This is a genomic window from Dissulfurimicrobium sp. (assembly GCF_049968175.1).
Taxonomy (GTDB): domain Bacteria; phylum Desulfobacterota; class Dissulfuribacteria; order Dissulfuribacterales; family Sh68; genus Dissulfurimicrobium; species Dissulfurimicrobium hydrothermale.
The window spans coordinates 1-43,251 of record NZ_JBMFRG010000009.1 but is presented as its reverse complement, the minus strand read 5'-3'; the positions used below and the strand labels follow the sequence as shown (position 1 = coordinate 43,251).

At 51.1% G+C, this 43,251-nt stretch carries 39 protein-coding genes, 2 tRNA genes, 1 other RNA gene and 1 pseudogene; 9 read left to right on the top strand and 34 right to left on the bottom strand.

The genetic code is table 11. The features are described from left to right. Nucleotides 1–235 precede the first annotated feature (235 nt). The 5 genes from ispH to ACP5SG_RS02065 all read right to left on the bottom strand — a co-directional run bounded on the left by ispH (nt 236) and on the right by ACP5SG_RS02065 (nt 6,512). Entirely contained in the window at nt 236–1,972 is a 1,737-nt protein-coding gene (gene ispH, locus ACP5SG_RS02085) for a 4-hydroxy-3-methylbut-2-enyl diphosphate reductase (RefSeq protein WP_428121536.1), read from the bottom strand. Nucleotides 1,973–1,979: 7 nt separating this feature from the next. Then, entirely contained in the window at nt 1,980–4,061 is a 2,082-nt protein-coding gene (gene glyS / locus ACP5SG_RS02080) for a glycine--tRNA ligase subunit beta (RefSeq protein WP_428121531.1), read from the bottom strand. Continuing rightward, entirely contained in the window at nt 4,058–4,924 is an 867-nt protein-coding gene (locus tag ACP5SG_RS02075) for a glycine--tRNA ligase subunit alpha (protein ID WP_424661243.1), read from the bottom strand. The genes glyS and ACP5SG_RS02075 overlap by 4 nt, the downstream gene beginning before the upstream one ends. A gap of 187 nt (nt 4,925–5,111) precedes the next feature. Then, complete coding sequence (locus ACP5SG_RS02070; protein WP_428121542.1) at nt 5,112–6,362, bottom strand: glucose-1-phosphate adenylyltransferase family protein; 1,251 nt, start codon at nt 6,360–6,362, stop codon at nt 5,112–5,114. Nucleotides 6,363–6,414: 52 nt separating this feature from the next. Next, a tRNA-Sec gene (locus tag ACP5SG_RS02065) sits at nt 6,415–6,512 on the bottom strand. Nucleotides 6,513–6,660: 148 nt separating this feature from the next. Here ACP5SG_RS02065 and ACP5SG_RS02060 point away from each other — a divergent pair. From ACP5SG_RS02060 to ACP5SG_RS02050, 3 genes are read left to right on the top strand one after another with little or no spacing between them, the layout of a single operon-like run. Beyond that, nucleotides 6,661–7,290 carry a HAMP domain-containing protein gene (locus tag ACP5SG_RS02060; RefSeq protein WP_424661244.1) on the top strand — a complete coding sequence of 210 codons (630 nt, stop codon included), beginning with the start codon at nt 6,661–6,663 and terminating at the stop codon, nt 7,288–7,290. Nucleotides 7,291–7,293: 3 nt separating this feature from the next. Further along, entirely contained in the window at nt 7,294–8,058 is a 765-nt protein-coding gene (locus ACP5SG_RS02055; RefSeq protein ID WP_424661245.1) for a sulfite exporter TauE/SafE family protein, read from the top strand. Nucleotides 8,059–8,072: 14 nt separating this feature from the next. Next, nucleotides 8,073–10,580 (top strand): hypothetical protein, encoded by a 2,508-nt coding sequence (locus ACP5SG_RS02050; RefSeq protein WP_424661246.1) that lies wholly within the window; start codon nt 8,073–8,075, stop codon nt 10,578–10,580. A gap of 43 nt (nt 10,581–10,623) precedes the next feature. Here ACP5SG_RS02050 and atpE read toward each other — a convergent pair whose 3' ends face one another. The 5 genes from atpE to hemL form a co-directional block, all read right to left on the bottom strand. Next, complete coding sequence (gene atpE, locus ACP5SG_RS02045) at nt 10,624–10,959, bottom strand: ATP synthase F0 subunit C (protein WP_407932056.1); 336 nt, start codon at nt 10,957–10,959, stop codon at nt 10,624–10,626. A 118-nt stretch (nt 10,960–11,077) separates the two neighbouring features. Beyond that, nucleotides 11,078–11,794 carry a F0F1 ATP synthase subunit A gene (atpB, locus tag ACP5SG_RS02040; RefSeq protein ID WP_424661247.1) on the bottom strand — a complete coding sequence of 239 codons (717 nt, stop codon included), beginning with the start codon at nt 11,792–11,794 and terminating at the stop codon, nt 11,078–11,080. 2 nt (nt 11,795–11,796) lie between these two features. Next, entirely contained in the window at nt 11,797–12,204 is a 408-nt protein-coding gene (locus tag ACP5SG_RS02035) for an ATP synthase subunit I (RefSeq protein WP_424661248.1), read from the bottom strand. Beyond that, nucleotides 12,204–12,548, bottom strand: coding sequence for an AtpZ/AtpI family protein (locus ACP5SG_RS02030; RefSeq protein WP_237888759.1), 345 nt, complete (start codon nt 12,546–12,548; stop codon nt 12,204–12,206). The genes ACP5SG_RS02035 and ACP5SG_RS02030 overlap by 1 nt, the downstream gene beginning before the upstream one ends. A 120-nt stretch (nt 12,549–12,668) precedes the next feature. Continuing rightward, nucleotides 12,669–13,961, bottom strand: a complete 1,293-nt coding sequence (gene hemL, locus ACP5SG_RS02025) for a glutamate-1-semialdehyde 2,1-aminomutase (RefSeq protein WP_237888760.1) — start codon at nt 13,959–13,961, stop codon at nt 12,669–12,671. A gap of 95 nt (nt 13,962–14,056) precedes the next feature. Between hemL and ACP5SG_RS02020 the strand changes: the two genes are divergently transcribed. Then, entirely contained in the window at nt 14,057–15,472 is a 1,416-nt protein-coding gene (locus ACP5SG_RS02020) for an MBL fold metallo-hydrolase RNA specificity domain-containing protein (RefSeq protein WP_237888761.1), read from the top strand. A 39-nt stretch (nt 15,473–15,511) separates the two neighbouring features. On the opposite strand, the gene ACP5SG_RS02015 is transcribed toward ACP5SG_RS02020, so the two are convergent. From ACP5SG_RS02015 to ACP5SG_RS01915, 21 genes and pseudogenes are all read right to left on the bottom strand, one after another. Next, nucleotides 15,512–16,414 (bottom strand): cation diffusion facilitator family transporter, encoded by a 903-nt coding sequence (locus tag ACP5SG_RS02015; RefSeq protein ID WP_237888762.1) that lies wholly within the window; start codon nt 16,412–16,414, stop codon nt 15,512–15,514. A gap of 38 nt (nt 16,415–16,452) precedes the next feature. Then, complete coding sequence (locus tag ACP5SG_RS02010; RefSeq protein ID WP_428121510.1) at nt 16,453–16,833, bottom strand: carboxymuconolactone decarboxylase family protein; 381 nt, start codon at nt 16,831–16,833, stop codon at nt 16,453–16,455. Between the two features lie 154 nt (nt 16,834–16,987). Beyond that, the gene (gene tyrS / locus ACP5SG_RS02005; protein WP_237888764.1) at nt 16,988–18,205 is read right to left on the bottom strand and encodes a tyrosine--tRNA ligase; all 1,218 of its coding nucleotides are present in this window, start codon (nt 18,203–18,205) and stop codon (nt 16,988–16,990) included. An 86-nt stretch (nt 18,206–18,291) separates the two neighbouring features. Next, a complete protein-coding gene (rny, locus tag ACP5SG_RS02000; RefSeq protein ID WP_237888765.1) occupies nt 18,292–19,854 on the bottom strand; it encodes a ribonuclease Y in 1,563 nt (520 codons plus the stop codon). A gap of 304 nt (nt 19,855–20,158) precedes the next feature. Continuing rightward, nucleotides 20,159–20,338, bottom strand: a non-coding RNA gene (gene ssrS / locus ACP5SG_RS01995) — 6S RNA. Nucleotides 20,339–20,345: 7 nt separating this feature from the next. Then, nucleotides 20,346–20,648, bottom strand: coding sequence for a cell division protein ZapA (locus ACP5SG_RS01990; RefSeq protein WP_428121504.1), 303 nt, complete (start codon nt 20,646–20,648; stop codon nt 20,346–20,348). A 21-nt stretch (nt 20,649–20,669) separates the two neighbouring features. After that, nucleotides 20,670–20,927, bottom strand: a complete 258-nt coding sequence (gene zapB, locus ACP5SG_RS01985; RefSeq protein WP_237888767.1) for a cell division protein ZapB — start codon at nt 20,925–20,927, stop codon at nt 20,670–20,672. Between the two features lie 73 nt (nt 20,928–21,000). After that, nucleotides 21,001–21,759, bottom strand: coding sequence for a sugar phosphate nucleotidyltransferase (locus ACP5SG_RS01980; protein WP_237888768.1), 759 nt, complete (start codon nt 21,757–21,759; stop codon nt 21,001–21,003). Between the two features lie 254 nt (nt 21,760–22,013). Continuing rightward, entirely contained in the window at nt 22,014–22,427 is a 414-nt protein-coding gene (locus tag ACP5SG_RS01975; RefSeq protein WP_237888769.1) for a F0F1 ATP synthase subunit epsilon, read from the bottom strand. A gap of 37 nt (nt 22,428–22,464) precedes the next feature. After that, nucleotides 22,465–23,886, bottom strand: a complete 1,422-nt coding sequence (gene atpD, locus ACP5SG_RS01970) for a F0F1 ATP synthase subunit beta (RefSeq protein ID WP_237888770.1) — start codon at nt 23,884–23,886, stop codon at nt 22,465–22,467. A 51-nt stretch (nt 23,887–23,937) separates the two neighbouring features. Continuing rightward, nucleotides 23,938–24,819, bottom strand: coding sequence for an ATP synthase F1 subunit gamma (gene atpG, locus ACP5SG_RS01965; RefSeq protein WP_424661249.1), 882 nt, complete (start codon nt 24,817–24,819; stop codon nt 23,938–23,940). Nucleotides 24,820–24,835: 16 nt separating this feature from the next. Continuing rightward, nucleotides 24,836–26,359, bottom strand: a complete 1,524-nt coding sequence (atpA, locus tag ACP5SG_RS01960; RefSeq protein ID WP_237888772.1) for a F0F1 ATP synthase subunit alpha — start codon at nt 26,357–26,359, stop codon at nt 24,836–24,838. Continuing rightward, the gene (atpH, locus tag ACP5SG_RS01955) at nt 26,359–26,898 is read right to left on the bottom strand and encodes an ATP synthase F1 subunit delta (protein ID WP_428121491.1); all 540 of its coding nucleotides are present in this window, start codon (nt 26,896–26,898) and stop codon (nt 26,359–26,361) included. The genes atpA and atpH overlap by 1 nt, the downstream gene beginning before the upstream one ends. 8 nt (nt 26,899–26,906) lie before the next feature. Then, a complete protein-coding gene (gene atpF, locus ACP5SG_RS01950) occupies nt 26,907–27,584 on the bottom strand; it encodes a F0F1 ATP synthase subunit B (protein WP_428121488.1) in 678 nt (225 codons plus the stop codon). Between the two features lie 68 nt (nt 27,585–27,652). After that, nucleotides 27,653–28,078: a hypothetical protein gene (locus ACP5SG_RS01945; RefSeq protein WP_237888775.1), complete on the bottom strand. Its 426-nt coding sequence runs from the start codon at nt 28,076–28,078 to the stop codon at nt 27,653–27,655. Between the two features lie 113 nt (nt 28,079–28,191). After that, on the bottom strand, nt 28,192–28,830 hold the full coding sequence (locus ACP5SG_RS01940; protein ID WP_237888776.1) for a radical SAM protein: 639 nt from the start codon (nt 28,828–28,830) through the stop codon (nt 28,192–28,194). 9 nt (nt 28,831–28,839) lie between these two features. Continuing rightward, complete coding sequence (gene queD / locus ACP5SG_RS01935; RefSeq protein ID WP_237888777.1) at nt 28,840–29,214, bottom strand: 6-carboxytetrahydropterin synthase QueD; 375 nt, start codon at nt 29,212–29,214, stop codon at nt 28,840–28,842. 22 nt (nt 29,215–29,236) lie between these two features. After that, the gene (locus ACP5SG_RS01930; protein WP_424661253.1) at nt 29,237–29,953 is read right to left on the bottom strand and encodes a YggS family pyridoxal phosphate-dependent enzyme; all 717 of its coding nucleotides are present in this window, start codon (nt 29,951–29,953) and stop codon (nt 29,237–29,239) included. Nucleotides 29,954–29,994: 41 nt separating this feature from the next. Further along, on the bottom strand, nt 29,995–30,753 hold the full coding sequence (aroD, locus tag ACP5SG_RS01925) for a type I 3-dehydroquinate dehydratase (RefSeq protein WP_237888779.1): 759 nt from the start codon (nt 30,751–30,753) through the stop codon (nt 29,995–29,997). Between the two features lie 36 nt (nt 30,754–30,789). Then, nucleotides 30,790–31,392, bottom strand: a pseudogene (locus tag ACP5SG_RS01920) (IMP cyclohydrolase); the annotation flags it as partial. Between the two features lie 56 nt (nt 31,393–31,448). Then, nucleotides 31,449–31,525 (bottom strand) — tRNA-Pro (locus ACP5SG_RS01915). Nucleotides 31,526–31,910: 385 nt separating this feature from the next. On the opposite strand from ACP5SG_RS01915, the gene ACP5SG_RS01910 reads away from it, so the two are divergent. From ACP5SG_RS01910 to murA, 5 genes are all read left to right on the top strand, one after another. Continuing rightward, entirely contained in the window at nt 31,911–33,824 is a 1,914-nt protein-coding gene (locus ACP5SG_RS01910) for a flagellar hook-length control protein FliK (RefSeq protein WP_424661254.1), read from the top strand. A gap of 12 nt (nt 33,825–33,836) precedes the next feature. Further along, entirely contained in the window at nt 33,837–34,526 is a 690-nt protein-coding gene (locus ACP5SG_RS01905; RefSeq protein WP_237888781.1) for a flagellar hook assembly protein FlgD, read from the top strand. 21 nt (nt 34,527–34,547) lie between these two features. After that, nucleotides 34,548–36,038, top strand: a complete 1,491-nt coding sequence (locus ACP5SG_RS01900) for a flagellar hook protein FlgE (RefSeq protein ID WP_428121475.1) — start codon at nt 34,548–34,550, stop codon at nt 36,036–36,038. A gap of 261 nt (nt 36,039–36,299) precedes the next feature. Beyond that, nucleotides 36,300–38,879 carry a protein translocase subunit SecD gene (secD, locus tag ACP5SG_RS01895; protein WP_424661256.1) on the top strand — a complete coding sequence of 860 codons (2,580 nt, stop codon included), beginning with the start codon at nt 36,300–36,302 and terminating at the stop codon, nt 38,877–38,879. Continuing rightward, nucleotides 38,880–40,313 (top strand): UDP-N-acetylglucosamine 1-carboxyvinyltransferase, encoded by a 1,434-nt coding sequence (gene murA, locus ACP5SG_RS01890; protein ID WP_237888784.1) that lies wholly within the window; start codon nt 38,880–38,882, stop codon nt 40,311–40,313. A 34-nt stretch (nt 40,314–40,347) separates the two neighbouring features. On the opposite strand, the gene gmd is transcribed toward murA, so the two are convergent. The 3 genes from gmd to ACP5SG_RS01875 form a co-directional block, all read right to left on the bottom strand. Beyond that, nucleotides 40,348–41,358 carry a GDP-mannose 4,6-dehydratase gene (gene gmd, locus ACP5SG_RS01885; protein WP_237888785.1) on the bottom strand — a complete coding sequence of 337 codons (1,011 nt, stop codon included), beginning with the start codon at nt 41,356–41,358 and terminating at the stop codon, nt 40,348–40,350. Nucleotides 41,359–41,789: 431 nt separating this feature from the next. Then, a complete protein-coding gene (locus ACP5SG_RS01880) occupies nt 41,790–42,644 on the bottom strand; it encodes a hypothetical protein (RefSeq protein ID WP_428121469.1) in 855 nt (284 codons plus the stop codon). 433 nt (nt 42,645–43,077) lie between these two features. Continuing rightward, complete coding sequence (locus tag ACP5SG_RS01875; RefSeq protein WP_237888749.1) at nt 43,078–43,224, bottom strand: hypothetical protein; 147 nt, start codon at nt 43,222–43,224, stop codon at nt 43,078–43,080. Nucleotides 43,225–43,251 lie beyond the last annotated feature (27 nt).

Below are 43,251 nucleotides of genomic sequence, written 5' to 3'. Positions count from 1 at the left end.
ATTTTCTTGTACGTCGCGGTGACGAAGGATGCAGCGCAACACGGCAGTCGGCGACTTCTTGCGACGCCATCAAATTTTTTTAAATTCTTCTCTAATTATCCATATAGATAGCAAAAAAGAGGTAACTGTGGTTAAGGATATAAAAAGGGGATTAAAGATGTTTACAATCACGCTACAAAAGAACTAGGGCAAACAGGTCTATTGCCGAGAAATGGATTCGGATGTTCAGGCGGTTTCAGAAGAGATAATGTGATATTCGGGCGATAAAGACAGAGACAAAAAGGATGAAAAACACTGACTCCACCATAAACTCAAGCCTCATATTCTCCCTGACCCTCTCCCCGTAAAAGAGACTTGAAAGATAAAAAAACCACACACCTGCCGGCAGAAAGACAAACAGCGGGCACGGAAAGAGAGCGGGCACGGAAAGAGAGATGCTGGCCAAGGCAAGGGTGACCGCGCCTGTGCGGATAAGCCGCAAGGCGCATCCCTCGCCGATGGCTATCACCAGGCTTTCCTTCCCAACTATCCTGTCCCCCTGGACATCCAAAAGCTCCATAAGGACTGTCCTCAAATAAACAAGGGTGCCGGACAAGACGAACCAGACCAAACGGCATGGATCAAGAGGCTGCTCCAAACCAGGGACGAGCACGGCGACCGCAGCCCATGCGATAGAGACAAAGATGGCCTTGGAACCGGGCAGATTTTTTAACGATATCCTTTTCCTACCAGCAGGTATGACAGGCGCGGCATAAAAAGCGCCTAAGGCAGTAAGTACAAGAAGGAGCATGAAAGGTCCTGATCCGAGACCAAACGCCATAAAGAGGCTCAGAAGTAAGGCAAGGACAGAGGCGCCGAAGAAAAAAACCTTATGTTTTATCAGAAACCTGACACGAAGTGGATCATTGTACGCCCCTGCCTCACGATCTATAAGTCTGTTCAAGGTATGCATGGCAAAGATATAAAGGCATGAGATAGGGGCGGCAGGGATCAAAGGGAAACCCTGGACCATGGCCGAGGCCGCAGCAAGCGCCCCTCCGGCCATGGCTGTAAGGAGTGTACTTTCGTGCAAAAACCTCATTAAACCGTAAGCGGCACGCCGGGACGCCGGCTCGAATGCGCCTGGCATGGCCTCTACTTCCCTCGCCACCCTATTTATAATCCAATTCGGCGTCGAGGCACCGGCGGTTATGCCGACGGCCCTGAAATTGCTGATCACGGCCTTGTCCAGGTCTTCCTCTGTCTCGACCGCCATAGCGACCTTGCCACACTCCTTTACAATGCCGGCAAGGCGCTTGGTATTTGCACTCTCCTTGCCACCAGCCACGATCACCGCATCCACCAGCCCTGCAAGCCGCCTTGCCTCATCCTGGCGCCTGCGTGTGGCGTCACATATGGTGTTTAAGACCCTGCCGCCTGGATACCTTTCGAGGATAAGCCTCGACCACTCGTGAAAACGTTCCTCATCTTGGGTAGTCTGGGCGAGGATGACATATCGCCCGATCTCAGCAGGCAGGGCGTTAATATCGTCTTCACTGCTTATAAGCATGCCGCCCTCACCGGCATAACCCATTATGCCAGCCACCTCTGGATGACCTTTATCACCGATGAGTAAGCACTTAAATCCCTTTTTTGCATAGTAGCGTGCAAGCATCTGTACCTTCACGACCCTTGGACAGGTAGCATCTACCACATTGAACCCGGCCCTTACCAGCGCCTCCTTCTGATCTGGAGGGGCGCCGTGCGCCCTTATGATCACCACGCCCTCGCCACTGGCCGGCACGTCTCTCAAGACCTTGACACCTCTTGCCTCAAGAAGCGCCAGGACAGATGGGTTATGAATAAGCGGACCGAAGGTATAAACCTGGCCCTTGGACTCTCTTGAGGTAAAAAGGGCCATATCCACCGCCCTTTTTACTCCCAGACAAAAACCTGCGATGCGCGCAAGATAGACCTTCATTGTTTTTGACACCGGGCCTCTACATGGCTACTGCCGACAGGTCCCCGACCCTCAGAAACAGGTTTGATATCTGCCACAGGATGGAAAGACGGTTGGTTCTTATCCGGGGTTCTTCAACCATGACCATCACATGGTCAAAAAAATTGTCTATCAGTGGCTTGAGGGATAAAAGTCTTATGAGGGCATCTTCATAGGAACCATCGCGCAGAAGGGCCAAAACATCGTCCTTTAACGACATATAGGCGTCAAAAAGGGCCTTCTCTTCCGGCGCCTCAAACAACGTCTGATCGACATCACCGCCTTCAAAGCCCTTAAGTATATTCATCACGCGCTTGAAGGCGATACTCAACGGCTCAAACTCAGGTCTTACACGCACTGCAGCCAGGGCCTTTATACGCCGAACGCAATCAACAACATCGTCAAAACCAACCCTAATCGCCGCCTCTACGATGCCGAGATCATAGCCCCTGGATGTCATATTGTTCACCATGCGGCCTCTGAAAAACTCCAATATCCCGCCGGCCGCCTCCTGCATTGACCGCGCCTTGCCCTTGATGTCGCGCAAGACCCCCTTGATGCCTTGATCAATTAGTCCTGCGAGAGAAAATCTTATGTCGGACGCCTCCAATATATGAAGCACGCCCAAGGCCTGTCTTCTGAGGCCGAAGGGATCCTGCGTACCAGACGGCTGAAGTCCTATGAGGAACATACCGCAGATGGTGTCTATCTTGTCGGCGATGCTCAGGATCGAACCTGTCATACTACTTGGGAGCGTCCCACCAGCCCTTATCGGCATATAATGTTCATGAATGGCCGTGGCAACCTCGTCGCATTCACCCGATCTTAAGGCATACTCCCTGCCCATCACGCCCTGAAGGTCTGGAAATTCACCTACCATGCCGGTAAGAAGATCTGCCTTTGAGAGATAGGCCGCCCGTTCGACCAGCGCCACCTTCTCAGGCGCGATCCCCCTGGCGAAATATAGGGCAAGGGACTTCACGCGCTCCGTCTTATCTAGCATGGTACCGAGGTACTGATTGAACACGATCCCGGAAAGTGCGTCCACGCGTTCATGAAGCGGGATCTTCATGTCCTCCTCGAAAAAAAAGGCCGCATCGGCAAGACGTGCACGTAAGACACGTTCATGGCCCTTCCTTATAATTGAATCGTCTGCCGGCCTGATATTGTTTATGGCCACAAAATTCGGCCTGAGCGCGCCGTCTCCATCAACTACGGCAAAGTATTTCTGATGCTCCTTCATGACGGTGATCAATACCTCACGCGGCAACCCCAGAAAACGCCCATCAAAGGAACCGCATACGGCACTTGGATATTCCGTAAGATTCGTATTTAGTTCGATAAGATCGTCATCCTGCAATATCGAACCGCCAGAACCAGCGACAGCCTGCATCACCCCCTTAAGAAGCATATCCCTCCTTTCGCCCATATCAACGATTACGAACCGCCTGCGAAGGGCCTCTATATAACTAGCCAGATCCGCCCTGACCTCAAAAGGCCCAGGGGCCATAAAGCGATGTCCCATGCTCATCTTCCCGCTCTCTATCCCCGCGATCTCAAACGGGATGACTTCGTCTCCAAAGAGCGCTACGACCCAACGGATAGGCCTTGCAAAACGGAAAGACGATGCACCCCACTTCATGGTCCTTGGGAAGCGTATCTTTGCCGCAAGCAATGGCAAAAAGGAGGCCAAGACATCCCTTGTCTCTCTACCTTTAATGACCTTGTGTAACACCAAGCACGGCCCTTTGCCCGTGTCTTTTATCCGTACAGCCTCTGGGCCGGCCCCCTGCGCCCTTAGAAATCCCTCGCCGGCCTTTGTAAGCGCACCATCTGGGGCAAGGGCGATATTGGCAGGAGGTCCTGTAATATCCTCTTCCCTGTCAGGCTGGCAGCTGATCAATTCACTTACAAACAGGGCCAGGCGCCTAGGGGTTCCCATGGCCTTAAGCCCCTTATAAGAAAGTCCTGCTCCCTTAAGACCTTCCTCTGCAAACTTCTCTATATCCGCCAAGGCCACAGGGATGAACGCAGCCGGCATCTCCTCGACACCTATTTCAAAAAGCAGATTCTCGGTCTTCACATCTCACCGTCCTTCAACCGTCTGTCCAGGCTCAAGATATATCCCTCGGCAACCTTCTTCGCTATTCTCCTCACACGACCGATATATGCCGTTCTCTCGGCCACGCTTATTGCCCCGCGCGCGTCAAGGATATTGAAATTGTGAGAACATTTGAGGCACTGATCATAGGCAGGCAATACAAGACCGCGCTCAAGGAGATTGATAGCCTCCTTCTCATGCAGATCAAAGAGCTGCTTCAATACCTCTATAGATGCGGATTCGAAGTTATACCGGGAAAACTCCACCTCATCCCTGTAATGTACAAATCCATAAGTAACGTCGTCATTCCACTTTAAGTCATAGACATTATCGACGCCTTGGAGATACATGGCAATTCGCTCAAGGCCGTATGTGATCTCGACCGGCACGATACCCACGTCGATGCCGCCGACCTGCTGGAAATACGTAAATTGGGTGATTTCCATACCGTCCAGCCAGACCTCCCAGCCCAGCCCCCAGGCCCCAAGCGTCGGTGACTCCCAATCGTCTTCTACAAATCTGACATCGTGCCTGGCAAGATCGAGACCAAAGGCCCTGAGGCTGTCGAGATACATATCCTGGACATCGTCAGGTGAAGGCTTGAGTATCACCTGATATTGATAATAGTGCTGGAGCCGGTTTGGATTTTCACCATAACGGCCGTCAGTAGGCCTCCTTGAAGGCTGGACATATGCCGCCCGCCATCTATCGAGGCCAAGAGATCTTATAAAGGTAGCAGGATGAAATGTCCCGGCCCCGACCTCGACGTCATAAGGCTGGAGCACAAGACAGCCCCTGGAGCTCCAGTAGTTGTTGAGTTTAAAAATAAGTTCTTGAAAATTCATGATAAATCAGCTTTCTCACACATAGACTAAAAAATCGCAGCGGGGACCTTCAGCTACATGCGAAAGACCACGTAAGACCCCTGACTGACAGACACGCGACAGATCCTCGACTGCGGCTATTGCCAAGCTGATATAGCATAAGCGACATAAAAATTCCAGGGTTTATGGTCTGTTGCAGCAAGAAGAATCAGACGGTCTCGCCGTCGGAAACAACCTTGGACGGCCACTGCTCGGCCTTTATCCCTGGCGAAATCACGCAATCTGTCCCGATTACAGAACCGGCTGGGACCTCAGCCCATTTGCCGATAAGCGTAATGCCGCCATTCATGGGCCCGGCGCATATACGATTCGAGGCAATTGTGCTTCCTGCACCTATCCTGGCCTCTTCTCCTATAATGGCCTTTTTATCGCACACGACATGCCTGACGACTGCCCCCTTCAATATGACTGTATCGTGCATGACAACCGACTGAGCGACATAGGCACCCTTCTCCACCACAACCCCAGGGGACAGGATGGAGTCTTCTACCTTACCTTTAATCACGCATCCTGGGGCGACGGAAGAATTTTTCACGTCTGCACCGGTAAGTATGCGTATAGGCGGGCGGTCATAGCCCAGACCCTCCGCCTCGAGATTCGTGACGACCCCCCACGACTCCGGATCAAGACCACTTTGATGATCCAATAGGTCCATGTTTGCATCCCAAAGGGCCTGGACGGTCCCTACGTCGCGCCAATAACCTTCGAATGGATAACAAAACAGGACCCCGTCCCTCAAGGCATTTGGAATGATGTGGTGGCCAAAGTCCTCTTCTTTTGTGGCCCTCAGGGCGGTCAAGAGATATTCAACATCAAATACATAGATGCCCATAGATGCCAGGTTCGAACGGGCCTTCTTCGGCTTTTCCTCCCACTCTGTTATGCGGCCGTCACTCCCTACGATACCTATGCCGAACTGATGGGTCAACTCCCACGGGACCGTCATCATGGCTACGGTCACCTTTGCACCGAGCCTCCTATGATGTCCGACCATCGCCCTATAGTCCATATAATAGACGTGATCACCAGAGAGGATGAGGACGTCCCGTGATGGACTTGACTCTATAAAGTCCATATTCTGCCGCACTGCATCAGCCGTACCCTTGTACCAGTCGGAGTCTTTTCCCCCCGTCCTCGGCGGAAGGATCTCTATCCTACGGGTCCTGCCGGTAAAATCCCAGGCGGCACCGGTCCCTATATGACGCATGAGGGAAAGCGGCTTGTACTGTGTAAGCACCGCCACCCTTGCAAGGCCAGAGTTCATGCAGTTTGAAAGGGCAAAATCAATTATCCTATAGATGCCGCCGAACGGCACGGCTGGCTTGGCCCTGTGACTCACAAGGACATTCAGGCGACTGCCCACTCCGCCAGCCAGGACCATTGCAAGGGTATCCCTCATATCTATCAATTACCCAATCCCTGAAGGGATTTCAGGCCCGAAGTCATAAAAATGGCGGAAGCGCATGGGAATCGAACCCACCCACGGGGCTCCTCACCCCGTGCACCGGATTTGAAGTCCGGGAGGGCCACCAGCACCCTTTCCGCTTCCAAGCTCTCTGTACGGTCTTTAAAGGGCATTGTCAAGACCACGCGGCTACATGTTTTCATTACACCTACCAATCTCAAAATTTTTAGGTAAAATATAGATACACCAAAGATTGAGATCTCTACAACCCATGAGATAAAGACGAGACACAATGAAGATAGCATACAAAGGCAGCCTCCAGAGGACGATGATTATCTATTTTCTGCTGATAGGCTTTGCTTCCTCCATTATCGGGGCGGAGTTTATCTACGATGTGCACAGAAAAGAACTCCGTTATGAGCTGATGCAGAACTTCTCGAAATTGTCCGATCATCAAATAAAACCCGACGAGGCCTTCAAACCGATTCAAAAAATCGCACAAAAGGCCGTTCTCATGGTCGTCCTCCTGCTTGTCGTGGTCCTTATCCTGCTTATGATGTTCATCAAGAACATAACCGAACCGTTGCAGCATATGATAGAGGTATCAAAACTGATCGGGGGCGGCGATCTCAGTCAGACGATCACCGTGACCGCTAAAAATGAGCTCGCCGAGATGGGAGAGGTTATAAATAAATTAACAAGCGACCTCCAGGAGATCATATTGCTCTCCAAGGGTGTCGGGACCACAGCCGATCAATTTCTGAAAAGGGTCTCGGCGGCGCTCGAGGCCGGGGAGATCAGCCATGACCGGATGGTGCAGCTGCGACATGAGATGAAGCTCCTAGGCTCCAAAACAAAACTCCTGGACGACATCGTCATGAATTTCAAATTCTATGGAATCGGCGACCGGAGAGCTGGCTAACAAATGATTCCTTATTGGTCGGCGCTCCCGACAGGCATATGTATTGCGACGATCGTCATGCTTGTGGGCTTCGGCGGCGGGGTGCTGTGGATGCCGTTTCTGCTGGTCGTGATGCATGCGGCGCCGGACACCGCAATAATCACCTCCCTCCTGATACAGACAGCAGGAACCGGCTCAGGGAGCATCGCATTCATCAGACAAAAGAAGACAGACAACCGCCTGGCCTTGGTCATGTTTTGCATCGCGGTGCCCGGCATACTTTTCGGGGCCCTTCTTGCCCATTATATCATATTGTCCCATATAGAAATGATCATTGGGCTCATATCGCTGGCGACCGCACTGCTTTTTGTAACATCGAATTGCAAATATACAGATGAAGGCGTTGAAAGGGTGGAGTTGAAAAAGGCATTTAAACACCTCTGGATCCCGGTGGTCATGTCCATAGCCACAGGGATGCTCACCCTCAACGTCGCCGAATGGCTCGTACCATCAATGCGGGAAAAGATGGGCCTGAAGGTATCGAATGCCATCGCAACGTGCGTCCTCCTGACATGCGGGGAATGCATCGTAGGGATGCTCATACATGGAAAATTGGGGGCGAGACCGGACCACGGCATAGCATCATGGGCGATACCGGGTGTCATAATAGGAGGGCAGATCGGGCCGCTGCTGGCAAAACAGATAGACGAAAGGATGCTGAAGGAGATATTTATCTTCTTTCTCACGCTCATAGGTATCCATCTCGTATACAGCTCCTATCCGATTTAAGCAGGCCTTTTGAAATGCCCAGGCGTTATATCGAGGTCGTAAATGCATCGGAACACAACCTAAAAGGGATTAACGTCTCCATACCCATAGACGAGATCACTGTAATAACCGGACCTTCAGGCTCGGGCAAATCCACGCTTGCCCTGGATGTACTCTTTGCAGAGGGGCAACGCCGCTACATCGAATCCCTTGGGATCGAGGCTAAACTTGACGTCAATCTGTGGGAAAGGCCGCATGTGGAGGAAATACGAAACCTTCCGCCACCCCTCGCCTTTGAACAAAAACCTATAAGGGCCCATCCGGCCTCCACAGTAGCGACAGCCTCAGGTATATCACACCTCTTGAAGCTTTTGTTTGTAAATTCAGGCTCGGTTTACTGCCCGGTCTGTGGCGACGAGATACGGGCCTGCTCTCCTCAGGAAATGGCAAAAGCCGTCATCGGCCTCGGTAATGGTGCAAAGGTGAACATACTAGCCTCGATAGACATGGGTCAAAATGCGGAGCTAAATGAGGTAGTGAACCAATTAAGGCGTGAAGGACTTGCAAGGTTCAAGGTGGACGGTGCATACATAACCGCGGATGACACCTTGCCTGGCCATACTCAACCCAAAGAACTCTGCGCAGTAATAGACAGGATAATTATAAAAGACGGGATCTTCTCGCGCCTTACCGACTCCTTGACCATAGGGCTCAAATATGGCAAAGGCCGTGTGATAATTGAGGCCCTACAAGATGACTCCCCTGTACGTACATTCAAATTCAGCGAAGAGGCGACCTGCGCGAGGTGTAACATAAGCCTCCCCATGATCACCAGAAAGGTATTTTCGACACGGCATCCGGACGGCATGTGCAATAGGTGCAGAGGGCATGGCGTATCGGATAAAGGAGAGACATGCCGAGAGTGCGAAGGTACCGGGCTCGGCCGCCTTGCTTTAAATATTCGGATAAAGAACTGGCGCTATCCGGATACGATTAAATGGCTTATCGAAGAGGCACTGACACACCTAAAAGCCATCAAAGATGATACATCCGGCCTCAGGAATCCAGAGGCTGCGAAACGGCTCTGCGATGCAATCATATCGCGCATCAAACCCATGATAGACATGGGCATTCAGTACCTCCCACTAAACCGCTCCATTGGCACGCTTTCTGGTGGAGAGGTACAGAGACTCAAGATCTCCACTCAGCTCGGGCTAGATCTGACAGGCATCCTCTACATACTTGACGAACCCATGGCCGGACTCCATCCAAGGGAACAAGATGGATTGTGGAGAAACCTCGAGCGTCTCAAGGCCAAGGGAAACACCATAGTCATGGTGGAACACGACATAGATACCATAAGACGGGCGGGCTGGCTTGTCGAACTTGGACCAGGAGCGGGCGAGCTTGGCGGAAGGCTCATATATCAGGGCCAACCCGACAAGATTAAAGGATGTGCGGCCTCAAATACGGCGAGGTATCTTGACGCCGGCGTCTGTTACCGCAGGGCAAAAAGACACATACCGCACGGGGTTATCACCATCAGAGATGCAAAGGAAAACAATTTGAAAGACATAACATGCACCATACCGCTAGGCGTTTTGGCCTGCATAACTGGTGTCTCAGGCTCGGGCAAGAGTACGCTTATGGAGATACTGTACCGTGGCATCAGGACATACCGAACCAGCCGGGAAGATACACAATGGGCCATCGAGATCGCCCTGCCGGGCCTCAAATCCAAAGGTCCGAATGCAGTCATCGTTGAGCAGTCCTGTCTCGCAAAGACAAGGTTCTCAATGCCTGCGACATATATGGGCATATTCCCGCACATCAGGATGCTCTTCGCAAATACCCCGGAGGCCAGGGCCAGGGGATATTCAAGCGGATATTTCAGCCTCATGCACAAGGGCGGCAGATGCGAACAATGCCAAGGCAAGGGCGTCGTATCTATAGATCTCGGATATCTCGCACCATTTAACCCGGTTTGCGACGTATGCGAAGGCACTCGGTACAATCAAGATGCCCTCAGCATAAGATATAGGGGTCTTAACATATCGGAGGTGCTCGGGCTCAGCATAACCGAGGCGGCCCAATTTTTTTCCAGGATACCCGATATAAGGCGAACACTCCAGGTCCTTGAAAGGATCGGCCTCGGTTATCTCAGGCTCGGCCAACCCCTTTCCAACATCTCAGGCGGAGAGGCCCAGCGCCTGAAACTTGCAAGGGAGCTGTCCTCGGCATCAAGAAACCGTGTGCCGACAATCTATCTTATGGACGAACCGTCGAGAGGGCTCCACCCCAGCGATCTCGAAAACCTGATCGGCATAATAGACGAACTGATAGACCAAGGAAACTCGTTCATAGCCATCGAGCACAAGATAGAAATACTTGCGGTTTCAGACTGGATAGTAGAACTTGGGCCTGAAGGCGGGCCTGAAGGCGGGCGCATAACAGCTGAAGGGACGCCAGCGGACATCATAAGGACCGATGGCTCTTCAACAGCTCCTTATTTTATAAAATACAACAAAAAAGGCCTGGGATAAGCCCAGGCCTTTAAGATCCATCTTTCTTCGGTTCTTTTAACCCTTATGAAAGCCCGAATATCTTCATAAGCTGCGGGAGAAGCGGGTTTGCATAGAGTGCGATGAGTGCAATAACGAGTGCATAGATTGTCAGAGATTCAATAAGGGCAAGGCCGATGAACATCGTAACCGTGAGCTTGCCAGCCAGCTCTGGATTGCGGGCCGTGCCCTCGAGGCAACCCCTTGCGCAGTGTCCCATGCCTACACCACAACCAGATGCGGCTATACCCACTGCAAGACCGGCGGCCAAAAGCGAGGCTGCCATAAGCATCCCGATGTGACCGCCCTTCTCCACGTCACCATCCGCTGCCAGTGCAAGACCAGCGCATACAAGTACCATCACTACAGACAACACCGAAACCAAAGAGATCTTTTTCACGTCTTTCCCTCCTTTTTAGGAATATATTTATTGGCCTTCTTTAAAATTTCTTAAATATCGACGAGATAAAACATGAAAATTAATGCCCCTCCGCCATGGCCTCCACTGAATAGACTATGGAGAGCATCATGAATATAAAGGCCTGGATAAGGCAAACCAGGACGCCCAGGAACATGATTGGGAGCGGCGCAAGATAAGGACCCGCCAGCATGAAGAGTAGCCCAAGGAGTATCTCCTTTGAGACCATATTGCCGAAAAGTCGGATGGAGAGCGAAAGTATGCGCCCTATGTGGCTAAATATCTCTATTGGAAACATAACAGGCGCCATTGCCGGCACAGGCCCCATAAAGTGCTTGAGGTACCTGATGCCGTGGAACCTGAATCCAAGGGCATGGTAAGTGAAAATGGAAATAATCGTACAGCCCAGCGTAACATTGAGATTTGCCGTCGGAGACATAAACCCGGGGATGAGACCCATATAATTGGATATCAGGATATAGAGGGCGAATGTGGCTATCATTGGGAAGATGATCAGGGTCTTTTTCTTGTCATGTGTCTGCTCAGTTATAAAATCCTCAAGGTTGCCCACAAAGGCCTCCATGATGTTCTGCATACCGCTTGGGATCATCTCCATCTTGGTTGTAGCCATCTTTGCCAAGACAATACAGATAATAATGGCAAGGAAACTGTATTGCATATGGGGCGCAAGTATCTTTGCAAGGGTGGTATTCCCTCCATGTGCCGGCAGACCCAATGCATCCAACAGCAGGCTTAAAAACAGTAACGGATGCTCCATAACTAAACCGCCTCCTTTAAACGGACTCTGTTAATCACCATTACAACGACCAGGATATAAAAATTAATAACCGCCACTGAAAGACCAACAAACAGGCCTACTGGCGATATATAACCTGGAAATATCAGAAAGGCCGCCGTAACCGCCAGCGCAATAAGCCCCAACCTCACCGCAAGGCCGGCATAATAGACAAATATATTCCGCCAACGCACAATCCTTTTACAGTCCCTGTCAAGGCCTATGCAGTTTAGATTCGCTATAATCGCGCCGACGGCAACACCGATGGCAGCCTTTACATCGAAACAAGCCAAAAAAAAGACAAAGAGCAACCCGCTCAAGACCCAGTTTAAAAAGATAAACCTCTTTACAAATTGTCCATCAAGCCTTACTGCAAACATATCTCTAATCATCAATCATCATCCCAGACCTTGTTTTGCATAAAGGTGTCTTTATGCTGCTTGGCAGGCTTATCCTCGGATATATCGGATAGCTGCGAGGCCTCTTTTTTATCTGCCTCTTTACTGAAGCGCCTGCTCAGTATAAAAAAATTTTTCACCCCACCGCCCAACCCAAAGAAGAAACATATTATTGTCAGCCAAGGATAAGTTCGCCCGCTGAAAAGCCAGGTATCCATGTAATAACCTACAAGAACACCGGTGAACATTGAAAATACAACGGACATGGATATAGTCATGGCTACGCTCATGCTCTTGAAAAGCGAGACCAATTCTTCTTTTATACCTATGCCCGCCATCAAATACCCACCAGTTCCAAACAGGCGCTAATAATTATTATAAATGAACAGCGCTTCATTATTTGAATTATTTGTTATCATATAGACAGGCTGCTGTCAACCGATCGGAGAAAATAAATCTCAAGACATCCTACTGAAGGCAAGCTCAGCGGCCTCAAGCGTCCATTCTATCTCTTCCCATCCATGGGCAAGGGAAACAAATGCCGCTTCAAACTGAGACGGTGCCAGATATACCCCTTCGTCCCGCATGTTTTTGAAAAATTCGGCATATCGGCCCGTATCGGACCTCAAGGCGGCATCAAAATCCACAACCGGCCTGGACTGCCCGAAGAAGCAGGTCATCATTGAGCCTATGCGCTGGATCGTACACCCGATCTTCCTTTGTTCGGCCAACTCTGAAAGCCCTTCTTCCAGGGCCCTGGCCTTCTCTTCAAGTACCTCATAGACACCAGGCCTTGACAGTACATCAAGGGTTGCAAGCCCAGCAGCAACTGCAAGGGGATTGCCGGACAAGGTGCCCGCCTGATACATAGGGCCGGCAGGCGCGACATATTGCATTATCTCCTCCTTGCCACCATAAGCCCCGACAGGAAGCCCTCCTCCTATGATCTTTCCTAGACAAGTGATATCCGGCATCACGCCGAAATACTCCTGCGCGCCGCCTGGAGCCAGTCTGAAACCTGTTATCACCTCATCAAAAACAAGGAGTATACCAAACTCTTCCGTCCACTGCCGGAGTGTTGGCAGGAAGCCTTCCTGCGGCGGCACCACCCCCATGTTCGCAGGCACCGGCTCCAGGATGACTGCTGCAATGTCGTCACCCTCCTGTTCAAGGACCAATCTCAGGGCATCAAGGTTATTGAAAGGCACGGCGATGGTGTTTGCAACAACCTCCTCCGGGACCCCCGGGCTTCCAGGGATCCCAAGGGTAGCCACTCCTGAACCGGCCTTTACCAAAAATGGGTCGGCATGGCCGTGATAACATCCATCAAACTTCACTATCTTTTTCCTTCCCGTATAGGCCCTGGCAAGGCGGACGGCGCTCATGGTGGCCTCAGTGCCTGAGTTTACAAGCCTCACCTGCTCGATGGACGGAACCATCTCAACGATCTTTCTGGCAAGTGCGACCTCCTGCCACGTGGGGGCGCCGAAACTTGTGCCGTTTCCGAGCGCTGCCTCTACAGCCCCCCTGACCTCTGGGTTAGAGTGCCCGAGTATCATTGGGCCCCAGGAACAGACATAGTCTATATATTGGTTGCCATCTACATCGAATATACTCGCGCCCTCCGCACGCTCGATAAAGACCGGATTACAGCCGACTGATTTACACGCGCGCACAGGGCTGTTAACACCGCCCGGTATGACGGCCATGGCCGTCTCAAAAAAATGTCTTGAAAGACGATTGTTGTGCATATATCCTCCTTATAAAATAAAAAACGAATCTCGCATTAAATATAAAAGAATCTTAAAACAGAAAGATCAAAATAACAATTTAAAAAAGGAATGCCATGGCGAGTATAAAATTTTATGGTGCGGCCGAAACAGTTACAGGCTCATGCCATCTGTTTGAATTCAATGACAAAAAATTCCTGCTGGACTGCGGTCAGTTTCAGGGACCGTGGAAGATAGAAGAACTGAACTATAAACCACTTGGTTTTGATGCCAAAGAGATCGACGGTCTCATATTAGGACACGGACACCTCGACCACTGCGGCCGCATACCAATACTCGTAAGGCATGGTTTTCGCGGCCACATCTACTCCACCCAGCCCACCAGGGACATAGCCCGGCTGATCCTTATGGACTCTGCATACGTGCTCAAGGAAGAATTTATGTGGAAGCGGAGAAAACTCACCAGGGCAGGCATCCAGGTTGCAGGGCCCCTCTATTCAATGGAAGACGTCTATTACTCGCTCGATTTCTTCAACAAGGCAGTCAAATATGGAGAAGCGGTCGATCTCTCCGAAGACAGCCGCCTCTTCTTCCATACCGCTGACGCTGGGCACATCCTTGGTTCTGCACAGGTCTACATCGATTACCCTGGTCCGGACGGTAAAAAAAGGCGTCTTCTCTACACAGGGGATCTAGGTGACGGGCAAAGGCCTATTGTCAATGATCCGCAGGGCCCGGAAAAAGACACCCGTATCCATGCCCTCCTCATAGAGTCAACATACGGGGATAGGGAACACAGGGGTTATGAAGAATCCGTGAAGGAATTCGAAGAGGCGGTAAGCAAGACGACCCGAAACAAGGGTACGGTCCTAATCCCGACCTTCGCCCTGGAGCGGACGCAGGAACTTTTATACCACATCGGCAATATGAAAAAGACAGGACTCCTCGCAAAAGACGTCCCTGTATTCTTAAACAGCCCTCTCGCCATAGATATAACGAAGATCTACGGCAAATACTGCAATTTCTGCAACAAACCGGTCATGGAGGAGATAAAAAGAGGCAGGTCCCCATTTGTCTTTCCGGGTCTCCATCTCTCAGAGACAGTGGAGGAATCAATGGCCATACATAACGTACCCGGGCCCAAGATCATCCTTGCCGGAAGCGGCATGATGACAGGAGGCCGGATAAAACACCACCTGAAACACCTGCTCTGGAAGGAGTCAACGGCCCTCATAATAGTAGGATTTCAGGCCGAAGGGACTCTAGGAAGGAAGATCATAGACGGGGCCAAGACAGTACATATCTTTGGGGAACCTGTGGCCGTAAGGGCCAGCATCCATACGATAAACGGCTTTTCGGCCCATGCAGGAAGAAGCCATCTGGCTGCATTTGTGAAGGCGGCGACGCCCGAAAACATCTTTATTGTGCACGGCGAACCAAGGGCATCAAGCGCCCTGGCGAAACAGATCGGCGAGTATCTGCCAAACGCCAGGATATTCATACCAAAAATTGGGGAAAGATTCGAAATATAGGCGAAATATAGGCAAGGTATCGAGCGATCCGGAACTGGGTCAGTGATGATGCCGCTGGACTTCGTTGCCGCCATTTATGCGGCAGTAAAGTCCATCTTCATCGCAGCCCTCACACTCCATCTGGATACAGGAATGGCTGACACCAAAACTAGAGAGCCTGTGTTCTATCTCCTTTCTTATTATGTCGGCATTGCTTAACTTCTGATCAGCCACCTGGACATGGGCCGAAAATGCGGGGATGGCATGGGCGATCGACCATATATGGACATCGTGCACACATCGCACGCCAGGTATGCTGGAAATCGATTCCGATATCTTCCCCGCATGAAGCCCAATGGGGCTCAACTCAAGGAAAACCCACATCGCCTCCTTGACCACGCGCCATCCCCCGATGATTATGATGACCCCGACAGCGATGCTCGCAACCGCATCAGCCGGCTGCCACCCTGTAAATCTGATAACAACTGCGGCTATAATGACGCCTGCCGACGAGACCGTATCTCCAAGCACGTGGAGCCAGGCGCTCTTTAGATTTAAGTCCCCATGCCTGTGGCCAAGGATCCATGCCATGAGGAGATTGCCAAAAAGCCCTAGGACTGCGACAAAAAACATCATGGAGGGGTTGATCTGCACAGGTGATCTGAGTCTGCGATATGCCTCGGCAAAAATAAAGACAGCGATCACCACAAGGCTTATGCCGTTTATCAGGGCTGCAAGGAGACCAACCCTCTGGTAACCATAGGTGGCACGGTAATCAGAGGGCCTGGCCCCTATCAGGGCTGCGACAAGGCTCAGGCCGAGGGCAAAGACGTCGGTCAGGACATGTCCTGCATCGCTAATGAGGGCAAGGCTGTTACTTAATATGCCACCTATTACCTCTCCTGCAAGTATCAGGAGTGTGACAGCAAGGCTTAGAGACAGGCGCTTTGTCGCATTGTTCATAGCAGATATCAGCCGGCACCGTCCTACGGAGATCTTTGTTAACCTCCAGCCAGGGCCTCAAGGATCGGCGTTGCAACACCGAGCACCCCGTTTGCCGCAGCGTGTCTGACTATCTTTATGACCGCTATCAACTCTTCTTTTGTCACGCCCATATTCAAGGCCGCCCTTAACTGCGTCCTGACACATTCGTAATCCTTCGTGGCAAGCGCCGCTGAAAGGTAGATCAAGGTCCTCACCTTCGGCTCAAGGGGTGAATCCTTGTCCTCAACGCTGCCCATCGAAGACATGGCAACCTGCATGATGAGCTCAGGCGCGACATCTTTTGCATATTTAATGGCGGCAGGGATATTCTCCTCTCCCCCGAGCTTTTGAGACATCATCCCTAGAATCTGTTCAACGGATGGCATTTGATTTATCATTTTATGTTACCTCCTTATGGATTTATTTATAAAAAAAGTAACATAAAAAAATTTTTATTCAAGAATAAATCAACGCCCCACAACGCGATATATCGAAATCAAATCTCGGCTCGGGTGAACTCTATGACTGTTGACCATCTAACATGTCAGCCCTTTATAAACCCTTTATAAGCCTCAAAAATCTCATCTTCCCCACCCTCAAAACACCCCCTCCGTCTTCTATCTCTATCTCTTCAGTCGAAACCTTTCTCCCCCCGAGGCTTACCGCCCCCTGCCGGATGAGACGCCTAGCATCGGAGGTACTTTTCACCAATCCGGCATCTTTTAAAAGCTTAGGCAGATATACAGGCGCTCTGCCCGATGGGATCTCTACCGCAGGGATGTCTTCGGGTATTTCACCCTGACCGAACTGGGCCTCAAAGCCCATCCTGGCTGATTGCGCCGCCTCCTCACCGTGAAATCTCGCCACCAATTCCGCAGCGAGGTCCAGCTTTAGATCCTTCGGATGCAATCGGCCTTCTTTTATACCGGTCTTGAGATCTTCAATCACATCAAGCGGAAGGTTGCTCAACAATTCATAATATCTGAACATGAGCTCGTCGGATATGGACATGAGCTTTCCGAACATATCCCTTGGAGACTCTGTTATTCCGATATAGTTTCCTAGGGACTTGCTCATCTTGTTTACCCCATCAAGCCCCTCAAGAAGGGGCGTGGTGATCACCACCTGGGGTTCCTGACCGTATTCCTTTTGGAGGTGACGGCCGATCAGCAGATTGAATTTCTGATCCGTCCCACCCAACTCCACATCTGCATGAAGGGCGACCGAGTCATAACCCTGGATCAATGGATAGATGAATTCGTGGATACATATGGGCCTCTGCGCATGGAAACGCTTTTTGAAGTCATCACGCTCAAGCATCCTGGCAACGGTGTGTTTGGCGCAGAGACGTATCATATCTATCGACCTCATCCCCTCCATCCACTTGCTGTTGAAGGCTATCTCGGTCCTTCCCGGGTCCAACACCTTGAATATCTGTTCCCTATAGGTACGTGCATTTTCTTGGACCTGTTCACGGGTAAGGGCCGGCCTGGTCTCAGACTTGCCCGTGGGATCGCCTATAAGGCCTGTAAAATCACCTATAAGGAATATAACGTGGTGGCCGAGCTCTTGGAAATGTCTCATCTTTTGAATGAGCACCGTGTGGCCGAGATGCAGATCCGGGGCGGTAGGGTCAAAGCCGGCCTTAACACGCAATGGCCTGCCTGTCTCCACTGCCTTTTTGAGCTTTGCCTCAAGCCCTTGCTCGTCTATGACCTCTACCACCCCCCTCTTTATGAGCTCTAAAGCCCTTCTTACGTGCCGTTCCATAGAACTCCCTTTTTTTAAAGACATTCAGCCGATGCCGCCCTTAAAGGCTGACATATATAATGACGCCATCCTCGGCAAAACAGACATTATTTGGCATAATTCACAGTCCTTGTCTCACGGATCACTATTACCTTGATCTGCCCCGGATAACTCAATTCGGTCTCGATCTTCCTCGCTATATCCCTGCAAAGAAGCACGGCCTCCGCATCAGAAATCCTGCCGCTGTCCACCATGATGCGGATCTCGCGCCCTGCCTGTATAGCAAACGACTTCTGCACCCCTTGAAATGATGTAGCGATGGCCTCAAGATCAGTCAGGCGTTTCACATAACTCTCAAGCATCTCTCGCCTTGCGCCGGGACGCGCACCGGAAAGGGCGTCCGCCGCCTGCACGAGGACCGCAAGCACTGATTCTGGCCTTACGTCCTCGTGATGTGCGGCGATCGCATGGATCACCTCCTGTGTCTCGCCATATTTTTTGGCGAGATCGGCACCGATAATGGCGTGAGGGCCTTCAATTTCGTGGTCTACCGCCTTGCCGATATCGTGCAGCAGTCCAGCGCGCTTTGCCTTCTTGACGTTTATGCCGAGCTCACTGGCCATGACACCGCACAGGAACGCCACCTCTATGGAGTGTTGAAGCACATTCTGTGCATAGCTCGTGCGATACTTCAGCCTGCCCAAGATCTTGATAAGTTCAGGGTTTATTCCATAGACCCCTACATCGAACGTGGCCTGTTCGCCGGCCTCACGTATAGATGCATCAACCTCCTTTTCGACCTTCTTAACCACCTCTTCAATCCTTGCAGGGTGTATACGCCCGTCGGCTATAAGTCGCTCAAGGGCAATGCGGGCAACCTCCCTACGGACAGGATTGAAGCATGACAGGAGCACGGCCTCCGGGGTGTCGTCTATGATGAGATCAACACCGGTTACCGTCTCAAGGGCCCTGATATTGCGGCCTTCCCTCCCTATAATGCGGCCCTTCATCTCATCGTTTGGCAAGGGCACCGCGGTTACGGTCCTCTCTGCAACATATTCGCCAGCGTACCTTGCTATGGCAAGGGAGATGATCTCCTTTGCCTTTTTATCGGCAGATTCGCGGGCCTCTGTCTCGATCTTTTTGAGCATTATGCCTACCTCTTGCCTGGCCTCCCCCTCCACCTTCTTTAATAAGTAATCCCTTGCCTCCTGGGTCGACATCCCTGCTATCTTTTCCAGGTTTTCCTTTTGCTGCGCCAGCAGCGCCTCTGCCTCTCTCTCCCTTTCCTGCACCCTCCGCTCAATCTTGTGCAGTTCCTTTTCCTTGTCCCTGATTGCCAATTCCTTTTGATCTATGAGCCCTTCCCTGCGCTCAAGCTGCTGCTCCTTCTGGATGAGCCGTTTTTCCTGGGCATGCAGGTCATTCCTCTCATCTCTCAGCTCCTGTTCGATCTCCTTTTTGAGCCTGAATGCCTCTTCCTGGGCCTTTACCTTGGCCTCTTGGCGTAGTATCAGGGCCTCCTGCTCAACCTCCCGGCGCAAGGCCTCTATTTCATCCCTTGAAAGGCTAGCCGCTCCCTTGAGCTTGCGCTTGGCATATAACATCCCTATAAGCAACCCGATGCCAAGGCCTATTATTATAAAGATGATTTTATAAATGACTTCCATAGTACAGACATCCCCTTATTTATCCATGATTAGATGCAGCTTGCCCTCCAGGGTCTTCTATGGAACGATAAAGGGAAGGCCCGCCGAGAAACCGTTGAAAAGGCGGGGGTTGGATAGCTATCCTAAAGATACTTTAAGGCCTGTGAAAGATAAAATTACAAAAATGACACAAAAAGTCTTGAATATAATAAAGCCGTCGCTGGCCATAAATCCTTCCTCAAGGCTACCTTTTAAAAGGCGATCCTGTTTCGTTCCAAGCCACATTCATCATATATATAAAATCCAAATAGGATTGGGTCCAAACAAATCCCCCGCTTGTGCCGTGTCGACAGGTCGATTGAACCTGATAAAAATCAGGTGGGTAGCTCATTCACACTACTGGGAAAGAGATGTTCTCTCGTTCACGCCATGTGAAGAGGAGTCTCCCTTGTAAGGGGTGTTGGCTCAAAAGACTATCTGTCAATCACGAACACAGCAGGGAAACCTAAAAATTATTTCAATTCTATGACCGAGTCTATTTTGGCGACAAGCATCTCGGCCTTCGTTATATATCTTTCCTCCATTTCTTTTAATTTCTTTTTTGCAAGCAGGTAATCCCTGCCCATATTCAAAACAGCTAAAATCATCTTTTTGTGTGGGGCAAGCCCTCCATTTAAGATATCTTGTTCCTTTACCTTGTCATGCACATAATCGATCAATTCTTGAACATCTATTTCATTATCATACGCCTTGAGATCGTAGGACTGCCCAAAAAAATCCAATCTTATAAATAAATTCTTTGAGTTGTCATGCATTTACTTATGTACAGACATGACCTAATTAACGGATTCCGCCGATCCAGGCAATTCAGCCCCTAACTGGTCGATCTTTAAGATGAGATCCGAAACCCTATTGCGTATATCTTCCCTTTCGCCATTGAGTTTGGCCAGATTTTCCTCGACGTCGTTTAATTTTGCAATCAATTCTTGATTCTTTTTAATCAACTCTTCACGCTCCCCACGCAGTCTCTCGCAATAGCTTATCAACTGTTCAAGCTTTTCTTCCAATGTACGCAATTCTTGGTCATTATTCATATCGTTACCCCATTAATATTTTAATTTAATCTTAAAGAATCAGATACGTCAATATTGTAACATTTTAAATCTTTTACAACCCTTTATCCAAAAAAATCTTTGACATTACACCCTCGGCCCTGGCCAGGTCTTCTTTTGTATTTACACCCAAGGCCTCAAGGCTGTCCGCACAACATATAGCACCCACCTTTTCCCCTGCCGAAACTGCAATCTTGACTATATCGGTTAAATAATATTCGCCCTGGACATTTTCCGGCCTTATTTCTTCTAAGAGCCTGAAAAGCAAAGGGGCCCTTACTGCATATACCCCGGTGTTTATTTCTCTAATGGTTCTCTCGGCCCTTGATGCGTCCTTCTCTTCGACTATGGCGCAAACTCCATTATAGCTGCCTGACCTTATAATCCTGCCGTAACCAGCTGGATCTTCCGCCAAGGCCGACAAGATCGACAGGCTGTTTTGCAGATCAATATGCCTATGGATAAAAGATTTAATGGTGTCAACCCTGAAAAGCGGCGTATCCCCGTACATGATCAGGATATCACCGCCAAAACCGCCTAAAATCGGCCTTGCGCACATAACCGCATGAGCGGTACCAAGCTGCGCATCCTGCAAGACCGTCTGGCAATTTAATTTTGAGAGATACCCCCCCACAACATCCCCTTGATGACCCACGACGGCCACCCTGGTCTCTATGCCAAGCTGATCCAGCAAATTAACGACCCAAAAGATCATAGGCCGGCCGCACAAGGTGTGCATGACCTTGGGAAGTTCGGAGTTCATCCTTGTTCCCTTTCCTGCGGCAAGCAATATCGAGGCCCATTTATCGATCATAAAATATAAATCTGCAGAAAAGATAAAATCCCAATTAAATATAACAAAAAAGGCAAGCATATGCTTGCCTTTTTTGGATCATATAAATCACTTTTAGATGAACTACACCACTTTACAAAAAATGGTATTTTTAATCAGATGTGCTTACATCCTCCACGGGCATTCGTTCAGGTCGTTCTGCCCTTAGCGTTTGCAAGGTAAGATATTGTCACAACCGATTCATCTCCCTCTACAGGATATAGAGAAATAAATGACTATTGTCTCCCAGCCACCTTAAGCCGCGCCATGGCCCTTGCCAATGCCGCCTGTGCCCTTGCCACATCGATCTTTTCCCTCTGTTGTTGCGCCTCTTGGAGCCTGCGTTCGGCCCGCTCTTTTGCCCTTAATGCCCGCTCTACATCAATTTCAGTAGAAATCTCCGCCGCCTCGGCCAAAACAGTCATGCGGTTGTTGGAAATCTCACAGAAACCGCCCGATACAGCCAGACGCACGGTCTTGTTGTCGGCGTTATAGTGCATCTCGCCGACCTTCAAGGTGGACAATAGAGCTGTATGATTGGCCATCACGCCAAAGACCCCGTCAGCTCCCGGGGCTGTAACAAGATCGACTTCTTCGCTCACAACAAGTCTCGTCGGGGTGACAACCTCAAGCAATATCTTATTAGCCATATCCTTATCCGTAGCCTTCGATTATTTTATGCCTTTATTACGCAGTCTTTGCGGCCTTTTCCACCGCCTCCTCTATGGTGCCGACCATATAGAACGCCTGTTCCGGCAGCTCGTCGTGCTTACCATCGAGTATCTCGCCAAAGCCCTTAACGGTATCCTCGACCTTTACATACTTACCCTTCATGCCCGTAAAGGTCTCGGCCACATGGAACGGCTGCGAAAGGAACCTCTGACACTTCCTGGCCCTCTGCACTGTTAGCTTATCCTCGTCTGTCAGTTCGTCCATGCCCAAGATAGCGATTATATCTTGGAGGTCCTTGTATTTCTGAAGTGTCTGCTGGAGCCTACGTGCAACCCTATAATGCTCTTCTCCAAGGATATTGGGATCAAGTATGCGCGATGTGGAATCGAGAGGATCGACCGCCGGATATATGCCGAGCTCTGCGATCTGACGCGAAAGGACGACTGTACCGTCAAGATGGGCGAATGTGGTTGCAGGCGCCGGATCTGTAAGGTCGTCAGCCGGAACGTACACACATTCAACCGCTGTAATGGATCCCTTCGTCGTCGATGTAATGCGCTCTTGAAGGGCACCGAGATCTGTAGCAAGTGTCGGCTGATAACCGACTGCCGACGGGATACGACCCAAGAGAGCTGACACCTCGGAACCAGCCTGGGTAAAGCGGAAGATGTTGTCAATAAAGAACAAGACATCCTGACCTTGTTCATCACGGAAATATTCAGCGGCGGTAAGACCTGTGAGACCTATCCTCGCACGCGCACCGGGCGGTTCGGTCATCTGTCCATATATGAGCGCCGCCTTTGGAAGAACACCTGAATGCTTCATCTCCTGATATAGGTCGTTTCCTTCACGTGTACGCTCTCCGGCACCGCAAAACACCGAGATGCCGCCGTGCTGCATGGCGATATTATGGACCATCTCCATCATTATGACAGTCTTGCCGCATCCAGCGCCGCCAAACAACCCCATCTTGCCGCCTCTCGGGAACGGCACCAAGAGGTCTATGACCTTGATCCCCGTCTCAAGGACCTGGACGGTGGTATCCTGCTCCACAAAGGCTGGCGCCTTACGGTGAATAGGGTAATAAGTCTCCGAATTTATTGGCCCAAGACCATCGACGGGCCTCCCCACGACATTCATGATCCTGCCCAGCGTAGAAGCACCGACTGGTATCTTGATGGGCTCGCCAGTATCTTTAACGGGCATCCCGCGCACAAGACCGTCTGTGGTATCCATCGCTATGCACCTCACCATATTGTCGCCTAGGTGTTGTGCAGCCTCAATAACCAGATTATCAGGTTCATCGCTTATAGCGGGGTTCGTTACCAAAAGACCATTCAAAATCGAGGGCAAATGCCCTGGCTCAAACTCAACGTCAACTACTGGCCCGATCACCTGGGCTATCTTGCCGACATTTCCGGTTGTTTCAGTGGCCATCTAACACTACCTCCCGTCACACATATTTGTGCAAAAATTTTCTCTCAAATTCTAACCCTTGAGGGCCTCTGCGCCGCCGACTATATCCATCAGTTCCTTGGTTATCGATGACTGCCTGGCCTTGTTGTAAATCAATGTAAGACTAGTGATCATGTCTTTGCACGCCCTGGTTGCATTGTCCATTGACGTCATCCTGGCTGCCTGTTCACTTGCAGCGGTTTCAAGCATGGCATGCATTATCTGTACATTTATATACATCGGTAATAATTGGTTTAATATCTGCTCCGGCTCAGGCTCGTAGGTATAAGTAACGGCAGTCTTGTTGCCCTGCGCCTCGATATCTTCAAGGCCTTTCTGACTTATGGGCAGGAGCCTCTTGAAATACGGCCGCTGAACGACCACGTTTACGAATTTGCCGTAAAGGAGCTGGACTTCATCGACCATCTGTTCAAGAAAGAGATTCATGACCTCTTTGCCTGTCTGTCTCGCATTAAGCATCTGAACGTTGCTCATGACGTCAACGCTTTTATAGAGTAGGTCATATTGACTCTTGCTGAAATAGTTAACACCTTTACGCCCTATGCATGCCAAGGCCACATCGCGCCCTTCATTTTTCTGATTCTTTGCAAACTTTTCAGCCGCATTAATCAGGTTTGAATTAAACGGCCCGCAAAGGCCTCTGTCAGATGTGACGACCAACAAGAGGACCTTCTTTACAGGCCTGAACGCCATAAGGGGGAAGGCGTTAGGATTCGCCGATCCGGACAGCTCAGAGATCACGGTCGTGAACTTCTCGGCATAGGGCCTGAAGTCTTCCATCCTCTTCTGGGCCCCTCGAAGCTTGGCAGCAGCAACCATGTTCATGGCCTTGGTTATCTGCTGAGTTTTCTTGACACCATTGATCTTTATCTTTACATCCTTGAGAGATGGCATTTATAGACACCCTTTTTTATAAATTGCGATTTGCCTTAAACTCCTTGACGCACTCCTGAATCGCCGCACGCATCTTTTTGTCGAGTTCGTCGGAGATCACCTGTTTTTCTTTCAATTCATTGAATATATCGATATGTTTCTTCTCAATAAAGGCGTAAAGTTCCTGCTCGAACTCCTGAAGCGACGCTACAGGCAATTCATCAAGCAGGCCCCTTGTACCGGCAAAGAGGATAGTCACCTGCTTCTCCATCGGGAGCGGTTGATATTGAGGTTGCTTGAGTATCTCAACCAGGCGTTCGCCCCTGTTAAGTTGCTGCTGTGTGGCCTTGTCAAGATCACTGCCGAACTGCGCAAAGGCCGCGAGTTCACGGTATTGAGCCAGATCGAGACGCAAAGTACCCGCAACCTGTTTCATGGCCTTTACCTGGGCAGCACCGCCGACCCTTGAGACAGAGAGCCCGACGTTGATTGCAGGCCTTATACCGGCGAAGAAAAGCGACGGCTCAAGATAAACCTGGCCGTCCGTAATGGAAATGACGTTCGTCGGAATGAATGCAGAAACGTCACCCTGCTGCGTCTCAATAATAGGCAGAGCGGTCAGGCTGCCAGCCCCGAGCGCATCATTCAATTTTGACGCGCGCTCAAGGAGCCGCGAGTGATTATAAAAAATATCGCCGGGATATGCCTCACGTCCCGGTGGACGCCTTAGGAGCAGGGAAAGCTCACGATACGCGACAGCCTGTTTGGATAGATCGTCATAGACGATAAGGGCATGTTTGCCGTTGTCTCTGAAGTATTCGCCCATGGCACAGCCTGAGAATGCGGACAGATACTGCAGGGATGCTGGCTCGCTGGCGCTAGCCGCTACTATGGTGGTATATTCCATTGCGCCGTTGCGGCGGAGCGCCTCGGCGACCAATGCAACGGTCGCCTGTTTCTGTCCTATGGCTACATAAATACAGTAGACGTCGGTATTTTTCTGAGCAATAATGGCATCCACGCCGATAGCAGTCTTGCCGATCTGACGATCCCCGAGGATCAATTCACGCTGTCCTCTGCCGACAGGTGTCATGGCGTCTATTGCCTTAAGTCCTGTATAACACGGCTCATGGACACTCTTGCGGTCGATAACGCCGGGGGCCTTCATTTCGATACGGCGAAACTCCTTTGCCGCAATAGGACCCTTACCGTCGATCGGATTGCCAAGGGCGTCGACCACGCGGCCAAGCATAGCCTCACCCACAGGAACTTGGGCAATTCTCCCGGTCCTCTTGACCAGATCACCCTCCTTGATCCCCTCGATACTGCCCATAACGGCAACGCCCACGTTGTCCTGCTCGAGGTTAAGCGCAAGCCCCATGACCCCGCCAGGAAACTCCAAAAGCTCCATGGCCATGCAGTTTCTGACCCCGTAAACACGCGCGACGTTGTCACCAACCGACAAGACGGTACCGGTTTCGGCCAGATCAATCGTCTTTTCGTAGCCCTGTATCTGCTTCTTTATGATGTCACTGATTTCTTCTGCTCTTATCTGTGCCATTATCCCAGATCACCCCTCTCTATAGATTCTCTAAAGCCTTGAAGCTGACTTCTTATACTTCCATCCCAAACCATATCACCTATGCTGGCCACTACTCCGCCAATGATGGAGGGATCTTCTTGCAATTCCAGCGCAACCTTTTTGCCGCTGATCTTCGCCAAGATCTCGGCGAATTTCCCTTGAAGATCTTTGGGCATAGGCACTACGGTCTTGACCACCGCCCTGACGACACCCATCTCTTCATCAACAAGCTCACTAAATGACTGACATATCTGGGTGAAATTCTGGATCCTGCGGCGTTCAACTAATAGGCGCAGGAAATTAGCCAGGACATCTTCCACCTTGAAGGCCTTGATGAGCTGATTGACGATATCCTGCTTGAGCCCCAGAGGATATACAGGACTCACCAAGGCCAGCTCTACATCGGGATTCCTTGCCAGGAAAACGCTTATTTCTTTCAGTGTTGCACCGAAATCCGTAAGCTTGCCGCTTTCCTTTGCAACAAAGAAAAGGGCCTTTGCGTATCTTTTTGCTATCACTGCGCTGGTCAATTTTTAGTCACCACCCTTTCTAGATATTCGGTTATAAGACGATGATGATCCTGCTCAGTTATATTCTTTCTTATCAGATCTTCGGCCATCTTTACAGCCAGTTCGGCAACCTCTTTTTTGAGCTGATCCCTGGCCTTTGAAAGCTCCTGCTGTACATAGAGCTCAGCCTGCGCCTTTATACGCTCGGCTGCATCATTGGCCTGCGCTATAATCTTAGCCTTTTCGGCCTCACCCTGCTCTACAAAAGACTTCAGTATCCTTGCCGCCTCTGCATCCATGCCTGAAAGTCTTTTTTCATACTCTGCATATTTGCGCTCCGCCTCCCGCCGTTTGGATTCAAGCTCATCAAACGCAGCCTTTATGGACTCGCGGCGGCCGTTCAGGGCGTCAGTGATGGGTTTGCGCAGATATTTGACCAGTACTATGACCAATATGGTAAAATTCAAACAGTGCCAGATAAAATTCATTATCTGACTGTGTGTGAGTCCGTGATGACCCTCGCCTTCTTCACCACTGGCTGCGGCCTCATGCCCTCCGGAAGAAGGAGCCTGTGCAGCAGCCTCCTTCACAAACTGAACCTGCTGCGCCGGCACTGTTGCAACATCAGGGGCAGACCGCACAGCTGCGGCCTCTTCAGCGGCGCCGGCACGATAAACAGGACCGGAAAAAACCAAACAAAAAACACATACACATAGACCAAACAGCCCGGACAACAACCAATGCAGACCCCTCCGCCCAAGCATCAAATAGCCCTCCCCAGCAGTTTTTGTGCTATCTCGGCAGCAAACATCTCGATCTTGGCGGAAAGATCCTTTCTGGTGCTGTCAATCTGCGCCGACAGCTCAGCCATTAGCCGCTGCTTTGCAGCATCGGCCTCTTTGCCGCTGGACTCCAGGAGTTCCCGCTCCATCTTCCTGGCCTCTCCCTTGAGACGTTCCTTCTCTGACTGACCGGACTTCCTTGCCTCTGCCATCTTCTTGTTGAATGAATCAAGAATCTGCTCCGCATTGCGCGCAAATCTATCGGCATCCGCCTGGATGGCATCCATCTTTGAGCGCCGCTCCTCCAAGATACGGCGGATGGGCTTAAAGAGCATGGAATTCAAGATAGCCATGAGCACCAATACGGAGATCACCTCTACCCACAAGGAAATATCTAAATTTATCATAACCCGATCCTTCCCGTAGAAACCTTTAACTCCTAAAAATGAAGCCTCATTCAGAAAGATTAAAGATGTTTCTACAACATTTAAAATGACATGTCAACGCCTTAGATGCATTTTTATTTCCCTCTTTTATCCCCCCATAAGATTTTATGCAGCTGGAGTTGCAGCCGGATATCCAGTCTGTCAGCCAATATCCACGACGCCAACTCAGCAGGATCCAAAAGCCGCCATGCCGGCGAAAAAAGGACCTGGGTATATAAAAAAAGAGAGGAATTCCTTACCAAAGCAACGGCCCATTCGTAATCATCGCGTCCGGTTATGACGAACTTGATCTGGTCTTTCATGTCGATATAGCGGGTATTTTCTTCATGCCACGCCTCTTTCATGCCACTTCCAGGGGTCTTGCGGTCCACTATCTTGATCACACCCCTTGGAACACGGACCAAGGGTAGACTCCCATTCGTCTCCAACAGTACCGTCGCACCGGAAGACAGGAGGGTCTCCATAAGCGGGACAGTCTCTTTCTGTAAAAGAGGCTCCCCACCTGTAACCTCCACAAGTCCTACGCCACTTGCCTGCCATTCGGCTAGTAAGGACGCCAGTTCCCGCTCCTCACCGCCCGAATAGGCATAGGTCGTATCGCAATAATTACACCTCAGGTTGCATCCCGAGAGGCGGATGAAAAAACAAGGCCGGCCCGCAAAGACACCTTCACCCTGTAGGCTCAAAAAGGTCTCAGCAACCAAAAGTGGCACCGCCGTCTCCTAAGGCTCAACGTATGTAACACCTGTCATGGGCGTCTCACAGACCGTCACCCGCAGGAGTCTTACGCCCTTGAACCCTGAAATGACACCTTTGACCATCTTGTATATATATTCAGCAAGTCTCTCGGAAGACGGATTGTATGCCTTAAATGCAGGATGATCGTTTAGATTAGTATGATCCAATCCGGCCAGCACATCGTGTACGGACTTCTTTAGATCACGAAAGTCTATGCCGACGTCTATCTCATTCAGCCCTTCAGCCCCCACCACCACCTCTACATCCCAATTATGTCCATGGAGGTGTTCACAATTCCCGGGATAATTTCTGAGGTAATGCGCTGCTGAAAAGTGGGTCTTGATGAATATCTCAAACATGCCATTGCCTCCAATACATCGATCAGATCTTCAAACGGTCCCTCGGCCCGAATATGGCCGACCCGACACGCACGATAGTAGCGCCTTCTTCTATGGCCGTTTCAAAGTCGCGCGACATACCCATCGACAGCTCCTTTATAAAGACGCCAGCCTCCTCTGAGACCTTGTCCCTGAGCTCACGAAGCGCCCTAAACCATGGCCTTGCATCCTCAGGGTCGTCAGTCCATGGCGTTATGGTCATAAGACCCGAGACGGCAAGGTGTGGAAATGCAGCAAGCCCCTTCAAGAATTCGTCAAGCCTACCGGGCGGCACGCCGAATTTGGCGACGTCTTCTCCAATATTCACCTGGATGAAAACGGATAGCCTCCTGCCGCTGGCCCTGGCCTTGCTATCGAGGACACTGGCCAATTTGATGCTATCAAGCGTCTCGATGCAATCAAACAGACCTACAGCCGGCCCTGCCTTATTGGTTTGAAGATGACCTATAAGGTGCCAACTCACCATTGGGTGACGGCTGGCAAGCAAGCTTATCTTACCCCTTGCCTCATTAACGTAGTTTTCGCCGAAAAGCGTCTGTCCTGCAAGAATCGCCACCTCGATTGCATCTGGAGACACGGTTTTCGTCACAGCCATAAGCCTGACATCGCCGGGATCACGCCCGGCCCTCAATGCAGCCTCCGCCGCCCTTGCCGAGATCTCCTTAATGCGCCCCGCTATCAATTTATTATCATATGACATAATAACAATGAAACCTTGAGACCTCTCTGGATTGCAGAAACCTAAAAGGTCAACTCAGGCTGGCGGCCCGATAGATAATCAACCATGGCCCTCATCTCTCTTAAGGGTATCTGACCGGGTGCGGTCTCTGCACCGCCCGCCGGTGATGCAAAGGTCAGATATGAACCGAGGAAGACACACGCAAGCCTGCTCGCCCTGCCCAAAGGCCCCATTGCAAAGGCTATCAAGGGGATGCTGCCCGTCCTCCCCGACGGCCGCCTGAAATAAAGCGACAGGACACGTCTCACATCGTCCTCAGACCTCGCCATAACCGCTATCTTTGCGATGTCCGCACCTATATCGCACGATTCCTCAATAGCCCTTAAAAGGAGGCTGTCGTCCGGGGTGCCGGAAAAGTCGTGAAATGAGGCAATAACCTTACAACCGCAACGCCTGGCCTCTTTCAATATTGACGAACGGATGCGAGGCTCGGCCCTTAATTCTATATCAATAAACTCCGCTCCGGATCTTGCAGCTTCGAGCAGTGGTCTCAACCTGTCCGCTTCATCCCCTGAAAACCCTCCCCCCTCCCAGAAAGGCCTATTGGTAAAGATAAGCGGCAACGGGCTGTTTTTTATCAGCACCCCTATATCAAGGCGTTTGGTATCTGAAACGGCATCAAGCCTTATTTCGGCGAGATCGGCATAGGGGGTGGAGTCCTTAAGCGCCTGTAACATGGCCTCCACTGAAGACCCTGAGAGCGAGACACATATCTTCGGGCCTATCTTTCTATCAGGGTCCTTCACGCCCAGTCCATACATAGGATTGGAGCCAACGGGGATGTCATCTTAATATGCATCGGCCACCGTGGCCACGCTGTTCAGATACGCCGAGATGGCCTTGTCATAACGATATGTGACCTCAAAAACCTTCTTTGCAAGCCCAAATCTTGTCGCAAGTGTTGTCGAGCCGCTGTTGGCCCTCATCTCATCAAGCACTTTCCCATAGTCAGCAGGATCGACCACCACGGTCACATATCTGAAATTCTTGGCGGATGAACGGAGCATGGCCGGGCCGCCGATGTCTATGTTTTCTATAGCCTCTTCAAGCGTGACGCCAGGTCTGGCCACAGTCTTTTCAAAGGCATAGAGGTTTACGACCACCATATCTATGGGCGATATCCCGTTTTCCTCCATCTGACGCACGTGGACGGCATTATCCCTTATGGCGAGGATACCGCCATGAACCCTGGGATGAAGCGTCTTCACCCTCCCATCCATCATCTCAGGAAAGCCCGTTAGCTCGGATACATCCCGCACGCTGACACCAGCCTCCCGAATCGCCTTGGCTGTACCCCCGGTAGAAATAACATCTACGCCCATCCTGCCGAGTTCCCCGGCAAACGCCGCAACGCCGGTCTTGTCTGTCACGCTTATTACAGCCCGTCTTATCTTTACCAACATCGCCATCACCGAGACCTCTGTCCGAATAAAATCCTGCAATAAAACAATAAAAATGGTCGGGACGAGAGGATTCGAACCTCCGGCCCCAGCGTCCCGAACGCTGTGCTCTACCAGACTGAGCCACGTCCCGACCGGAAATGACATTTATATAGTCTCCCGAACATATTGTTGTCAACCTGAATGATTGATGGTCTCGTAAAAAGACCTTGTATAGAATGGCTAAGCAAAAATCTCAAATGCAAGGCGTGAAAATCCTGAGGAATGAGGCGTACCTCCTGTACGCCGCAGTGACGAAGGATGCAGCGCAAAACGGCGGTTGGCGACCTTTTGTGACGCCATCAAGGATTGAAAAACATGCCCGCAGCTGGGCAAACATTTCCCTCATGACAACGACAAATTAACAAAATCTGCCACAACACCTTGATTTTTATAAAAATCACGATTGAGGCACAGTTATTGCTATTTAAATTAGCCGAGGGAAAGCCCACCCTTAAAAAAACAAATGGACATACGCCATGCAAATACTGCCACAAGTTCTTGATATCCAGATAGACGCCGTTTCGCCGGGCATAAAATCAGACATCACAGCAATGACATCCAATAGAAGTGACAGCCCATTTCAAGACCTCCTGAGGACGAATCAAAGGGCTGATACAAAAGTGGCGAACCAGCCATGGGATCAAAACAAAAAGGCTGCATCTTCATCATCCCCTATGGCTATGGCCGCTAACCAGCCCTACGGACAAGATGCCGCAAAGTCACCAGACAAAAACGGCCCATCCGAAGCCGGGTCTTCTTCCGGCAAAATCCCCAAAGACACAGAGACGGCCCGGACAAACCAAGGTACAGCGGTACAACGGGCTGGAGAAATTGCGGGCAAGACCGATGAGACCAAAAAAGATGATAAGGCTGATAATGGCTGCATGGATACCACGGACATTATCCTTGCAGCGATCACCATTGGACAGCAGGGTGTAACTGTGAAAAATGTCCAGACAACAGATCATGTTCAGGGCGGCAATGCCGAACCCGGCATGACAAAGACTGTATCAACAAAAAACGATCCCATCCCCACAGATGCAACATATATACAGGACGATATGCCCTCAGGTCTGCTGAATGCATCGCCCCTGGCAACACAAGCGGCATCTCTTATGCAACAGCCTGCGGCACAGACATCGGCAAGAGGCCCGGCCAGTCAGAATGTATCACAGGAAATAATAAAGATGGCGGCAGACAAACCCTCAATGGAACCACACAATATAACGCCAAAATTACTATCAACAGACGTTGAGTTAGGCGCAATGCCGTCTATGACCGGTAAAACCAGCCAGGATACCACCCTGATACCGGATAAAGGCGCGGACCAGACACAGCAATCATCATCTCAGACCTCTGCGACATCTCTCGGCACCGCGCTGCCAGGCAAAGACCCAGCCGCTCAGACAAGCGCAACTAACAGGGTTGACAGGGTTGACAAAAATACAACCTGGTTAATGGACAACCAAGGTGTTACAAAGGCGGACAAGGCTGCCGTGACCCCGTTGTCCGCGGCAGCGGATGCAACCGGCAGCCACAGACAGATATCCGGACAGGCCAATTTGCAGGACACACAGACAGACGGCGCAGCAAATGCGGCAGAAATTGCAGTGCAACCCATTCAAGCCCCAAAAGACCAGAAGATTTCAAGGACGCCTCAAGATACAAAGGACGCCGCTGCAGCAACTCAATCCGTAACCGACGGCGGCAAGGCGTCTGGGCCAAAGATTGTAGACGCCGGCAACAGGCAAGACGGCGCCTGGATCAACACTGAATCGGACAGCGCTGAAAGGACCGCTAAACCCCAGGATGATAAGACTACAAAGGCCCAGGACCAGACACCCGGCCAACAGTTTGCTGTGGCGGCCAACAATGCCGCTGACAACACCTCCAGCGGCGTCACCCACACACACATAGAAATGATAGACAAAAAAGACCTGGCGCAGGTCATTAAAGATCAGGTCTTTTCAAACCTGAGCACCGGCGACAAACATGTGGTGCTTCACCTGGACCCACCTGACCTCGGAAAGATAAGGATTGACCTTACCATTACCGGCAATAATGAATTGAAGGCCACGTTTGCAGCCGATCACCCTGACGTCAGAAACATCATCCAGGGACAGATGGACGGGCTTAAAAGCCATCTTGACCAAAAGGGTTTCAATGTCACGCAGCTCAAGGTCGACGGCGGTACCCAGACTAACTTCACCTCCCTTGATCAGGGAGGACAAGGCGACCCAGGCAACTGGGCACAGGAGGTCATCAGGCGACCCTTTTCAAGAAATGATACAGGAAAGGATGATATAAACGCCACAACAGACGGCCTTGCACAAAACGCCTCTACGGCCCGGTACGGGACTCAAAACGGTGGTATCAATCTAATAATATAAAAGAGGTATATTATGACTACAACCGCAACAACTAATATCTCAAATACACAGACGCCGTCAACCACCCAAACACCCAACTTCGTCGATCCAAATACCCGCACCACGCTCACCAAGGACGACTTCATGAAGCTCTTTGTCACGCAACTGGAGTATCAGGACCCCATGCAGCCGCTTGACACCGGACAGATGGCCACCCAGATAGCCCAGCTGAACATGGTGGATCTTATGTACAAAAACAACGACGCCATCAACAAACTGGTGGCAACCGACAATCAGCGCATGAAGATCGATGCCATAGGCTATCTCGGCCACGATGTCAGGTACACCGGCAACAAACTCGAGGTCGGCGCCAACGGGCCGAATCCCTTCGATCTAAATCTGGACAACGCCTGCACATCATGCGTGGTCACTATAAAAGACTCAAACGGGAAGCTTATAAAGAGCTGGGACATGGGCCCGCTAGGCAAGGGTTCGCATCCGCTCAATTGGGACGGGACAGATGCGACCGGGGCGAAGGTGCCAGCCGGGGACTATACGGTCACAGTCGATGCAAAGGACGACAAGGGCAACGCCGTAAACGTTACCACCCTGACCACGGGCACAGTCTCGGCTATAAGCTATCAGGCGGACGGGACGCCGCAGTTCAATATCAAAAACGGCCCCACGATATCCATAAACGACATCCAGACAATAAATGGTTAAAAATAAAAAAGGAGATGCAAGATGTCACTTACAAGTTCACTTTATTCAGGGGTAAACGGGCTGACGATCTTCGGTAATGCCATGCAGGTCATAGGAGACAACATATCAAACGTAAATACCACGGGCTTCAAGGCCTCCCGCGCCACCTTCCAGGACATCATGGCCCAATCCATAAATACCGCCCGAGGCGGCTCTCAAGTAGGCAGAGGGTCAGCCATGGCTGACGTCGCACCGATATTCCAGCAAGGATCGTTCGAGAGTACGTCCTCGCCAACAGATCTTGCAATCGCGGGAAACGGCTTCTTCGTGGTCAAAAACCCAAACACCGGCAACACCTACTACACAAGGGCCGGCCAGTTCAGGACGGATCAATACGGCAACCTCGTAAACCCGGCGGGCATGAGGGTTCAAGGCTGGAAGATGGACCCGGATAAGGCCCAGATAGTTGGCGCGCCTACCGATATAAAGATATCGAGCACCTCCCCGCCGGTTGCAACCAAAAAGACGACTGTGGCCGTCAACCTGGACAGCACCACGGTCGGCCCGTCGCCAAGCCCCCTCACATGGGACGGAAGCGGCACCCCTGCCGACCCAAACGGAAAGATGGCGCAGGGCACCAATTATCAATACAGCACCAGTCTGAACGTCTATGACAGCCTTGGAAACACCCATACAATAACGATATACTTCGACAAAGCCGACACCAATGCGGACGGCAAATGGAACTTCCTGGTCGCAATGAACCCTAATGAAGACCAGAGCGGCGACACCAATCCAAGCAGGGGTGAACTCATGAAGGGCCAAATCACGTTCAACGCCCAGGGCAACATAGACAGTTCAAATACGAGCATCACCATAACCGGCCTGCGCGATAATAACGGCGAATGGATCACATCACCCGCTATTGACCAATACATGGATACAAATGGATATCTCAAATTCAACGCCTATTTCCTGCCGAAGACCACTGGCGGTCCGACGGATCCAGCGCTCCAGACCATAGATCTGGACCTCGGCACCCAGGCGCAGGTTACGACCGGCGGCACCACTCCGGCCGTAACTGCGATAGACAAATGGAACACCGAGGCGATCACCACGACCCAGTACGCCGCACGGTCTAGCACCATATTTTACGACCAGGACGGCTTCGCCTCCGGATTTCTTGAGACACTGAGCGTGGATAACGATGGAAAGATCTCGGGCAGTTACTCAAACGGGCGTATTGTTCCGCTAGCGCAGCTGGAACTTGCCCGCTTCAACAGCCCGACCGATCTATCCAAGGCTGGCGGAAACCTCTGGCAGCAGACCACCGCATCAGGCGCGCCGATCACAGGCCCGCCGAATACAAATGGCCTCGGGTCAGTCACAGCCAACGCACTTGAACAATCCACCGTGGACATCGGCACTGAGTTCGTCAGGCTCATTACCACACAGAGGGCGTTTCAGGCGAACTCAAAACTGATAACCACCACCGACCAGATGTTGAGCGAGCTCCTGAATATGAAACAATAGTAATCAGCCACGAAAAGCCACACATTCCCTTCCCCCTTGATGCTGAGGCAGGGAACGCTACCTCCAGCGTATTCCTCTCTCTTCTTTGATGAAGAGGACCAGGGCGAGGGTGAAATAAGATCTCATTTTTTTGGCCCCTCTTTCATCGAGGGGCCTTTTTATCCTTGAAATCCACATGTTTTTTGGCTAAAAGTATTCTTTTAATGCCTAAAGGTAAGAATAAAACCTGCCAGACGCAGGGGTCTTTTATGGGAGAATACCATGCCGAAAGGTCTAAAATGGAAATTTTTACTGGTCGCCGCACTTACAATCATATCAGCGCTCATTGTCTATCCGTCCTTCTCGAACAACGTCCCTGACTGGTTTAAAAAATACCTCTATAGCGAAGGGTTGAAGCTGGGGCTTGATCTCCAGGGCGGCATGTATCTCACGCTACAGGTGGATGTGGACCAGGCGGTCAAAAACGCCGCGGAACTCGCGGCAAAAGACCTGAAAGACACCCTTGGGCGGAAACAGATCACGGTCGTGATGAAACAGACTGCAAAGCCGGGTGAAATAACGTATCTGCTTCCAAATGCCGAGTCCCTTGCCAGAGTGGAGGCCATAATCAAGGAGGAATTTCCAAACCTCCGGATAACAGGGGAAAGGCAGGAGGGAAACTTCCCTGAGATCAGCATAGGCCTCTCGGCCCATGAGGAAAAATTCATCAGGGACAACGCGGTCGACCAGTCCCTTGAGATCATACGCAACCGGATCGACCAGTTCGGCGTTGCGGAACCGGTCATCGTAAGACAAGGGTCGCAAAATATAGTAGTGCAGCTCCCCGGCGTAAAGGACCCGAAAAGGGCCATAAATCTCATCGGACAGACTGCGCAGCTAGAGTTCAAGTTGGTGGACGATGAAAACAGCGCAGGGCTCGACAGACTCGTAAGAGAAGCGGTCGAGTCAGGGAGGCTCTCACCTGACTACGATACGAAGGCCTTAAATGATGCACTCAAGAACGAAATCCCGAAGGATGACGAGGTCGTAGTCCTGAAGGAAAGGGAGTTCCAAGAGGAAAGAGAGAGGAAAAGACCTCTACTTGTCAAAGCGAAGGCGGTGATGACAGGGGATGCGGTAAAGACGGCCAGGGTGCGCGTAGGGGGACAATTCAACGAACCCTATGTCGAGCTCGAACTCACTGATCGCGGGGCCATGCTCTTCGAGAAGATAACGGGGAACAACGTAGGCAAACGCCTTGCGATCATCCTGGATGGCGTTGCGCGCTCGGCCCCTGTGATCAGGGAGAGGATAGCTGGAGGGAGCGCACAGATCACCGGTTCCTTCACCTACGAAGAGGCATCCGACCTCGCTATCGTCTTGAGGGCCGGCGCCCTCCCAGCGCCGGTGCACATCATCCAAAATGTCACCGTGGGGCCGTCGCTCGGCAAGGACTCCATACAAAAGGGGATAACGGCAGGACTTATCGGTGCGGCCATGGTCATCATGCTCATGCTGATTTACTACAGGCTCTCCGGCCTCATCGCAGACGTGGCGGCTGTCATGAACATACTCTTTCTGATGGCCGTCCTTTCCCTCCTGCATGCGACACTGACGTTGCCCGGCATTGCTGGTATCATACTCACCATAGGCATGGGTGTTGACTCAAACGTCCTCATATTTGAACGGATGAGGGAGGAGCGGGCGTTGGGCAGACCGCTCAAGGCCTTTATAGACGGCGGCTATGACAAGGCATTCTGGACCATCGTCGACGCACACGTGACCACACTCATAACCGCCTTCGCCCTGTTTCTCTTCGGGACCGGCCCGATCAAAGGCTTTGCTGTCACGCTCTCGGCAGGCATCATCATAAACCTCTTCACAGCCATCTTCGGGACAAGGATCGTCTATGACTTCATCATCGCCAAAAACGCCATAAAGGACATACGGTTCCTGAGGATCATAAAAGACACGAATATTGATTTTATCGGCAGACGCAATATCACATTCGTCATATCAGGGGTGCTTGTCGCCCTCGGACTCCTGGCCTTTGTGCAGATTATGAGGGGGGATGCCAACCTAGGCGTCGACTTCGCCGGTGGGACCATGATCCAGTACAAGGCGGACAGGCCCTTCAGGCTCGATCAGGTGCGCCAAGCCATGGAAAGCGCCGACGTAAAGGACTATACGCTTCAGGATGTCCCGAGTGAAAACGTGCTCATAGTCGAGGTCAAAAAATCCATGACAAGGGTGGAAAGCATCGAGGAAAAGGTCACAAACGCCCTTTCAAGGGGCGTTACCGGTACAAGGTTCACGGTTGAGAGTAAGTCCGAGATAGGCTCGACCGTAAGCCGCGACCTGAGAAACAAGGCCCTTGTCGCCATAGCCATCTCGCTTGCAGGAATCCTGGTCTATCTGGCGTTCAGGTTCGATTTCAGCTTCGGCGTCGCGGCCGCTATAGCCACCTTTCATGATGTCCTGGCCGTCCTCGGCGTCCTATATCTTCTTGGCAACGAGATAACGCTCCTGATAGTCACCGCGCTTCTCACCCTTGCCGGCTACTCTCTTACGGACACGGTCGTTGTCTTTGACAGGATCAGGGAGAGTATTAAACGCTATCCGAAGCTGACCTTTGCTGAGATGATCAACAAGAGCGTAAACGAGATGCTCGGACGGACGATCATGGCCTCAGGGACCACACTCCTCGTCACCATAAGCCTCTTCTTCTTCGGCGGCGTCGTGATCCACAGCTTCGCCCTTGCGCTCATGATGGGTGTAATCGTCGGGACATACTCATCGGTCTTTGTGGCAAGCCCAATTGTATATCTATGGCACAAGGGCCAGGCCCCCCTTAGAAAATAAATGGATCAGCTAAAGATAGAAGGTGGGCACAGCCTTAAGGGCGAGGTCAGGATAAGCGGCGCGAAGAATGCAGCCCTGCCAGTCCTTGCCGCAACCATCCTGACCGGCGGCCCATTCCACATAGACAACTGCCCGAGACTCAGGGATATAAACACGTTCCTGACCCTTCTCAAGGGCCTTGGGGTGCATGTCGCTGAAATGGAAAGGCCCTTGCATGTGTCTGAAGGTGTCTATTATACCGACAAGGAGGTCATGGGCGGCCTCTACTCGTCCTGTACAGTCGATACACAGGACGCCCACTGCCAGGAAAGGGAATGGCGAACGTCCTCGGACCGGTCGGCTAAGGACATCGGGAAAGACGGATATAAATATATCCGTACGCTTCATATCGACTCATCAGATCTTTCAGGCCTGGAGGCGGCCTATGACCTGGTCCGCACCATGCGGGCATCCATACTGGTCCTCGGGCCCCTTGTCGCGAGGGCCGGAAAGGCCCGCATCTCGCTTCCCGGCGGCTGCGCAATCGGGGCAAGGCCGATCGACCTCCATCTCAAGGGCCTTGAAAAGATGGGTGCACGTCTCAAACTCAAAGGCGGCTATGTCGAGGCCTCTGCATCCAGACTTAAAGGGACAGAGATATATCTTGATACCCCTACGGTCACAGGTACGGAAAATCTTATGATGGCCGCCACCCTAGCCAAAGGCAAAACAGTACTTAAAAACGCTGCGCGTGAACCTGAAGTAGTACACCTCGGCGAGATGCTGAATCTTATGGGGGCGCGCATAAGCGGCCTTGGGACGCCGACCATAACAATAGAAGGTGTAAATGATCTCAGACCGGTGGCATGGCGCATTATTCCGGACCGCATAGAAACCGGGACATACATGATGGCGGTCGGTGCAGCAGGCGGAGAACTTACACTTAAAGACGTACGGGCCGAGCATCTCCAGGCAGTCATCTCAAAACTCAGATGTGCAGGCCTTCAAATCAATGCATCCGGAGATCAAATTTTTGTCAAAAAGAAGGGACGGCTTCAGAGTGTTGATATCAAGACACTGCCTTACCCAGGTTTTCCAACTGATCTCCAGGCGCAGATAATGGTCTTGATGTCCATGGCTGAGGGTCTGAGCGTCATAACAGAGACCATATTCGAAAACCGCTTCATGCACGTGGCCGAGCTCCAAAGACTCGGCGCAGATATAAAAGTTGAAGGCAGAAGCGCTATAGTACGCGGGGTGAAGGAGCTTAACGGCGCACCGGTCATGGCTACTGACTTGAGGGCCAGCGCATCTCTAGTGCTTGCAGGCCTTGCCGCAAAAGGGATAACTACAATTTTAAGGGTTTATCACCTTGACAGGGGCTATGAAGATATGGAGGGAAAACTTTCAGCCGTAGGTGCAAGAATAAAAAGAGAAAGGATAGACATAACATAAATTAGATAACACGTATAAAAATAGTTTGCCTCCCTTACTCTCTTCTCAGATCCGCCTCCACCATAATCTCCAATAGACGGCTGAAGGTGGTCTGGGGCCGCCAATTCAGTTGTCTCTGAGCCTTGGAGGCATCACCAATGAGCAGTTCCACCTCTGCAGGCCTGAAGTATTCGGGCGATACCTCCACCAGCACCTTGCCGGTTTTCACATCCCTACCCTTTTCATTCACACCGGCACCCTCCCAGGCTATCTCATATTCAACGGCCTTAAAGGCGCACTCGATCCACTCTCGCACCGTGTGCGTCTCACCGGTGGCGATCACATAGTCGTCAGGGCTTTCCTGCTGAAGCATACGCCACATAGCATTCACATATTCAGGGGCATAACCCCAGTCCCGCTTGGAATCCAAATTGCCCACGACCACCTTGTCCAGCCTGCCCCTTTTGATCTGCGCTATGGCATGAGTGATCTTGCGCGTGACGAACTCCAGACCGCGAAAAGGGGACTCGTGATTAAACAGTATGCCCGAACAGGCAAACATGCCGTAGGATTCCCGGTAATTTACGGTCATCCAGTGGGCGAAGAGCTTGGAAACTCCATAGGGACTGCGCGGATAAAAAGGGGTCTTTTCGCTCTGGGGCACCTCCTGCACTCTGCCAAACATCTCGGAGGTGGAGGCCTGATAAAAGCGAGCGGATGGGTTGTAAGTGCGTAGGGCCTCCAAAAGCCTCAAGACCCCCATGGCGTCTATGTCTGCTGTCAAAATGGGCTGATCAAAGGAGACCTTCACAAAGCTCTGGGCCGCCAGGTTATAGACCTCGTCTGGTTTGATCTTTTCGATGGTGCGCAAAATGTTGGTGAGCTCCAGAAGGTCCATATAGACTATCTTCACATGGGACTCGATGCCCAGCTCCTTGAGCCTCCAGTTGCTGGAGTCGCCGCTTCGCCTGTCCGCGCCATAGACCTCATAACCCTTTTCCAAAAGCAGTTTGGCAAGATATGCGCCGTCTTGGCCTCGAATACCTGTTATCAGTGCCCTCTTCATGATACACCCCTTTCGTTCTTTTGTTTTAAACGTTTTCTTTTTTGCGGATCAAAAATGAGATTGAAGACCCATGCCTCTTTTGATAGACCCAGTAAATAGTTAAGTCATTATTGTATTCTACATATTCTCAGGTCCATATCAATGGCCGAATATGACAAAATAAAAACAAATATGCTTGTCCCTCAGGTGAGCACGCCTGAGCAGAGGTAGATACTGTAGGCAAATGGAGAGTCGTGGTCTGGCAGGGACGGCTTCATGAGCCCGGCAATATCACGGTGTAAATGAGAATCGTGGCCAGGGGCTGAAGGACCGTCCAGGCAAGACCGAACTGAGTATTCCGATAGCGGACATGAAAGTCCAGCTTGACATTGGCGAAAATAAACTCACACAAGGCCCAGGCATCTCGAAGCATACGTAAGGAGAGCACGTGTCTACACCACCTCTTCAGCAGCTATTCGTTCTATTTCATAGGTCTTGAAGGCCTTGATGTGCGAATACCTTTGGGCCAACAGGTCCTCTATCTCAGGAGAAAAGGCATAGCCAACGATAAAACCCTGCACCGGCATCTTGAAGTGGTCGCTCAGGCGCGAAAGCATTGCATCGAACCGCTTCAGGTCTTTCTTGCCCGGATGGGCCTTACACTCTCCCACTATCAGCACCTGTTGGCCATCCTTTATGGCCTCCATATAGATGTTCACCTCGTCAAAACTGTCTTTGGAATAGCGTACGTTTTTCCGCTCCACAATCTTGGGCATGGCACCGTATACCCTGGGCACAAAACGATGCATGAAAGGCATCAGCTTATCTTCTATACCATAACCAACGGCCATAGAAAGCCCGCCCAATTGTACCTTGATATCCTTCACCTCACCTATGAGGTCTTGCAATCTACGTTCGGTTTCTTTTTGGGCCTCCGCAAGCTCAGCAACAGTCTGTTCCAAACGGTCCAAACGCTCTTCCGTGCGCTTTTGGGCCTCCGCAAGCTCAGCAACACGCTGCTCTGTGCGCTTTTGGGCCTCCGCAAGCTCAGCAACAGTCTGTTCCAAACGGTCCAAACGCTCTTCCGTGCGCTTTTGGGCCTCCGCAAGCTCAGCAACACGCTGCTCTGTGCGCTTTTGGGCCTCCGCAAGCTCGACGACAACGGCTTTCAGCTGAGCAAAATCCTGCTGAGTCACGGTGTTTTTCAGGTCTTCGTAAATCTGCCCCAGAATATTGGTAAGGGTCTCGGCAGCAGCCTGATCCATTCTGGCCATCAGCTCCTGATATATCTTAAAGGTGTTCAGCATAAAACCTCCCGACAAAAAAACTATTCAAACGCCCTGCAACCGCAAGCTAAACAGCCCTGCTCCTGGGCGTTCACCCTATTCACCCTTCTGAAGCAGCATACTCACATCAAATGTATCGCTCAGGCAGGCAGATGTCAAACACCAGGGCTGACTGCCGAAAATATCGACCTCGAACTTGTCTGCATCCCGATAGTACATCAGGCGGAGTCACCTTCTGCTGTGCTCGCGTGCTTTAAGAGCTCGCCAAAAACAAGGTTTCCAGCACGAAATAGAGCCTTCGTGTGGTGATTGGGTTATTGCGATACCGCCGGTAAAGAGCTCTCTATTTCTAGAAAAGGCATCAGCCCCAATGTGTCCAAAAACAGGGATTCCGAACCTGCAACGATGCGCCTCGTTCCTCAGCACATCCTTGTATTGTGAACGTGTTGTTGCTTTACTCGGGTTTGACCGAGAGAGAAGACCGGACGCCGTGCGCATCCTTGAGCTGAAAGCTCGCCGCGTAGATAATGCGCCGGTCTTCCCCTTCTTTTTGCGAGAAATCGGACAGTATCTTTGGCCCGGCATAGCCGGAAGCCCGCATTTACAAGGTTGATTGCGCGAGGGATTA

Bases quoted from the DNA above. Each gene is read 5' to 3' on its own strand.
- ACP5SG_RS02050 (WP_424661246.1), top strand. From the start codon at position 8,073: ATGCCCAGGCGTTATATCGAGGTCGTAAATGCATCGGAACACAACCTA.
- atpE (WP_407932056.1), bottom strand. From the start codon at position 10,959: ATGGTACTTGTATGCGCTGGTCTTGCACTGGCAGCGGATGGTGACGTG.
- ACP5SG_RS01900 (WP_428121475.1), top strand. From the start codon at position 34,548: ATGTCACTTACAAGTTCACTTTATTCAGGGGTAAACGGGCTGACGATC.
- ACP5SG_RS01875 (WP_237888749.1), bottom strand. From the start codon at position 43,224: ATGCGGGCTTCCGGCTATGCCGGGCCAAAGATACTGTCCGATTTCTCG.
- ACP5SG_RS02060 (WP_424661244.1), top strand. From the start codon at position 6,661: ATGAAGATAGCATACAAAGGCAGCCTCCAGAGGACGATGATTATCTAT.
- ACP5SG_RS02010 (WP_428121510.1), bottom strand. From the start codon at position 16,833: ATGATAAATCAAATGCCATCCGTTGAACAGATTCTAGGGATGATGTCT.
- ACP5SG_RS02070 (WP_428121542.1), bottom strand. From the start codon at position 6,362: ATGAGGGATACCCTTGCAATGGTCCTGGCTGGCGGAGTGGGCAGTCGC.
- atpA (WP_237888772.1), bottom strand. From the start codon at position 26,359: ATGGCACAGATAAGAGCAGAAGAAATCAGTGACATCATAAAGAAGCAG.
- ACP5SG_RS02055 (WP_424661245.1), top strand. From the start codon at position 7,294: ATGATTCCTTATTGGTCGGCGCTCCCGACAGGCATATGTATTGCGACG.
- gmd (WP_237888785.1), bottom strand. From the start codon at position 41,358: ATGAAGAGGGCACTGATAACAGGTATTCGAGGCCAAGACGGCGCATAT.
- ACP5SG_RS01975 (WP_237888769.1), bottom strand. From the start codon at position 22,427: ATGGCTAATAAGATATTGCTTGAGGTTGTCACCCCGACGAGACTTGTT.
- hemL (WP_237888760.1), bottom strand. From the start codon at position 13,961: ATGCACAACAATCGTCTTTCAAGACATTTTTTTGAGACGGCCATGGCC.
- atpD (WP_237888770.1), bottom strand. From the start codon at position 23,886: ATGGCCACTGAAACAACCGGAAATGTCGGCAAGATAGCCCAGGTGATC.
- tyrS (WP_237888764.1), bottom strand. From the start codon at position 18,205: ATGGAACGGCACGTAAGAAGGGCTTTAGAGCTCATAAAGAGGGGGGTG.
- atpB (WP_424661247.1), bottom strand. From the start codon at position 11,794: ATGGAGCATCCGTTACTGTTTTTAAGCCTGCTGTTGGATGCATTGGGT.
- ACP5SG_RS02030 (WP_237888759.1), bottom strand. From the start codon at position 12,548: ATGGCGGGCATAGGTATAAAAGAAGAATTGGTCTCGCTTTTCAAGAGC.
- ACP5SG_RS02035 (WP_424661248.1), bottom strand. From the start codon at position 12,204: ATGATTAGAGATATGTTTGCAGTAAGGCTTGATGGACAATTTGTAAAG.
- rny (WP_237888765.1), bottom strand. From the start codon at position 19,854: ATGGAAGTCATTTATAAAATCATCTTTATAATAATAGGCCTTGGCATC.
- ACP5SG_RS01980 (WP_237888768.1), bottom strand. From the start codon at position 21,759: ATGATCGATAAATGGGCCTCGATATTGCTTGCCGCAGGAAAGGGAACA.
- aroD (WP_237888779.1), bottom strand. From the start codon at position 30,753: ATGTATGGACTGGGCGTGAAGGACCCTGATAGAAAGATAGGCCCGAAG.
- ACP5SG_RS01990 (WP_428121504.1), bottom strand. From the start codon at position 20,648: ATGCATGACAACTCAAAGAATTTATTTATAAGATTGGATTTTTTTGGG.
- zapB (WP_237888767.1), bottom strand. From the start codon at position 20,927: ATGAATAATGACCAAGAATTGCGTACATTGGAAGAAAAGCTTGAACAG.
- ACP5SG_RS01930 (WP_424661253.1), bottom strand. From the start codon at position 29,953: ATGTCATATGATAATAAATTGATAGCGGGGCGCATTAAGGAGATCTCG.
- secD (WP_424661256.1), top strand. From the start codon at position 36,300: ATGCCGAAAGGTCTAAAATGGAAATTTTTACTGGTCGCCGCACTTACA.
- ACP5SG_RS01945 (WP_237888775.1), bottom strand. From the start codon at position 28,078: ATGATAAATTTAGATATTTCCTTGTGGGTAGAGGTGATCTCCGTATTG.
- ACP5SG_RS02075 (WP_424661243.1), bottom strand. From the start codon at position 4,924: ATGAATTTTCAAGAACTTATTTTTAAACTCAACAACTACTGGAGCTCC.
- ACP5SG_RS01905 (WP_237888781.1), top strand. From the start codon at position 33,837: ATGACTACAACCGCAACAACTAATATCTCAAATACACAGACGCCGTCA.
- ACP5SG_RS01880 (WP_428121469.1), bottom strand. From the start codon at position 42,644: ATGCTGAACACCTTTAAGATATATCAGGAGCTGATGGCCAGAATGGAT.
- atpG (WP_424661249.1), bottom strand. From the start codon at position 24,819: ATGCCATCTCTCAAGGATGTAAAGATAAAGATCAATGGTGTCAAGAAA.
- ACP5SG_RS02020 (WP_237888761.1), top strand. From the start codon at position 14,057: ATGGCGAGTATAAAATTTTATGGTGCGGCCGAAACAGTTACAGGCTCA.
- queD (WP_237888777.1), bottom strand. From the start codon at position 29,214: ATGTTTGAGATATTCATCAAGACCCACTTTTCAGCAGCGCATTACCTC.
- murA (WP_237888784.1), top strand. From the start codon at position 38,880: ATGGATCAGCTAAAGATAGAAGGTGGGCACAGCCTTAAGGGCGAGGTC.
- ACP5SG_RS02015 (WP_237888762.1), bottom strand. From the start codon at position 16,414: ATGAACAATGCGACAAAGCGCCTGTCTCTAAGCCTTGCTGTCACACTC.
- ACP5SG_RS01910 (WP_424661254.1), top strand. From the start codon at position 31,911: ATGCAAATACTGCCACAAGTTCTTGATATCCAGATAGACGCCGTTTCG.